This is a genomic window from Mesorhizobium sp. WSM4836 (assembly GCF_055811815.1).
On record NZ_JBVVQF010000012.1, the window covers coordinates 114,246 to 171,034 of the forward strand.

55 protein-coding genes (2 of these 55 cut by a window edge) are annotated in these 56,789 nt (G+C 62.8%); 16 read left to right on the top strand and 39 right to left on the bottom strand.

All coding sequences use genetic code 11. The features are described from left to right. Together kduI and bglB are read right to left on the bottom strand one after the other, a co-directional pair. A protein-coding gene (kduI, locus tag AC0L2P_RS16215) for a 5-dehydro-4-deoxy-D-glucuronate isomerase (protein ID WP_473502334.1) crosses the window boundary here: on the bottom strand, positions 1–267 show its start. Its footprint begins 567 nt before the window's first position; 267 of the gene's 834 nt are visible here — the first part of the coding sequence; it begins with the start codon at positions 265–267; the stop codon falls past the left edge of the window. Further along, positions 264–1,364, bottom strand: coding sequence for a beta-galactosidase BglB (bglB, locus tag AC0L2P_RS16220; protein WP_473502335.1), 1,101 nt, complete (start codon positions 1,362–1,364; stop codon positions 264–266). The genes kduI and bglB overlap by 4 nt, the downstream gene beginning before the upstream one ends. A 109-nt stretch (positions 1,365–1,473) precedes the next feature. Here bglB and AC0L2P_RS16225 point away from each other — a divergent pair, with 109 nt between their 5' ends. Then, a complete protein-coding gene (locus AC0L2P_RS16225) occupies positions 1,474–2,541 on the top strand; it encodes a LacI family DNA-binding transcriptional regulator (RefSeq protein ID WP_473502336.1) in 1,068 nt (355 codons plus the stop codon). On the opposite strand, the gene AC0L2P_RS16230 is transcribed toward AC0L2P_RS16225, so the two are convergent. Further along, the gene (locus AC0L2P_RS16230; RefSeq protein ID WP_473502337.1) at positions 2,526–3,008 is read right to left on the bottom strand and encodes a flavin reductase family protein; all 483 of its coding nucleotides are present in this window, start codon (positions 3,006–3,008) and stop codon (positions 2,526–2,528) included. The two genes, AC0L2P_RS16225 and AC0L2P_RS16230, sit on opposite strands and share 16 nt — an antisense overlap. After that, the gene (locus tag AC0L2P_RS16235; RefSeq protein WP_473502338.1) at positions 3,008–4,165 is read right to left on the bottom strand and encodes an LLM class flavin-dependent oxidoreductase; all 1,158 of its coding nucleotides are present in this window, start codon (positions 4,163–4,165) and stop codon (positions 3,008–3,010) included. Before AC0L2P_RS16235 ends, AC0L2P_RS16230 begins: the two co-directional genes overlap by 1 nt. A gap of 230 nt (positions 4,166–4,395) precedes the next feature. On the opposite strand from AC0L2P_RS16235, the gene AC0L2P_RS16240 reads away from it, so the two are divergent. Next, the gene (locus AC0L2P_RS16240; RefSeq protein WP_473502339.1) at positions 4,396–5,052 is read left to right on the top strand and encodes a GntR family transcriptional regulator; all 657 of its coding nucleotides are present in this window, start codon (positions 4,396–4,398) and stop codon (positions 5,050–5,052) included. A 60-nt stretch (positions 5,053–5,112) separates the two neighbouring features. Continuing rightward, positions 5,113–6,186 carry a Gfo/Idh/MocA family protein gene (locus AC0L2P_RS16245; RefSeq protein WP_473502393.1) on the top strand — a complete coding sequence of 358 codons (1,074 nt, stop codon included), beginning with the start codon at positions 5,113–5,115 and terminating at the stop codon, positions 6,184–6,186. 30 nt (positions 6,187–6,216) lie between these two features. Here the strand turns inward: AC0L2P_RS16245 and AC0L2P_RS16250 are convergent, their stop codons facing one another. The 13 genes from AC0L2P_RS16250 to AC0L2P_RS16310 form a co-directional block, all read right to left on the bottom strand. Further along, complete coding sequence (locus tag AC0L2P_RS16250) at positions 6,217–7,275, bottom strand: ABC transporter ATP-binding protein (protein WP_473502340.1); 1,059 nt, start codon at positions 7,273–7,275, stop codon at positions 6,217–6,219. A 38-nt stretch (positions 7,276–7,313) separates the two neighbouring features. After that, positions 7,314–8,135 carry a carbohydrate ABC transporter permease gene (locus tag AC0L2P_RS16255; protein WP_473502341.1) on the bottom strand — a complete coding sequence of 274 codons (822 nt, stop codon included), beginning with the start codon at positions 8,133–8,135 and terminating at the stop codon, positions 7,314–7,316. After that, positions 8,136–9,038, bottom strand: coding sequence for a carbohydrate ABC transporter permease (locus AC0L2P_RS16260; RefSeq protein WP_245274609.1), 903 nt, complete (start codon positions 9,036–9,038; stop codon positions 8,136–8,138). It lies immediately after the preceding gene. Positions 9,039–9,073: 35 nt separating this feature from the next. Beyond that, positions 9,074–10,411: an extracellular solute-binding protein gene (locus AC0L2P_RS16265; protein ID WP_473502342.1), complete on the bottom strand. Its 1,338-nt coding sequence runs from the start codon at positions 10,409–10,411 to the stop codon at positions 9,074–9,076. A gap of 61 nt (positions 10,412–10,472) precedes the next feature. Continuing rightward, complete coding sequence (locus AC0L2P_RS16270; protein ID WP_023674176.1) at positions 10,473–11,132, bottom strand: GntR family transcriptional regulator; 660 nt, start codon at positions 11,130–11,132, stop codon at positions 10,473–10,475. A gap of 39 nt (positions 11,133–11,171) precedes the next feature. Beyond that, on the bottom strand, positions 11,172–12,056 hold the full coding sequence (locus tag AC0L2P_RS16275; protein WP_473502343.1) for a dihydrodipicolinate synthase family protein: 885 nt from the start codon (positions 12,054–12,056) through the stop codon (positions 11,172–11,174). Positions 12,057–12,259: 203 nt separating this feature from the next. Further along, entirely contained in the window at positions 12,260–14,041 is a 1,782-nt protein-coding gene (locus tag AC0L2P_RS16280) for an ABC transporter ATP-binding protein (protein ID WP_473502394.1), read from the bottom strand. Between the two features lie 11 nt (positions 14,042–14,052). After that, positions 14,053–14,997, bottom strand: coding sequence for an acetamidase/formamidase family protein (locus AC0L2P_RS16285; protein ID WP_473502344.1), 945 nt, complete (start codon positions 14,995–14,997; stop codon positions 14,053–14,055). Continuing rightward, the gene (locus AC0L2P_RS16290; RefSeq protein WP_473502345.1) at positions 14,987–16,630 is read right to left on the bottom strand and encodes an ABC transporter substrate-binding protein; all 1,644 of its coding nucleotides are present in this window, start codon (positions 16,628–16,630) and stop codon (positions 14,987–14,989) included. Before AC0L2P_RS16290 ends, AC0L2P_RS16285 begins: the two co-directional genes overlap by 11 nt. 32 nt (positions 16,631–16,662) lie before the next feature. Next, a complete protein-coding gene (locus tag AC0L2P_RS16295; RefSeq protein WP_352489639.1) occupies positions 16,663–17,583 on the bottom strand; it encodes an ABC transporter permease in 921 nt (306 codons plus the stop codon). After that, positions 17,580–18,446 (bottom strand): ABC transporter permease, encoded by an 867-nt coding sequence (locus tag AC0L2P_RS16300; RefSeq protein WP_473502395.1) that lies wholly within the window; start codon positions 18,444–18,446, stop codon positions 17,580–17,582. Before AC0L2P_RS16300 ends, AC0L2P_RS16295 begins: the two co-directional genes overlap by 4 nt. 19 nt (positions 18,447–18,465) lie before the next feature. Then, the gene (locus AC0L2P_RS16305; protein WP_352716477.1) at positions 18,466–19,068 is read right to left on the bottom strand and encodes an ANTAR domain-containing response regulator; all 603 of its coding nucleotides are present in this window, start codon (positions 19,066–19,068) and stop codon (positions 18,466–18,468) included. Beyond that, positions 19,065–20,192, bottom strand: coding sequence for a transporter substrate-binding protein (locus tag AC0L2P_RS16310; RefSeq protein ID WP_473502346.1), 1,128 nt, complete (start codon positions 20,190–20,192; stop codon positions 19,065–19,067). Before AC0L2P_RS16310 ends, AC0L2P_RS16305 begins: the two co-directional genes overlap by 4 nt. A 519-nt stretch (positions 20,193–20,711) precedes the next feature. Here AC0L2P_RS16310 and AC0L2P_RS16315 point away from each other — a divergent pair. After that, positions 20,712–21,827: a hypothetical protein gene (locus tag AC0L2P_RS16315; RefSeq protein WP_473502347.1), complete on the top strand. Its 1,116-nt coding sequence runs from the start codon at positions 20,712–20,714 to the stop codon at positions 21,825–21,827. Positions 21,828–21,868: 41 nt separating this feature from the next. Here AC0L2P_RS16315 and nadE read toward each other — a convergent pair whose 3' ends face one another. The 8 genes from nadE to AC0L2P_RS16355 form a co-directional block, all read right to left on the bottom strand. After that, complete coding sequence (gene nadE / locus AC0L2P_RS16320) at positions 21,869–22,876, bottom strand: NAD(+) synthase (RefSeq protein ID WP_473502348.1); 1,008 nt, start codon at positions 22,874–22,876, stop codon at positions 21,869–21,871. Next, a complete protein-coding gene (locus tag AC0L2P_RS16325; RefSeq protein WP_473502349.1) occupies positions 22,873–24,435 on the bottom strand; it encodes a class I adenylate-forming enzyme family protein in 1,563 nt (520 codons plus the stop codon). Before AC0L2P_RS16325 ends, nadE begins: the two co-directional genes overlap by 4 nt. A 22-nt stretch (positions 24,436–24,457) precedes the next feature. Continuing rightward, on the bottom strand, positions 24,458–24,721 hold the full coding sequence (locus AC0L2P_RS16330; protein WP_473502396.1) for an acyl carrier protein: 264 nt from the start codon (positions 24,719–24,721) through the stop codon (positions 24,458–24,460). A gap of 20 nt (positions 24,722–24,741) precedes the next feature. Continuing rightward, the gene (gene asnB / locus AC0L2P_RS16335; RefSeq protein WP_473502350.1) at positions 24,742–26,679 is read right to left on the bottom strand and encodes an asparagine synthase (glutamine-hydrolyzing); all 1,938 of its coding nucleotides are present in this window, start codon (positions 26,677–26,679) and stop codon (positions 24,742–24,744) included. A 184-nt stretch (positions 26,680–26,863) separates the two neighbouring features. Further along, complete coding sequence (locus AC0L2P_RS16340) at positions 26,864–27,835, bottom strand: NAD-dependent epimerase/dehydratase family protein (protein WP_473502351.1); 972 nt, start codon at positions 27,833–27,835, stop codon at positions 26,864–26,866. Positions 27,836–27,943: 108 nt separating this feature from the next. Next, the gene (smc, locus tag AC0L2P_RS16345; RefSeq protein WP_473502352.1) at positions 27,944–31,402 is read right to left on the bottom strand and encodes a chromosome segregation protein SMC; all 3,459 of its coding nucleotides are present in this window, start codon (positions 31,400–31,402) and stop codon (positions 27,944–27,946) included. 117 nt (positions 31,403–31,519) lie between these two features. Then, positions 31,520–32,248, bottom strand: a complete 729-nt coding sequence (locus AC0L2P_RS16350; RefSeq protein ID WP_473502353.1) for a DsbA family protein — start codon at positions 32,246–32,248, stop codon at positions 31,520–31,522. A 129-nt stretch (positions 32,249–32,377) separates the two neighbouring features. Beyond that, on the bottom strand, positions 32,378–32,878 hold the full coding sequence (locus AC0L2P_RS16355) for a DUF721 domain-containing protein (protein WP_473502354.1): 501 nt from the start codon (positions 32,876–32,878) through the stop codon (positions 32,378–32,380). 51 nt (positions 32,879–32,929) lie between these two features. Between AC0L2P_RS16355 and mutY the strand changes: the two genes are divergently transcribed. Then, positions 32,930–34,042 (top strand): A/G-specific adenine glycosylase, encoded by a 1,113-nt coding sequence (mutY, locus tag AC0L2P_RS16360; protein ID WP_473502355.1) that lies wholly within the window; start codon positions 32,930–32,932, stop codon positions 34,040–34,042. A gap of 11 nt (positions 34,043–34,053) precedes the next feature. After that, positions 34,054–34,665, top strand: a complete 612-nt coding sequence (locus AC0L2P_RS16365) for an HAD family hydrolase (protein ID WP_473502356.1) — start codon at positions 34,054–34,056, stop codon at positions 34,663–34,665. Between the two features lie 65 nt (positions 34,666–34,730). On the opposite strand, the gene AC0L2P_RS16370 is transcribed toward AC0L2P_RS16365, so the two are convergent. Continuing rightward, positions 34,731–35,864 carry a DNA methyltransferase gene (locus AC0L2P_RS16370; RefSeq protein ID WP_473502357.1) on the bottom strand — a complete coding sequence of 378 codons (1,134 nt, stop codon included), beginning with the start codon at positions 35,862–35,864 and terminating at the stop codon, positions 34,731–34,733. A gap of 180 nt (positions 35,865–36,044) precedes the next feature. On the opposite strand from AC0L2P_RS16370, the gene AC0L2P_RS16375 reads away from it, so the two are divergent. Continuing rightward, entirely contained in the window at positions 36,045–36,734 is a 690-nt protein-coding gene (locus AC0L2P_RS16375) for an HAD family hydrolase (RefSeq protein ID WP_473502358.1), read from the top strand. A 38-nt stretch (positions 36,735–36,772) separates the two neighbouring features. Here AC0L2P_RS16375 and AC0L2P_RS16380 read toward each other — a convergent pair whose 3' ends face one another. Further along, a complete protein-coding gene (locus tag AC0L2P_RS16380) occupies positions 36,773–37,471 on the bottom strand; it encodes a hypothetical protein (RefSeq protein ID WP_473502359.1) in 699 nt (232 codons plus the stop codon). A gap of 128 nt (positions 37,472–37,599) precedes the next feature. On the opposite strand from AC0L2P_RS16380, the gene thrC reads away from it, so the two are divergent. Genes thrC through AC0L2P_RS16400 form a run of 4 tightly spaced genes read left to right on the top strand, consistent with a single transcriptional unit; the run spans position 37,600 to position 43,807 of the window. Further along, positions 37,600–38,997, top strand: a complete 1,398-nt coding sequence (gene thrC, locus AC0L2P_RS16385) for a threonine synthase (protein WP_473502360.1) — start codon at positions 37,600–37,602, stop codon at positions 38,995–38,997. 14 nt (positions 38,998–39,011) lie between these two features. Continuing rightward, entirely contained in the window at positions 39,012–40,304 is a 1,293-nt protein-coding gene (locus AC0L2P_RS16390; protein ID WP_473502361.1) for a M16 family metallopeptidase, read from the top strand. 15 nt (positions 40,305–40,319) lie between these two features. Continuing rightward, positions 40,320–40,916, top strand: a complete 597-nt coding sequence (locus AC0L2P_RS16395; RefSeq protein WP_473502362.1) for a GNAT family N-acetyltransferase — start codon at positions 40,320–40,322, stop codon at positions 40,914–40,916. A 2-nt stretch (positions 40,917–40,918) separates the two neighbouring features. After that, a complete protein-coding gene (locus AC0L2P_RS16400) occupies positions 40,919–43,807 on the top strand; it encodes an EAL domain-containing protein (protein ID WP_473502363.1) in 2,889 nt (962 codons plus the stop codon). Between the two features lie 20 nt (positions 43,808–43,827). Here the strand turns inward: AC0L2P_RS16400 and AC0L2P_RS16405 are convergent, their stop codons facing one another. Further along, entirely contained in the window at positions 43,828–44,436 is a 609-nt protein-coding gene (locus AC0L2P_RS16405) for a YqgE/AlgH family protein (protein ID WP_473502397.1), read from the bottom strand. Positions 44,437–44,583: 147 nt separating this feature from the next. Here AC0L2P_RS16405 and AC0L2P_RS16410 point away from each other — a divergent pair, with 147 nt between their 5' ends. The 3 genes from AC0L2P_RS16410 (at position 44,584) to AC0L2P_RS16420 (ending at position 46,600) form a co-directional block, all read left to right on the top strand. Continuing rightward, positions 44,584–45,390, top strand: a complete 807-nt coding sequence (locus AC0L2P_RS16410; RefSeq protein ID WP_473502364.1) for a protein-disulfide reductase DsbD domain-containing protein — start codon at positions 44,584–44,586, stop codon at positions 45,388–45,390. An 82-nt stretch (positions 45,391–45,472) separates the two neighbouring features. Next, positions 45,473–45,973 (top strand): peroxiredoxin, encoded by a 501-nt coding sequence (locus AC0L2P_RS16415; protein WP_352612420.1) that lies wholly within the window; start codon positions 45,473–45,475, stop codon positions 45,971–45,973. Between the two features lie 147 nt (positions 45,974–46,120). Beyond that, positions 46,121–46,600, top strand: coding sequence for a DUF2938 domain-containing protein (locus tag AC0L2P_RS16420; protein ID WP_473502365.1), 480 nt, complete (start codon positions 46,121–46,123; stop codon positions 46,598–46,600). Between the two features lie 18 nt (positions 46,601–46,618). Here AC0L2P_RS16420 and rnhA read toward each other — a convergent pair whose 3' ends face one another. The 11 genes from rnhA to coxB form a co-directional block, all read right to left on the bottom strand. Continuing rightward, the gene (gene rnhA, locus AC0L2P_RS16425) at positions 46,619–47,158 is read right to left on the bottom strand and encodes a ribonuclease HI (RefSeq protein ID WP_473502366.1); all 540 of its coding nucleotides are present in this window, start codon (positions 47,156–47,158) and stop codon (positions 46,619–46,621) included. Next, positions 47,155–48,117 (bottom strand): homoserine kinase, encoded by a 963-nt coding sequence (locus tag AC0L2P_RS16430; protein ID WP_473502367.1) that lies wholly within the window; start codon positions 48,115–48,117, stop codon positions 47,155–47,157. Before AC0L2P_RS16430 ends, rnhA begins: the two co-directional genes overlap by 4 nt. Positions 48,118–48,122: 5 nt before the next feature. Next, the gene (gene ispH, locus AC0L2P_RS16435; RefSeq protein WP_473502368.1) at positions 48,123–49,127 is read right to left on the bottom strand and encodes a 4-hydroxy-3-methylbut-2-enyl diphosphate reductase; all 1,005 of its coding nucleotides are present in this window, start codon (positions 49,125–49,127) and stop codon (positions 48,123–48,125) included. 107 nt (positions 49,128–49,234) lie between these two features. Next, positions 49,235–49,990, bottom strand: coding sequence for an SURF1 family protein (locus AC0L2P_RS16440; RefSeq protein ID WP_473502369.1), 756 nt, complete (start codon positions 49,988–49,990; stop codon positions 49,235–49,237). Further along, on the bottom strand, positions 49,987–50,373 hold the full coding sequence (locus tag AC0L2P_RS16445) for a DUF983 domain-containing protein (RefSeq protein WP_473502370.1): 387 nt from the start codon (positions 50,371–50,373) through the stop codon (positions 49,987–49,989). The genes AC0L2P_RS16440 and AC0L2P_RS16445 overlap by 4 nt, the downstream gene beginning before the upstream one ends. An 82-nt stretch (positions 50,374–50,455) precedes the next feature. Next, positions 50,456–51,337 (bottom strand): cytochrome c oxidase subunit 3, encoded by an 882-nt coding sequence (locus AC0L2P_RS16450; protein ID WP_023674137.1) that lies wholly within the window; start codon positions 51,335–51,337, stop codon positions 50,456–50,458. 1 nt (position 51,338) lies between these two features. Next, the gene (locus AC0L2P_RS16455; RefSeq protein ID WP_473502371.1) at positions 51,339–51,971 is read right to left on the bottom strand and encodes a cytochrome c oxidase assembly protein; all 633 of its coding nucleotides are present in this window, start codon (positions 51,969–51,971) and stop codon (positions 51,339–51,341) included. A gap of 7 nt (positions 51,972–51,978) precedes the next feature. Beyond that, positions 51,979–52,140, bottom strand: a complete 162-nt coding sequence (locus AC0L2P_RS16460; RefSeq protein WP_473502399.1) for a hypothetical protein — start codon at positions 52,138–52,140, stop codon at positions 51,979–51,981. A gap of 2 nt (positions 52,141–52,142) precedes the next feature. Then, a complete protein-coding gene (locus AC0L2P_RS16465) occupies positions 52,143–53,087 on the bottom strand; it encodes a heme o synthase (protein WP_473502372.1) in 945 nt (314 codons plus the stop codon). Between the two features lie 77 nt (positions 53,088–53,164). Beyond that, positions 53,165–54,817, bottom strand: coding sequence for a cytochrome c oxidase subunit I (ctaD, locus tag AC0L2P_RS16470; protein ID WP_352463892.1), 1,653 nt, complete (start codon positions 54,815–54,817; stop codon positions 53,165–53,167). Positions 54,818–54,855: 38 nt separating this feature from the next. Next, positions 54,856–55,731: a cytochrome c oxidase subunit II gene (coxB, locus tag AC0L2P_RS16475; protein WP_473502373.1), complete on the bottom strand. Its 876-nt coding sequence runs from the start codon at positions 55,729–55,731 to the stop codon at positions 54,856–54,858. Positions 55,732–56,102: 371 nt separating this feature from the next. Between coxB and AC0L2P_RS16480 the strand changes: the two genes are divergently transcribed. Further along, a complete protein-coding gene (locus tag AC0L2P_RS16480) occupies positions 56,103–56,627 on the top strand; it encodes an invasion associated locus B family protein (protein ID WP_473502374.1) in 525 nt (174 codons plus the stop codon). Positions 56,628–56,755: 128 nt separating this feature from the next. Continuing rightward, positions 56,756–56,789, top strand: the start of a protein-coding gene (gene tldD, locus AC0L2P_RS16485) for a metalloprotease TldD (RefSeq protein ID WP_473502375.1). 1,379 nt of this gene lie beyond the right edge of the window; 34 of the gene's 1,413 nt are visible here — the first part of the coding sequence; it begins with the start codon at positions 56,756–56,758; its stop codon lies off the right edge, out of view.

A 56,789-nucleotide genomic window follows, 5' to 3' on the forward strand; every position in this document is an offset into this window, starting at 1 on the left:
CGCGACCGCGCCATTGCCGCCGAGATTGGCGATGCCCATCTCGCGCGCGTCAAAGAAGAGCGGAGTGCCGACTTCGGCTCCGTTGCCGAATGCCAGCGGGTTGGCCAGCGGCACCGCGCCACCGACGATCATGCGGTCGACATGGGTGTAGGCGAATTCGATCGCGCCAGGCCGGAACAAGCCGTCGACCAGGAACTCGGCCCTCAGCCGGTCCGTGTCCATGCCGGCAATATCGCCCGGCGACGCGCCATAGAGCGTCCGTATCATGCCGGCTCCACCTTCGACTGCAGATGCCGGGCTCCTTCGGTCAGGCACAGAATGGCCAGCGCCTGCCCGTAGCCCGTCGGATGGATGGGTATATCGCGATAGAACTGCAGGTCGGCGCCCATGCGTGTGCCATAGGACACGTTCGCCACCACACCTTTGTCATCGATGTTGGCCACCACGGCTTCCAAGGCGCGGAGCCCGGCGGCAAGGCACTCTGTCGAGCCGATCCCGAGCCGCGCGGCCTTCATCAACCCGTAGCCAAAACCGGCCGTGGCAGAAATCTCGTCGTAAGACGTCGGGTCGTCGAGCAGAGTATGCCATGCGCCCGAACCTGCCTGCACCTCGAGCAGGGCGTTGATCTGCGTCTCCAGCACGCCGAGCAGATAGGCCCGAACCGAAGGCGCAATTTCGGCGAACTCCACCAGGTCGAGGATACCGACGGTAATCCAGGCATTGCCTCTCGCCCAAAGCGCGCGGGCGAAATTATGCCGTCCCGCGAACGTCCAGCCGTGGAACCACAGCCCTGATGCCGGGTCGGCGAGATAACGGGCGTGGACCAGGAATTGCCGTTCTGCTTCCTCGACGAAGCGACGCTGGCCGGCAGCCTGGCCATACGATGCGAGGAACAGTGCTACCATGAACAGCGTGTCGTCCCACAATTCGTGGTCGTTGACCCGGTCCGAAACATCATGCTGGAAACCGCCCTCGGGCGTCCGCGGCAAGGAGGTGACCACCCGCTCGGCCCATTCGCGCAGGACCGGCTCGAAGCGCGGCTGGCGCCGGCGCCGCCACAATTCGCTTAGCGCCAAAAGAGGTGCGGTGGTGTTGACGTTCATCGCCGGGAGACCGGCAGCGATGCGTCGATCGTACCAGGCCTCGATCGTCTGCAGCAGCCGATCGTCGCCAGTCTGCGCCCACATCCGAACCAGCCCGTAGAGCCCGACGCCTTGCGGCCATTCCCAGCTGTCGAAGCTGACATAGTCACCCGGCGTGCCGTCGAGATTCGGCTCATGGAACCGCCCGTCATGACGCAAGCCGGTCATGCCTGCCACAAGGCTGGCAAGCGCGGAATTCAGGCGTTCGGCCGATAGCGGCATCACTCCTCCCGTTCTCGCGCTGCATCAGAACTGTTTCACAGGCATTTTTCTTGCGCAATCTGAAAATTTTTTGCATTAGTCGGATGACTTTGCCGGAGGTGACGGAGCGATGAGTATCCAGGGCAAGCGCGGCCGCCCCAGCCGCCGCATTCGACTTGAAGAGATCGCGGCGCGTTGCGGCGTGTCGGTCAGCACCGCCTCCCGTGCGCTGAGCGGCGTCGGCGGCGTAAGGGATGAGCTTCGCGCCAGGATCATCGAAATGGCGAAGTCGATGAACTACGCCATTCCCGCCTCGGTTGCCGGCCGCAAGGTCATCCTGGCCGCAAGCAGCGTGGCAATGGTGGACCGTGCCCGCAATCAGTTCACCTACCATGTCCTTGACGGGCTCAACGAGCGCGCCCGGTTGCTGGGCGTCGAACTGGTGACCCGGCCGGTTTCGGCACCCGAGGACGAAATCGCGCTGCTGCGTGAATCCGAGCGCGACGACAGCGTCGCCGGCTGCCTGTTTCTGACGCTGGACGAGGACGACGTGCTGACGCTGACAGCCGGCTTCGCCAAGCCGATCGTGCTCGTCAATGGCGACGATCCCTGGATGCGCCATTCGAGCGTGACGCCCTGCAATCGCTCTGCCGCCATGCTTGCCGCGCAGCATCTGATCGGCCTCGGCCACCGCCGCATCCTGTTCCTGATGCGGCGTGGCCGGCGCACGATCGAGCGGCGCTACGAAGGTTGGCGCGACGCGCTGATCACGGCCGGCATTGCCGGCTTCGACGACTTCGTGGTCGAGGTGCAGGACTGGCTGCCGGAACTTGCGAGCAGGGCCGTGACCGAGCGCATCGCTGCCCGCGGCCTCGATTTCACCGCCGTGCTGACGGCCGGCGACAGCCTGGCGTTTGGTGCCATCGGCGGCGTCCAGGAGGCCGGATATTCGGTGCCTGCCGATGTGTCCGTGGTCGGTATGGACGACTTGCCGCTCGCTGCCTTCTGCAACCCGCCGCTGACGGCGATGCACATCCCCATGCGCGAGATCGGATCGGCGGCGCTTAGCCTGCTGCTCGACGACATGGCCCATTCGGGGTCGCCGCCGCGTCGCGTCGAACTTGCCTGCAATCTCGTGGTGCGCCAGTCGACGGCACCAGCCCGAAGCGGCGCCGGCGGTCATCAGCTGGCCTCTTGAGCGCGCGACTTGCCGCCAGCAAAGAGCAGCGGCAAACCCTCTTGCGTCTCCAGTTCAAGGACACGCCCAAGCAGGATCATATGGTCGCCAGCCGGAAAGCGGTCGGCGACGCTGCATTCGAACCGCGCCAGTGCGCGCGGCAGCAATGGCACGCCGTGTTCGCTCCACGACAGGTCAAGATCGGCAAAGTCCGTCCCCGACTTCGAAAAACGCCAGCACAGATCGATTTGATCTTCCGCCAGCACGTGAATGGCGTAGTGCGCGGAATTGGCGAAAGCTTCGAACCGGCGCGAGTGGCGGCCGATAGACCAGAGCACCAGCGGCGGATCGAGCGACACGGATGAGAAGCTGTTGGCGGTGATTGCGACCGGGCCGTCGGCAGTGCCGGTGGTGATGACCGTGACGCCGGTGGCGAAACGCCCGAAGGCATTGCGCAAAAGGCGTGGATCGCACGCGACATGCTCCATCAGCGGCGCTCTCCCGTTCCCAGTGGTGTCGCCGGTGTCCGTTCCGGCTCACGGCCATAGGCGTGCGGGAGCGAACATGTCTTGAGCTGGGGCAGGACCTTGGCGCCGAAATGACGCGCCTCATCGAGGTGCGGGTAGCCGGAAAAGATGAAGGCGCGGATCCCCATCTTCATATACGCTTCGATTTTCGACAGAACCTGATCGGTCGAGCCCACCAGCGCCGCGCCGCAGCCAGAGCGCGCCCGCCCGACGCCCGTCCACAGATGCGGCTCGACATAGCCTTCGACATCGGCGATCTGGCGGTTCCTAGTCTGGTGCGATACGCCGAGCGATCGGGCGTCGAGCGAACGCTCGCGGATCGCCCTGCCCTGCTCGTCGTCCAGCCTCGAAACCAGCTCCCGGGCATATTCCTTTGCCTCTGCCTCGGTGTCGCGCACGATCATGTGGACGCGCAGGCCGTAGTCGAGCGTCCGTCCATGGCGCTGGGCGCGCTCGTGGACTGCTCTCATGCGGCCGGCAAGCTCCTCCTTGGTTTCCGGCCACATCAGGTAGACGTCGCACTGTTCGGCGCAAAGCTCGAGCGCGTCGGGCGAATAACCGCCGAAATACAGCAGCGGGCCGCCATTTTGCTGATAGGGCTTCGCCGGCGCCGTCGAGAGCCCTTTATAGCGATAGACCTCGCCCTCGAAATCGATGCTGTCCCTGGTCCAGGCCTGGCGCAGGATCTGCACCACCTCGCGGGAACGCTGATAGCGGTAGGCGCTGTCGGCTGTCTCGCCCGGAAAGTCCGACGAGATGATGTTCACCGTCAGCCGGCCTTCCAGCATGTGGTCCAGCGTCGCAATCGTGCGCGCCAGCATGATCGGCTGCATCTCGCCGCAGCGCACAGCGGCAAGCAGATTGATCTTCGACGTGATCGGCGCGCAGCCGGCAACGAAGCTCAGCGTGTCCTGGCCGACCTGATAGGACGACGGACACAAGATGTTGCGGAAACCGAGCGCCTCGGACGTCTTCACGATCTCGGAGCAATGCGCCCAGCTCGAGCGCAGTGCGCCGTCCGGAACGCCGAGATAACGATAGTCGTCCGAGCAGAGTGCGGCGAACCACGAGACTTCGGCGGCACCGAGATCCGGCGAGGTGATTGGGACGATGCTCATTGCCACTCTTCAGAAAAGACGTCCGGGCCACTCTTCAATGACGCGTCCGGAGCTGCGAATAGGGCTTGCGTAGCATTCGTTTTTGTGTAGATCAATACTGTATCAATTTTGGAGCCACACCCGAAACCGGGATGCGATTGGAACACCGGATGCATTTGACAAGGGCGGACCCCGGCCACCGATCCAGCCAGATGCGCGGGCCCTTGCCTGTGCACTTGCAGACCAGCGAAATGCTGATCCGCGAAATCGCGGCCGGACGGCTGGCCGACGGGGCGCGGCTGCCGCCCGAGCGCGAGATGGCCGCGAGCCTCGGGATTGCCGTCGGCACGCTCAGGCGGGCGCTGGCAGATTTGACCGAAAAGGGCCTTCTCGACCGCATCCAGGGCTCCGGTAACTATGTGCGGGCGCGCGGCGAGTTGCTCGGGATCTATGCCTTCTTTCGCCTGGAGCGCATCGGCGGTGGCGGCCTGCCCAGCGCCGACGTGCTGTCCGTCGAGCGGCTGCTCAAGCCCGCCGACCTGCCGCAATTCGGCAGCGCGGGCGAAGCCCACCGCATACGCCGGCTGCGACGGCTTGACGGCGAGCCGGCCGCGGTCGAGGAGATCTGGCTCGACGTCAGCCGCGCCGATCGGCTCAAGCGCGAGGACCTGTCGGAATCTCTCTATCTCCACTACCGGCTTGCGCTCGGCTTTTCGATCGTTCGCGCCGAAGACCATGTCGCCGTCGCGCCTGCGCCGGACTGGGCCCCGCTCGAGTTCAGGCCACCGCCGGGGACGGTCGTGGGTTTCATTGAACGTATCGCCTGGGCTGGCGACGGCGCCAGCGCGGAATATTCCCGCAGCTGGTTCGATCCGGGCGCGGCGCGCTACGTCACGCGTTTCAGATAGGCCGGAGGAAGTCGCAGCGTGACCAGATCATCGATCGGCTACGGCATCATCGGCTGCGGCATGATGGGCCGCGAGCATATCCGCAACATCGCTCTGTTGCCCGACGCGCATGTGGCCGCGATCTTCGAGCCGGACCCCGGCATGTTGGCGGCGTCGCTGGCGACGGCGTCGGGCGCGCGATCGGCGGCATCGATCGCCGAACTGCTGGCCATGGACGAGGTAGACTGCGTCTTGATTGCCAGCCCCAACCACCAGCACCTCGGTCAGATGGAGCAGATCGCCGCGTTTCGACCACTGCCGGTGCTGGTGGAAAAGCCGCTCTTCACCGACGCCGCTGGCGAGGGGCGGATCGCGGCGCTGAAAGCTCGGCTTCCGCTCGTCTGGGTGGCCATGGAATACCGCTATATGCCGCCCGTCGCCGCGTTCGTCGAGCAGGCGCGCCACGCCACCGGCGGCATCCGCATGCTGACGGTCCGCGAGCACCGTTTCCCGTTTCTGACCAAGGTCGGCGACTGGAACCGCTTCAACCGCAACACCGGCGGCACGTTCGTCGAGAAGTGCTGCCACTTCTTCGACCTGATGCGGCTGATCCTCGGATCCGACCCCGTCCGCGTGATGGCGAGCGCTGGACAGGCCGTAAACCATCTCGACGAACGCTATGGCGGTGAGAAGCCGGATATCCTTGACCATGGCTATGTGCTGGTTGATTTCGCGAGCGGTGCGCGCGCCATGTTGGAACTCTGCATGTTCGCCGAGGGCAGCCGCTACCAGGAGGAACTCTGCGCTGTCGGCGGCGACGGAAAGATCGAATGTCTGGTGCCGGGTCCCGGTCGCTTCTGGCCGACCCACCTTGGCCCTGCGCCAGTGCCCCAGTTGATCGTCAGTCCGCGCAATCCGCCTGGACCACGCCTGCTGGAGATTCCCGTCGACCCCCGTCTGCTCGAGGCAGGCGACCATCACGGTTCGACCTATTTCGAGCATGTCCGCTTCACCGCTGCGGTGCGCGAACAAGGCAAAGTGGAAGTGACCTTGCAAGACGGCTGGTGGGCCGTCGTCATGGGTCTCGCCGCCCAGAGATCGGCCCGCGAAGGCCGCGCCATCGAACTCGCCGGTGAATTCGCGTTGCCGACCTAAGGCCGACCACGCATTCACCAGACCATAGGGTCAGATGCGCCGACCGGTTGCTGCGTCGAACAGATGCGCACATGTCCGGTCGATCTCGATCCGCACCCCTTCGCCTTGCTTGAGCGCAAGCCGCTCTCGGAAGAGGCAGGAGATTTCTTCACCGGAGCAGTCGACCCTGGCGAAGATTTCGGAGCCAGTCGCCTCGAGAAGAGTGACCGTGCCCGGCATGCCCTGCCCGGTTGCCCGGATATGTTCCGGGCGAATGCCGTAGACGAGCTCGCGTCCCGCGGCATCCGCCGGCTGGGCACCTGCCGGCAACGGCAGGATAAGTCCACCGGCGCTGCGGAACACGCCCTCCTCGATGCGGCCGGCAATGAAGTTCATGGCGGGCGAGCCGATGAAACCGGCAACGAAGAGGTTGGCCGGATGGTCGTAGAGGTCCAGCGGCGCGCCGATCTGCTCGACCAGGCCGTCATGCAGCACGACGATCTTGTCGGCCATGGTCATGGCCTCGATCTGGTCGTGCGTGACATAGATCGTCGTCGTACCCAGCCGCTGGTGCAGGGCTTTGATCTCGCCGCGCATCTGCACGCGCAACTTGGCGTCGAGGTTGGAGAGCGGCTCGTCGAACAGAAAAACCTGCGGGTCGCGTACGATCGCGCGGCCCATGGCGACGCGCTGGCGCTGGCCGCCGGAAAGCTGGCGCGGATAGCGGTCAAGCAGCTTTTCCAGGCCGAGGATGACGGCTGCCTTCCGGACCCGGCCAGCGGTGTCGGCCGGGTCGGCTTTCTTGATCTTGAGGGCAAAGCCCATATTGTCGGCAACAGTCATATGCGGATAGAGCGCATAATTCTGGAACACCATGGCGATGTTCCGGTCCCGCGCCCGCAGGTTGTTGACCATACGCTCGCCGATGGCGATCTTCCCGCCCGAGATCGTTTCAAGTCCGGCAATCATGCGCAGCAGCGTCGATTTTCCGCATCCCGACGGGCCGACCAGGATGACGAATTCGCCATCGGCGATATCGACGCTGACGTCGTGAATGATCTTGGTGGCCCCGAAGGCCTTCTGCACATTGTTGATCGTTACCGATGCCATTGGATCTTTCCTGGAAAAGAGTGATGTCAGGGCGCCCCTCAGCCGCCCTTGACGGCGCCAGCGGTCAGCCCCGCGACGATCTGCCTTTGCGCGAACATGGTCAGGATCAGCACCGGCAGGGTCACCACCAGCGCCGCCGCGGCGAGCGGCCCCCAGCTGACCTGTTCGTAGGACAGCATGTTGTAGACGGCGACCGGCAGCGTGCGCGTCCCACGGCTGGCGAGCACCACGCCGAAGACGAAATTGTTCCACGAGAAGATCACGGACAGGATGAAGGCGACGACGATGCCCGGCTTGGCGATGGGCAGGGCAACCAGCCGGAAAACCTGCCAGGAGCTGGCGCCGTCGATGTTGGCCGCCTCTTCCAGTTCAATCGGCGTGGTCTCGAAATAGCCGATCATCACCCAGACCACGATCGGCACCGTCACCACCAGATGAATGATGATCTGCGGCCAGAGCGTGCCGAGGATCCCGATCCATTGGAACAGCAGGAACAGCGGGATGAGATAGGATAGTCCAGGCGTCATGCGGGCGATCATGATGACGACCGCCGACCGTTCAGCCTTGAGCCGCGCGATGCCGTAGCCGGCCGGTACGCCGATCAGCAGCGCCAGCAAGGTCGCCGTGCCGGTCACCAGAACCGAATTCCAGAGATAGAGCAGGAAATTGTTCTCCTCGAACACCTTTACATAGTTCGACCAGGCGAAGCGTTCGGGGATCAGGATCGGCGGATAGGCACCGTTGTCGATCTCGAATTTCAGCGACAGCGAGATCATCCAGAGGAAGAACAGGATAGCCGGAGAGACGAAAACCAGGGCAGCGAAAAACAGACCGATCTGGTTGAGCAGCCGTGAACTCATCTATTTGCCCTCCGTATCGATCCACTGCGAGCGTTGGCGCAGCATCAGCAGGACGAAGGACAGGGCCACAATGACAATGAAGAACACCACGGCCATGGCCGAGCCGTAGCCGATATCGTAGTAGGAGAAGGCCGTGTTGTAGAGATAGATGTTGATGGTCTCCGACGCCGTGCCCGGCCCGCCCTGGGTCATCGCATAGATGATGTCGAAGCTCTTCAGCGCATCGATGGTGCGGATGATGACCGCGATCATCAGGAACGGCGCGATCATCGGCAGAGTGAGATAGCGGAATTGCTGCCAGGCATTGGCGCCGTCGATCTCGGCGCTTTCGAAGGGCTCACGCGGCACCGAGGCCAGCCCGCCAAGCACGATCAGCATAACCAGCGGCGTCCACTGCCAGGTCTCGACCGCAACAAGCGACGGGATGACCGTGTTGGCGTTGAAGATCCATTCCTGAGCCGGGATGCCGACCAGCGACAGCAGGTAGTTGAGCACGCCAAGCTGAGGATGGAACATCATTGTCCAAACCAGCGCCACGGCAACGGGTGTCGCCATCATCGGCATGACGAAGACGCCGCGCAGCAAGCCGCGCAGCGGAAACCTGGCGTCGAAGATCAGGGCGGCCAGAGTGCCCAGCAGCATCGGCGCTGCAACCGAGAGGAAGGTGTAGGTCAATGTATGAACAAGCGATTCCCAGAACCGTGGGTCGCTGGCCAGGCGGAGATAGTTTTCCATCCCGGCAAAGCTCCGCGACTGGCCGAGCGTCCAGCGATTGACGCTCATCCACAGGGTGAAAGCCCAGGGGAAAACGATGACGGCGCCGACGACGACGAGTGCGGGGACAACGAAGGGCCAGTAGTTGGGAGCCAGCCGGATCGTCTGGCTCCCGTCGATAACCGGCATCGTCACCCCGGTCTGTTCTGGGGTGGTGGCCGACATCAGCCCTGCTCGCTCCTGTCGAGAACCGGCTGGAACTGCTCGGTGGCCTTCTTCAGCTCCGCGGAGGGATCGGCGCCGGCAATCATGTTGGTCAACGCCACGCCATAAATGTCACGGAATTCGGTGACGGGGATGATGACCGGCAGCGCCAGCCGGCTGATATTGCCTGAGCCGACCACGGCATCGAGCCAGCTTGCCGGCATGGTGACGCCTTCGCGCACCTTGGGATCCTCCAGCACGGATTTGCGGAACGGAACGCCGGCGCCGGCCTGCAACAGCCGCGCGCCCATGGCTGGCGACACCGCCCACTGGCAGAACAGATAGGCGGCCTCCTTCTTCTCGCTGGCGGCGGTAACGCCAATCCCATCGCCGAAGGTGCCCGAGGCATGCGCCTTGGGGCCCTTGGGCATCACGCCATAACCGACCTTGCCGACCACCCTCGATTTTTCCGGATTTTCCATCGGCGGGGCAAAACCCACGCCGTCGAGCCACATGCCGATCTTGCCTTGCAGGAAGGCAGACTGTGCTTCGGCCCAATTGAACCCGGTTACGCCGGGAGGGGCGGACTTGGTCATCAGTCTTTGATAGAGCGCGGCAGCCTCGATCGCCTCGGGAGCCTCGGTGCGCAGCTTGCCCTTGTCATCGAGCGGCGTCATGTCGTAGCCGAGCATCAGCGACGTCCACACCGGCGTGTTTGCGTTCTTGAGCCCGCGCGCGACGAAGCCGTATGTATTGGTCGAGGGGTCGGTCAGCGCTTCGGCGGCGGCCACCAGTTGCTCGAAGGTCTCGGGGTATTTGAGGCCCTTGGCCTCGAACAGCTCCTTGTTCCAATAGAGGATCCAGTAGTCCACCGAGAACGGTAGCGAGCGCAGCACGCCCTGGCCGTCCTTGGCAAACAGCATGCCGGCTTCGGCGAAGTCGCTTTCGACCAGCGCCGGGTCGGTGAGCGACTGATCGGCGAGATAGCCGGCGATGTCCGCTAGCCACCCACCCTTCTCGAACTGGCGTTTCTGCACGTGGTAGCTCAGATGCACGACGTCGAAGCTGGGCTTCCCCGAGCTCAACTCGATCACCGTCTTCTGTCGCTGCTGCTGCTCGGGCGTTGCCTCGGCATTGACCTTGATGCCGGTCAGTTCCTCGAACTCGGCGAGATATTTCAGGATGGTGTCGCTGCGCGGGCTTTTCACCAGATTGACGTCAAGCGTCGTCCCGGCAAAGCGTTTCCAGTCGACGCCTGCGGCAAAGCTGGAGCGAAGCCCCACAAGGCCGGCAGCGGTGAGCGCCGCGGTTCCGGCAAGGAGTTGCCTCCTGGTTAGGCTGAACAGATTGGACGACATTTCTTCCTCCCGGTTGCTGTCGTTGTGGATGCGCCGCGAACCCCGGCGCGGCTATATTTCCTCAGATCTGGAGCGCCAGCCGGCGCGCATTGTCGATGTGCAGACTGATCGCTTCAACCGCCTTTTGCGGATTGCGGCTCTCCATGGCTTCGATGACGGCCAAATGTTCGCGCATCACCGGCACCACACGTCCATCGATGCGGAAACGCTCCTGGTGGATCAGCCGGATTTTCACCGAGTTGACCAGATAGGCCTTGGCGATAATCTCGTTGCCGAGCGCATTGATGAAGGTGTCGTGCATGGCCCAGTCGATGTTCTGGGCCTTGGCTTCCATTTCCGGCGTCGGCGCCTGCCCCAGAGCTTGAGCCAGCATCTCTTCATGTTCGCGCCGCATGCGGGCAAGTTCGGCGTCAGAAGCGCTGGTCGTGAATAGCGCCACTGCCTCGCGTTCCATGAACAACCGAAACTGAAACGCCTCGCGGATCAGATTGATGTCAATATGCGCGATCTGCATGCCGCGCTGAGGGATGGTAGTCAGCAGTCCCTCAGCCTCGAGACGCGGGACGATCTCGCGAATGGCACCCAGCGGCAGCCCGGTGAAAGCGACCAATTCGCGCTGTGACACGAACTGCCCCGGCCGCAGATCGCGGGCCAGCAAATGCCGCGTGAAGCTGGCATAGGCTTTCTCCCGGAGAGTGATCGGTTCGCTGCCGTCTTCCACTTCAGCTCGCTTCCTTGTCGGCCAGCCCGGCCTTGTCGGTCAGGCCGCCTCTGTCGCAAACAGCCTGTCGTAGGCAGCAGCAAGCTGCCGCTGTCCTTGCGGGCCGATCGCCTCCAGCGGCGGGCGGACCGCCAGCCAGCGCTCGTCGCCGGTCTTGCGCGCGACCATGACCTTCACCGCCGGCGTGACCGGGTATTTGAGCAATTCGAGCACGAAGTCCTCGACGCGTGGATCATCGCGGCCCTCTTCGACCATTGCGCCGATTTCGGCGGTAACAAAATTAGCCATGCCGGAAATCGCACCCTGTCCGCCGCCGCGCACGCTTCTCGCCAGATGCCGTTCGTCGCCGATCAGGATCACCAGATCGCCGTGCGCTTCAAGCAGCGCCTCACTGAAGCTCCAGTCCCCGCCGGAATCCTTCACCCCGGCCACCACAGCGGGAAAGGCGGCGCGCAACCGGCCGATCAGCCCAAGCGGGAGCGGCACCATGGTGACCGAGGGGATGTTATAGAGGAGCACGTCGCGCGCCAGCGGACCGAGTGCGGCGAAGACGGCGGAAAACCATCCGAACAGCCCGTCCTCGCCGACATTCTTGAAGTAGCTCGGCGGAGCGAGCAGAATGTTGCGAACGCCGCGGTGCAACGCGTGCCGAGCCTGATCGGCGGCATCTTCAGCTGCATCGACCAGCACTCCGGCAACGAGTTGATGTGCCGGAATACCGGCCGCCAGCATGGCCTCGGTGACGATCCGCCGCTCGTCGGTGCCGACCGAGGCTCCTTCGCCGGTGGTGCCGAACAGCGTCGCGCTGCTGCAGCCAGCGCCAAGGCAGGCTCGGGCGTGCGCAATCATCGGCGCGAGCGCTATCTGCCCCGACGGGTCGAAGGGTGTGGTTAAGGCAACCGAAAGACCAAAGCGGGAAGCCAATGCGATCTCCGTTGAAATCAATGTGCATGTAGCGTTATCATGCTAACATGTCAGATGTAAACTGATGATCTTGCCAACTTGGCATCGCCTAACGGCACTGCCGCGGCAGCGCCATCGCCGATCATTTTCCACCACTCGAACATCACATATGCAGCTGTCCCGAGCCTCTGCGGGATTGGCTGGACGAGGCAGCCTAAGCTCAATCAAGTGGCGACGAGGTGGCCGTCGCCAACATCTTCGAGCTTGAGTTTCCGGGGCTCCTCACCGATGCGCCGCACAGCGCTTGGAATTTCGCTGTCCAAACGGGCGAACCGGGTGCGGCGCCGGCCCGGATCGGGAACCGGAACGGCTTCGATCAGCCGCTTTGTGTAAGGATGGCGCGGCTTGGAGAAGATCTGGTCGCGGGTGCCCATCTCGACGATCTGCCCCAGATACATTACCGCCACGCGATCGGAGATGTTCTCCACCACTGCCATGTCGTGCGAGATGAAGAGATATGCGACGCCGAATTCGCGCTGCAGCTCCTTCAGCAACCTTAACACGCGCGCCTGCACCGACACGTCGAGAGCAGAGACGCTCTCGTCGGCAATGATCAGCTTCGGTCGCAGCGCCAGCGCCCGTGCAATGCAGATTCGCTGGCGCTGCCCGCCGGAGAATTCGTGGGGATAGCGCTCCATCTGGTCAGCGGAGAGGCCGACGCGTTCGAACAGGGCGGCGATCTGGGCATGCTGTTGCTCTCTGTCGCCGAGGCCGTGGATCAGCAGAGGCTCGGCGACGAGATCGCCGACCCGCATGCGCGGGTCGAGGGACGCGAAGGGATCCTGAAAGATCATCTGCACATTGCGGCGGACAGCCTTGCGCTCCTTGCGGCTGAGCGCCGACAGGTCGTGGCCGCCGATTGAAATGCTGCCGGTGAAGGGCACCAGCCCGGCGATCGCCTTGGCCGTCGTCGACTTGCCGCAGCCCGATTCGCCGACCAGCGATAGGGTTTCGTGCGGCGCGATCGAGAAACTGACGCCTTCGACCGCATGCACCCTGCGGTCAACGCGGCCGAAGAAGCCACCGTGCAGGTCGAAGCGGACGTGAAGATCGCTGACAGATACAAGCTCGGCCGGCATGTTGGTGACGTCTTGTCGGTCTTCGGCCGTCCGTCCGCCGCCGATGCGCGGCACGGCGGCCAGAAGCTCGCGCGTATAGTCGGCCTGCGGCCGATTGAAGATGTCGTCCGCCCTGCCCTGCTCGACCATCCGGCCATCGCGCATGATGATGACTCGGTCCGCCATCTCGGCAACGACACCCATGTCGTGCGTGATCAGGATAACACTGGTGCCGTGCTCGCGCTGCAGGTCGCGCAGCAGCTCCAGCACCTCGCCCTGAACCGTGACGTCGAGGGCGGTCGTCGGTTCATCGGCGATCAGCACGTCCGGGTTCAGGGCCAGAGCCATGGCAATCATCACGCGCTGGCGCATGCCGCCTGAGAGTTCGTGCGGATAGTGCTCGAGCCGCCGTTCGGCATCCGGAATTCGGACTGCCTTCAGCGCCTCGAGCGCCCTCAGCCGCGAGTTGGAGCGCGACAGCGAGGTGTGTGCCTCGATCGCCTCCGTGAGCTGCCGGCCGATGGACAGAACCGGATTGAGCGATGTCATCGGTTCCTGAAAGATCATGGCAATGCGGTCGCCGCGGATGCGGCGCATACCGCTCTCGCTGAGAGCCGCGAGATCCTGATCGCCGAGCCGGATGGAGCCTGATCTGATGCGTGCCGCCGGCTGCGGCAGCAAGCCCATGATGGCCAGCGCCGTCATCGACTTGCCGGAACCGGACTCGCCGGCGATGCAAAGCGTTTCGCCGCGCATCAGGCCAAATGTGAGGTCGAAAACGACGTCGCGCTCGCCCTCCTCGCCGCGTACGGCGACGCTCAGACCTGAGACGCTGAGTACCGGCCTGACAGAGCCACTCTCCGCGGCGGCCTGCGTGGATCGTTTGATGTCCTCCACCCTCATTCAAAGACGCAGCGGGGGAAGTAGAAAGAAACCACCCAGTTGGGCATGTCGACGATCTCACTGATGCGCAGGTCGCCGCAAACCGACACGAGCATATAGGCGTCTACCGGATCCAAGCGGTGGCGGCCGGAGAGCAGGTCGATCATCTGCGAGACGGCACTCCTGGCGCCGCCCATCAGATCCGGCCCGATACCGGTTGTCACCTCATAGCCCTTGGCGTCGAGATGTCGCGACACCGGACCGAGCGTCGTGAAACGCGGCGTCCGCAGCCGGGCATCCTTGACCAGATCGAGCGTCAGCACGGCGTTCATGGGGCTCTCGATCGCCGTGCCGCAGACCTCGCCGTCGCCTTGCGCGGCGTGCGTGTCGCCGACCGAGAACAACGCTCCCGCGACCTCCACGGGAAGGTAGAGCACCGTGCCGGCAGCAAGATCGCGGATGTCCAGATTGCCGCCCACGCGCCGCGGCGGGACCACCGAATGCAGACCCGGCTCAGCCGGGGCATTGCCGATGGTGCCGGCGAAGGGCTTGAGCGGCACCCGGCCGCTCTTGCCGAACAGCGCCGGTTCGAGCGAGGCGGCGTCGTACTTCCAGATATTCAGTGCCGGTTGAGTGAAGTCATCCGCCAACAGACCGAATCCCGGGATATTCGCCGTCCAACCGAAGCCGGACGGCTTGAACGCCTCGATGGTGATTTTCAGGGCATCGCCCGGCTCTGCCCCGTCGACATAGATTGGCCCAGTAACCGGGTTCACCTTGGCGAAGTCGAGCAAAGCAACGTCGTCGACGGCGCTCTCCATCGTCAGCTGCCCGCCGGACGAGTCCAGGCACTGGAACTCGATCGTCGACCCTGGCGCGACCCGTTCGGCCGGGACAAAGGAATTGTCCCAGCCGAAATGATGGTGGCGCCCGTGGATGGTGTAGTCGCAGTTATTGCACATCGGTCACATACACATTGTCGTAGTTGATCGGGATGTGGACCGGGTCGACATAGAGGTTGTCGGCGCCACCCATGCGGGCTGATTTCATGGTGAAACGCTGCTCGTTGAACACCGGTGCCCAGGGCGCGTCTTCCATGATCTTGCCGTAGATCTCGCTCCACATCTTGGCGCGTTCGCCAGCCTTGGCCGGGTCGACGATGGAGTCGGCTTCGGCTGCCTTGGCGTCGAGCTCCTTGTTGCAATACCACGACCAATTCCAGCCGCCTGGGACGGCACCAGCGCAGCCGAGAATCGGGCCGTAGAAGTTCGACGGATCGGGGAAGTCGGCGATCCAGGCCATGCCGCCGGACCAGATCATCGGCGCGCCGGCCTTGTCGCCGCCGGCGGCGATGACGTTGGCCTGCGCAAGCGACTGGATGCTGGCCTTGATGCCGACCGCCGCCAGATCCTGCTGGATCGCCTGCGCGATGCGCGGGTTGGGATCGGTGTTCATGGCAAACAGCTGCGTTTCAAAACCACCGGGATGACCGGTCTCGGCAAGCAAGGCCTTGGCCTTGGCCACGTCATAGGGATAGCCCTTGAATTCCTTGTCGTAGCCGGGCATCGACGGCGGCAACGGCTGATTGGCCGGCACCGCGCGGTTGTTGATCAGCTGGACGATGCGGTCCTTGTTGATCGCCATGTTGACCGCCTGCCGCACCTTCACATTGTCGAAGGGCGCCATGGTGGTATTCATGGTGATATAGCCGGTGTGTAACTGGCCGCCCTCGACGACACGGGCCTTCTGCTCGGGATCGGCCATCACCTCCTGGAATTTCGCCGGCGGAATGCCGTCGCCGGGAACGTCGATCTCGCCTTTCTGGAGCCGCAGCAGCGCCACTATCGGCTCCTGGCCGATCTCAAAGGTGACCTTGTCGAGATGCGGCAGGCCCTTCTGCCAGTAATCCGGGTTGCGCTCGAAGACCACGCGCTGGCCGAGCGTCCATTCCGCGAGCTTGAAGGCGCCGGTGCCGACCGGATGTTTGCCGAAGTCCGCGCCGTATTTTTCGACCTCTTCCTTCGGCACGACATGCGAGAAGTTGATCGCCATGACATGCAGGAAGGTGGCGTCGGGCCGGGTCAGCTCGAACTTGATCGTGTAGGGATCGACGACGGTTATGCCCGCCAGGCCTTCCGCCTTGCCGGCAGCGACATCGTCATAGCCTTTGATCGAGCCGAAGAAGCCGGCACCCGGGCTCTGTGTCTTTGGATTGGTGACCCGGTCGAGCGAATATTTCACGTCGTCGGCGGTCATCTCGCGGCCATTGTGGAACTTCACTCCGTGGCGCAGCTTGAAGGTGAAGGTCTTGCCGTCGGGCGCAATCTCGTAGCTCTCGGCAAGGTCGGGCCGCAGGTTGGTGGTGCCCGGCTCGTAGTCCATCAGCCCGTCGAACAGGCTCTTGATCATCGACCAGTTCTGCCAGTCATAGCCGATGGCTGGATCGAGCGTGGCGACGTCGTCCTTGTAGGTGATGGTGATCGCGCCGCCCTGCTTGGCATTCGGATCGACGGCGTCTTCGGCGCGTACGCTTGTCATGCCAAGCACCAGCGCAAGCGCCGATGCCGCCACGGTCGATATCAGATATTTTCTCATGTCATGTTCCTTTTCTCTGGTTTTCTTGGTTTTCATCTGAGCTTGATGCGTGGATCGATGAACGGTGCGACGGTGTCGGCTAGGAGATTGCCGAGCACGATGGCAAAGGCCGAAACCAGTGTGACCCCCATGATGATCGGAATATCGATGCGCTGAATGGCCTGCCAGGCTAGCTGGCCGATGCCTGGCCAGCCGAACACGCTTTCGACAACCACGATGCCGCCCATGAAGATGCCGATGTCGATGCCGATCATGGCGATGACCGGCAGGATGGCGTTGGGCAGCGCGTGACGGAAGATAATGGCGCTGCGTGCAAGACCCTTGGCACGCGCGGTACGCACGTAATCCTGGCGCAGCACGTCGATCATCGACGAGCGCATCATTCGGGCGTACCAGCCGGCGCCGAGAATTCCCATAGTCAGCGATGGCAGCACCAGATGACGCCAGGTGCCGTAACCGCCGATCGGGAACCAACCGAGCCGCACCGCGAACACATAAAGCAGCAGCAGGCCGACGACGAATTGCGGCGCCGAGACGCCGACGAAGGAGGCGACCATCAGCGACTGGTCGGTTGCGGTGCCACGCTTGACGGCGGCGATGAGGCCCATCGTCAGCCCGATCACGACTTCGCAAGCAATGGCGCCGACCATCAGCAGCAGGCTTGCCGGCAGCCGCGAGACGATCAGCTCCGTGACCTCCGAGCGCTGAATGTAGGAGCGCCCCAGATCGCCGCTGAGCAGGCTGGTCAGGTAGTGCCAGTACTGGACGACAAAGGGCTGGTCGAGGCCGAGCTGCCGGCGGATGTTCTCGACTGTCTCGGGCGTGGCGCTGCGGCCGGCGATCTGGCGGACAGGATCGGCGGGCAGCAGATAGAGCAACGCAAAGGTGATCAGAGAGACGCCGAGCAAGATGAGCACGGACTGGACAACGCGACGGCCGAGATAGGCGATCATGCCCGCCCCCTTTGCGTCGGATCGAGGATGTCGCGCAGGGCATCGCCGACCAGGTTAAAGGCCAGCGCCAGCGCCAGGATCGCCCCACCCGGAAAGAAAACCAGCCAGGGCGCTGCCTGGAAATAGGTCTGGTTTTCGAAGATGATGTTGCCCCAGGAAGCAGTCGGCGGTTGCACGCCGATGCCGAGATAGCTGAGCGTCGCTTCCAGAAGCACAGTCGTCGAGATGCCGAGCGTGCCCCAGACGATGATCGTCGGCAAAAGGTGCGGCAGGATATGGCGAAACAGGATGCGTGGGGCGCTTGCGCCGATAGTGCGCTCGGCATCGATGAACTCGCGCTCGGCGAGCGAACTTGTCTCGGTGTAGATGACGCGGGCGGTCTGCACCCAGTTCACCAATGCGATCACCATGGCGACGATCCACAGGCTCGGCTGGAGCACCGCCGCCAGGCAGATGGCGAGCAGCAGCGCCGGGAAGGCCATCATCAAATCGGTGAAGCGCATAAGCGCGCTGCCGATCCAGCCGCGGAAATAGCCGGCGGTGATGCCGACCAGCGTGCCGATCAGAAGCGCCACGCCATTGGCGACGATGCCGATGATCAGCGACGTGCGCGCGCCGAAGAGGAGACGGGTCAGCAGGTCGCGACCAAGCAGGTCGGTGCCCAGCCAGAACTGGGCGCCCGGCGGCAGTGGCGCGCCTTCAAGCGTGAGCCCGTCGAACATCTGCTCGTTCGGATCGTAGCCTGTCAGCCACGGTGCAAGAAAAGCGCCGGCCAAGACAAGGGCAATAATCCCGAGGCCGAGCAAAGCGAGAGGCCGTTTTAGCAGACGTCGCCAGACGCCGGCGCGAGGCCTGGTCGGCATGCGCCCGGCGGCTGAGAGCTCAGGCGCGATCGGATTGGTCATCGTCGCCTTCTTTTTGTGTCATCGCCACGATCCTGCGCGCGGCGTCCTCGACGCTGATTTGCCAGCTCATCGCCAGCGAGCGGAGCTGCGCATAGGCGCGGCCGTCCTCGGCGCCCTTCGACAAGACCTCCACGGCGCGTACGATGGTCTGGCGCTCCGCGACGCGCTGACGAAGCGAGGCGATCTCGCTGGCCAGAAGCTTGCGAGCCTCGAAACTCTGCCTTGCGATCAAAAGCGCGCTATAGACGCCGGCATTGCCGACCGGTTTCAGCAATTGGGCATCGGCCTTGTGCGACAGTGCCCATTCGACACGCCCCGGCGCCTCGGAGCCGATCAGCGCTATCAGCGGCATCGGTGCCTCGCCCGGCTTCCACGGAAATTGCTCGTCAAAGCCGAGGTCGACGTCGAAGAAAACGAAGTCCGCCGCCAAGGCTTCGGCCGGCAGTTCCGGCCAGAAGCCAATCGCCTCAAGGCCGATGGCCGACAATTGCCTTGTGATCGCCTGCACGGTCGGATGTGGACGATGCAGGACAAAAGCCCTGGCGCCTCCAAGGTTCGGGATACGCGCCATCTTGCTCACGACACCACCCGCAGGCGTGGCCGCCCGAACGTCTCCGTCCGGTCATAGCGGGAAAGGTAGGGATCGGGTGCCACGCCCTTCGTCAGAGTGACCGTTTTGAACGATGTTCCATCGATACGTCCGATCTGCACCGGCAAGGTAGCGTGCTGGGTTTGCGGGTCGATGGCGATGTCGCCCAGCGGTGTTCGAAATGATGTTCCGGCAAAGACCTTGGGAAGGTCCGTCCATTGTGCACCGGGGTTGCGGGTGAGGATCTCGGCGAGCGTGCGCACCGAGGCATAAGCCGCCGCCTCGAAGGATGAGGCAGGCATGACGGAAGACACTGAAGCCGCTCCGCGATCCGCCCCCGAGGTGTCGTGAAAATAGGGCCCAACGGAAAGATGACCATCGCCTGCCCCGTTGAGCGCCGGCAATTCGCATTCCGTGAGATTGCAGGACAGGATCGGGCAACGCTCCGGCCTGAAATGCGGGTCGCGCCGGCCAAGCTCGGCGTAGGCGGCGATAAACGCATAGGAAGAAGGGCCGATGAGATTGTTCAGAATGAAATCAGGTCTCGTCGCCTGTATCTCCGCGATCAGCCGCGCAACATCGACCTCGCCGAGCGGCAGATAGCGTTCGCCCAGCACCTTGCCGCCGGCGTCCGCAATCAGGTCGCGCGCCACGCGGTTGGTCTCCCAACCCCAGATGTAGTTGGAACCGAGCAGGAAGCCGTCGGCGCCGAAACGAGGCACGACATAGGCAAGCAGCGGTACGAGATGCTGATTGGGGCAGGCGTGCGTGTAGACGACATGCTCGTTGGCTTCGAAGCCCTCGTACGGGCAGGCGTACCACAGCGTGCCGCCTGCCCTTTCCAGGATTGGAATGACCTCCTTGCGGCTCCACGAGGTGACGCAGCCAATGATGTGACGCGCGCCGCTGTTGGCGAGAATGTCCGCGCAGCCGCTTGCATACCGATCGATGTTGCCCTGCGGGTCGCGCTCGACCGGGATAAATTCGAATGGGATAGCGGGATCGGCGTTGACGTCGGCGATGGCGTTCATCGCACCCGCACGGCAGGATTCGGACACCAGCCGGTAGTTGCCGGACCGCGAATAGAGAATGCCGATCTCGATATGCCGTTTCAAGCAAAGCCTCAAAATGACAATGCCCCGCAGCCACCGCCGCAAGGCGAGGCATACGAGGCATTCTTGCCGCCCGGCGGCCAGAGCCGGTATTTGTCCTCACCGTATTACGCCGGCGCCCCCAGTCAAGAGCCGCCACACGAAACTTTGGCCAGCCGAAACGGTTCGGCGCGGAGCACGCAACTCATGCCGCTGGTCGTGTAGAGTCCGCCAGGAACCAAAATTGCTGATGTCCAGGTATGAGGCCGGACAACCTGGTTCGCTACCATTCAAAGCAACGACTTTAATATCGGTTTACCTGAATCTGCTAGCAGCAATGACGCCGGTTTTTCGTCGATCAAGCAAAGGGTCCACCTTGCCGCAGCAATTCAGCACTCCGTTCGGTCATCGGAGCGATCGCAACTGGCCGAGGTTGCACCGCTTCATGGGCGTCGAGTTGGAACTCGCGTCCGATGTTCTCGTGCCTCGCGTCGCCTTGGCCCGGAAGCTCGGTGGACGGGACTTTGGTGGCGGGAGCCGGGCTTGAGCGTCATTCGCGCCTTGCAAGGCGCCGACCTCCCGGCAGTCGCGAACATGTTTCAGCGCGTGCTGTTGAAGGAAAGGACCAAAGCGCCGGCCTCTCTCGTGGAATACATGAAACGGTTTTATCTGGATGCGCCCGGTTGCGGAGACGACCTCCGGTCGCTTGTCCACGTCAACGACGCCGGTCGCGTCTCCGGATTTGTCGGTGTCCACGTGCTGCCGATGACGTTCAACGGCCGACAACTACGCGCCGCCATCTGTAGCTCGCTCATGGTCGAGGACCACGAGCACGATCCGCTGGCCGGCGCCCGCTTGCTGAAAGCTTACCTGGATGGTCCGCAGGACATCTCCTTCAGCGAGACGGCCAACGATATCTCCGTGAAATTGTGGACCCGGCTGCGCGGCGTGGTCCTGCCGCAATACAGCCTTGACTGGGTCCGCGTGATGCGACCGGCGGCCTTCATGCTCGGCCTTTCCGCCAATCGCATGGCGCTTGCCCGAATGCTAAATCCGTTGGCGCGTACAGTCGACCGATTTTACTGCAGGAGGATGACGTCCAGCGAACGACGCTGGTCGGGTGTGGCGGTGGATGGGGCAGGCCACGGAGCATTTCGTACATCCGAAATCGACAGCCACGCATTCGCCAAGCTCATCGAGCCGTTTACCGCTCAATTCACCCTGCGGCCGGACTGGACGGAAGACCAACTCGACCACATCCTGACCGATGCGGCACAAAAGCCGGATCTGGGCGAGCTTGTCTACGTTTGTGTGACGTCGCCAGTCGGCACCAATGTCGGTGCTTTCGCCTATTACGCACGGAAGTATGAAATCGGTCGCGTGCTGCAGATCCTCGCCCTCCCCGGCCAGGCGGGCTCCGTGATAGATTGCCTGATCGATCATGCCGCCGCGCGCGGCGTCAGCGGCCTGCGCGGACGTATTCAGCCTGCACTTCTAGAGGCGATGCTTGGACGACGCATCGCTTTCCTGACCGTTGCCTCAACGGTGGTGCATTCACGCGATCCAGAGCTTTTGGACGCCATGAAGAACTCGCAAGCCTTCCTGAACGGGCTCGCGGGCGAGCAGTGGAGTCGGCTGATCGGCAGCCGTTTCAGCTAAAACGGGACGCATTCAACTGTGCACACCGCTCTACCTGTTTGTCAGGTACCGATTTCCTCGACGTCATCAACGAGTTGCGGGCGCTGGTGCAGATAACGCGTCGCTTTGCGTTTGGCGATGATATCGGCCCAGATGCGTTCGACTTGTGTGGCGGCCAACCCCGCCGCCTGCCCCACCACCTCAGCCGCCATGCCGTTGTTGAGACCGTAAAGGCAAAGATCCATACGGTCATAAGGAAGCGAGAAGTAGAACTCCTCCTGCGTCTGCGCCAGCGAGTAGGTATCGGTGGTCGGAGGCCGGTTAAGGATTTCCTCCGGAACACCGAGATGGGCCGCAAGCGCATAGACCTGCGTTTTGTAGAGGTGGGCGATCGGCTTGACGTCCGCGGCGCCGTCACCGTTCTTCACGAAGAAACCCTGATCGTATTCCAGCCGGTTCGGCGTTCCAAGAACGGCGAAGTTCAAGCGATCGGCATGATAGTATTCAATCTGCTTGCGGGTGCGCTGTTTCATATTGGTAGCCGCGACGACGCCGAGATAGACAGGCAGCGGCATTCTCAGTTTCGTCTGCTTGCCTTCCGGATCCTGCACCACCAGGGATGAGATGTTGTAACCCCCGCCCTCGAGCGCGTTCGCGATCACGATCTTCGAGGCCCAGCCTTCGCCGTATTCCGGGACCAATTCGCGGATAAAGGCGTCCCGACGCTTGTAGCAGCCCATAGCGCGCAGGATCGGCCCGATATCCTCCGTCACAGCCTCGACACCGAAAGTTTCGGCGACGAGGCGGCCGAGCCGCAGGCTTTCAGGATCGGAATCGCTTTCCGGCATGAACAGGCAAAGCACATTCTTGGGGCCGACGGCTCGCGCCGCCAACGCGACCGAGACGCTCGAATCGATCCCGCCCGAAAGACCGAGCACAAGGCCCCGCTTGCGAAGCCCGCGCACCTGCTGGCGCAAGGTCGTTACGATACGGTCCGTTTCGGTGGCCAGGTCGATCTCCAGACCCTGCGCCAGAAAAATCCGCGCATCCTCGGTCGGGCGAACATTCATTGCGCGGCCTCCATGGTTTCTGCGGCAAGCCGACGGCTGACCTTGCCGGTATCGGTCTTCGGCAGCTCGCGGCGGAACTCGATGACCTTGGGGACCATGAAGTCCTCAAGGTGGCGTGCACAGTAGCGTAAGATATCCTTTTCGCTAAGCGCCAGGTCAGACCGTACGATAACTGCGCCGATCGCATGCCCGAGCACGGGATCCGGCACACCGACAACCACCGCTTCCGCGATGCCCGGATGAGCGTGAAGCACGGCTTCCACTTCCTTGGGCGCCACCTTCTCTCCACGCGACTTTATGATGTCGTCCTTGCGGCCGACGAAATAAAGAAAGCCTTCCTGGTCGGTCCTAAACAGATCGCCGGTGTAGAGAACCTTCTCCCAAGGGTTCGGACCCGGGAGCAGGGCTTGTGCCGTCGCGGCTTCGTTTCGCCAATAACCCTGCATGACGTGCGGCCCGCGAATGACCAGCTCACCTGCTACGCCCGGCGGCACCCGTTGCCCCTGGTCGTCGACGACAAAGGCTTCGGTATTCGGAATGGCTATTCCGACCGAGCCCGGCCGGCGGTCGAGTTCCTCGGGCGGCAGATAGGTGCAGCGCTTGCATTCCGTCAGGCCATACATCGAATAGAGCCTGACACCAGGGAAAAGGAACCGAAGGCGTTCTATGTGAGGCGGCGGCAAGGCAGCCGCCGTGTTGGAAATATAGCGGAGGCTGGGCAGGAAGCCCGGCGCTAGGTCCCTCATCTGCAGGATCATCGCTGCCATCGTGGGCACGAGCGGAAGCCCGGTGACGCCTTCCTGGCGGATGCGCTCAAAGACCGCCTGGGGAAAAGCGAAAGACTTCTCAAGCACGAGCGTGGCGCCAAGCCTGACAGCCATCAGCAATTGATAGAGGCCGTAGTCGAAAGCGAGCGGCAGAACATTCAAGATGATGTCGTCGGGCGAGTTGCGCAAATAAGTGGTGATGGAGTCGGCGGCCGCTTCGCAATTGCGGTGCGTCATCATCACACCCTTGGGCCGGCCAGTCGAGCCGGAGGTGTAGATCAACATCGCAAGATCGACGTCAATGCCGCGATGGTCAATCTCCCTGGCTTGGAACGTCAAGCAATCCGCCAGGGATGTAGCTCCTGCCGGGCATTGGTTATTAGCAGCAACGGTGGAAGCCACGAAGATGCCGGTCTTGCCGGAGGACGTCTTGCCGGAGGATCCGGACGCCTCGGCGACCACGGGCATCAGTTTTGCTTGCGTGAGGATCGCGGCCGCGCCGCAATCGGCGATGATGTAGGCCAGCTTTTCGGCCTTGGTGGATGCGTTGATCGGACTGAAAGTCGCGCCCGCTTTAAGAACTGCGAAAATCGAAACCGCAGCCTCCCAGCAATTGTCCATGAAGATCAGCACCCGGTCGTCGCGCCTGACGCCGTTCATGAAAAGGGCGGCGGCCAGGCGGCTCGAGAGATCGTCCAGCTCTTCGTAGCACAGCCTTTTGTGCTCGGTGATCAATGCCGTTTTGGCTGGATGGGCAGCGGCCTTCGCCGTCAGAAAATGTTCGATCCGCACGGACGCTCCTCGCCGATGGCGCTTATGCTGCCAGCGCTTCTGCTTTCGCCTTGATGAAGGCTGAGATACGGTCAATCGAATCCAGATTGGCCGGTACGATGTCGGCATCGACCATCGCTATGCCGAAATCATCCTCTATGAAGGCGACGAGCTCCAACACGGCCGTCGAGTCGATGATGCCGTTCTCGATCAGTGATGCGGTGTCTGCAAGCTCGTAGGACGAGTCGCCGAACAGGAAGTTGTCGACGATAAAGGTTTTGACCTTGTTCTTGATTGCTACCATGATTTTTTCATTCCCTCGATTTCTCAGGCCGCTCGTGCTGCACCGAACTTTTCGCCGGTGAAAATCCTCTGCCACAGTTGCGTCGACAAAATGCCGACGAAAGCCGCATTGTCGCGGAATCCGGACGCTGGCTGCAAGCGGCATTTCTCGTGCAGGTTCGCCACCGCCTTGGCGTTGAATAGCCCTCCGGCGGCGATGCTCGCTTCGCTGAGCGAGTCGCGTACGTAGTCCAGTTCTCCGGCTCCAACGAAGGAGCGCGCTTCCGGCGCCCGGTAAGGCTGCTTGGTGCGCTCGCGGATGGCCGTCGGAAGCAGGTGCTTGGCAGCTTTGCGCAGTATGTGTTTTTCCACCAGTCCCTTCAGCTTCATCTCCGGCGGAAGCCTTGCCGCAAACTCCACCAGGCGATGGTCAAGGAAGGGGAACCGCCCCTCGATACCGTGCGCCATTGCCATGCGATCGCCCTGGCTGGAGAGGATGTAGCCCGGCAGGAGAAAGCGGGTTTCGAGATATTGCGCCTGATGCAGCGGATGCCACCGGGAAAACGCCTCAGGCAACCGGCTGGCCAGTTCCTCGGCTGCGTCATAGCCCTTTAATGTCGCGCGCAGGTCACCGGAGAAGAACATCTTGGCCGCTGATGTGGTCTTGAAGCGCGGCCGATGCGAGAACAGCGGATCTTCCAGCGTAGCGCCGCCTGTGCCGAAGAACGCAGCCAGGTACTCCACGGACTGCTGTTGCAGGCCCGGCAGATAGGGATAAAGCTTACGGAACAGCTGTGGCCTTATGCGCGATGCTGGCTGTCGTGCACAGAAACGGCGAACCCGCGCTTCCTTGAAGACATCATAGCCGGCAAAGACCTCGTCGGCGCCTTCGCCTGTCAGCACTACTTTCAAACCAGCCTGGCGAACGAGGCCGGACAGTTGATAGAGGGGCGCCGGGGCGGTGCGGATGATCGGCCGCTCGGTAAAGCGGATGACTTCGGGAAATACACCGGCGATGTCGCCGGCACGGCAGGCTATGGTTCGATGGCGCGTGCCGAGTGCTGACGCCATTTCGGTCTGGAAGGCGCTTTCGTCATGCTCAGCGCTGTCGAACGTCACGGAAAATGTCTGCAGCTTAAGAGGAGTCATGCCGGCCGCGAGTGCCGAAACGAGGGATGAGTCTAGCCCGCCCGAAAGGTAAGAACCGACCGGCACGTCGGCGCGCATGCGAAGCCTCACCGCGTCGGTCAAAAGGGCCTGCAGTTCCCCGGCCGCGTCGTCCTCATTGGTGATCTTCGATGGCGTATCCGGATACGCATAGTCCAGGTGCCAGTATGGTTTGACCGTGACTTGCCCCTGCGTGGCGATCATCACGCTTGCCGGCTCCAGCTCGTGGATGTTGCGGAAAGCCGTGCGTGGAGCGATCGGCGCCCACAGCGTAAAGATCTGGTCAAGTGCAATTGGATCGATTTCGGCCGAGATGCCGGGTACCCTCAGCAGGGCTTTTATCTCCGACGCAAAGTAGAGCACCCCGTCCTTGCTGGTATGGAACAGCGGCCGAACACCCATGCGGTCTCTTGCAAGCACCATTCGCCGCCGCCGGTTATCCCAAATCGCGAAGGCGAAATCACCGTTCAGGAGCGACAGGCAGTCTTCGCCCATTTCATCATACAGCTGCAGGAGAACTTCTGTGTCGCTCGCCGTGCGGAATCGTCGGCCCTTGGCCAACAGCCCTTCGCGCAATTCCACGTAATTGAAAATCTCGCCGTTGAACGCAATCGTCAAATTGCCGGTCTCGTCGGACATCGGCTGCTGGCCGTCACCAATCCCGATCACCGACAGCCGCGCATGCCCAAGTCCAGCCTCGGGCGCTACGAATTTCCCTTGCTCATCCGGTCCGCGATGGGCGATCGCCGACGTCATGCGCGCAAGCAAAGCTTCCGCATCCCGGACTGAACCGAAATAGCCCCCGAATCCGCACATCCACACAGCTCATACTGAACAGCAAGCCACGAAACATAGCGGTCATAAGCGCCTCAAAGGTTAATCGAATACCTTTCAGCGAGCATATGGTTAACAGGATGTTAGGACAAAATGATGCTTTTGCGGACCGACCTGTGCCCACCCCAGATGTAGCGCTTGAAGGCCTCACGGCGAGCGGTGCAAATCACTGCTTCGAGTACGGCCGGTACCAATCGACAAACTTCTTCAGTCCGTCCTCTATCGAAACGCTAGGCCTGAAGCCGAAGTCCCGCTCCAGCGCGGTCATGTCGGCGTAAGTCTTCTCGACGTCGCTCGCCTGCATCGGCTCGTTGTGGCGGATTGCCTTGACCTCGAGCAGCCTTTCCAGAATGTCGATGAAGTCGCCCAGCCGCACCGGCCGGTTGTTGCCGACATTGTACAGCCTGTTCGGCGGAACGTCAGCCGTCGGCGGCTTATCGAGCACGGCGACAACCGCCTTCACAACATCGTCTATGTAGGTGAAATCGCGCCACATTTCGCCATTGTTGAACACCCGGATCGGCTTGCCCTCGAGTATCGCCTCTGTGAACATCCAATAGGCCATGTCGGGGCGGCCCCAGGGACCGTAGACCGTGAAAAACCGCAGGCCGGTCTGCGGTATGCCGAACAGATGGGCGTAGGTGTGGCTCATCAACTCATCGGTTTTCTTGGTGGCAGCGTAAAGCGAAACGGGCTTGTCGACCTGATCGGCTTCGCCGAACGGCACGCTGCGGTTGCCGCCATACACCGAGCTCGACGAGGCATAGACCAGATGCTCGAATGCGGGTTCGGCGCGACAGAATTCAAGCACTTCAAGGTGGCCCATCACATTGGAGCGGATATAGAGCCGCGGATTGTCGAGTGAGTGGCGCACGCCCGCCTGCGCGGCAAGGTGCACGATCCTGACGATGCCTTGCCCGGCCAAAGCGGCCGCAAGCGCGCCCTGTTCGGCAATATCGATCTGGTGGAACGAAAAATCCTTATGGGGCAGAAGGCGGGCAAGCCGCCCCTTTTTGAGCGCCAGGTCGTAATAGTCGTTCATGTTGTCGACGCCGACGACTGCCTCTCCCCGGTCGAGCAGATGGTGGCAAACGTGACTGCCAATGAACCCCGCGGCTCCGGTGACAAGTATAGGCAACAAGCTTCTCCACGCGCATAGCGGACCGGTATCGGGAGCGGCAGATCCGGCCCATTTCGTCGTGCTATAGTCGAAAGCCGAGGTGGAGACCACCATTAAGCTGATGCGTCAGCTTGCCTCGCGCATGGCTTCGGCCGCCTGCAGGTCGACCGACACCAGTTGGCTGACGCCTTGCTCGGCCATGGTCACCCCGAACAGCCGGTCCATGCGCGCCATGGTAATCGGGTTGTGTGTGATGATGACGAAGCGTGTCTCGGTGGTTGCGGCCATTTCGTCCATCAGATTGCAGAAGCGTTCGACGTTGTGGTCGTCGAGCGGCGCGTCGACTTCGTCGAGCACGCAGATCGGCGCCGGGTTGGTCAGGAACACGGCGAAGATCAGCGACATCGCGGTCAATGCCTGCTCGCCGCCGGACAGCAGCGTCATCGTCTGCGGCTTCTTGCCGGGCGGTCGCGCCAGGATCTCGAGCCCTGCTTCGAGCGGATCGTCGGACTCGATCAATTGCAGCTCGGCGGTGCCGCCGCCGAACAGATGCGAAAACAGCCGTTGAAAATGGCCGTTGACCACCTCGAAGGCAGCGAGCAGCCGCTCGCGGCCTTCGCGGTTCAGGCTATGGATCGCCTGCCGCAGCTTGCGGATCGCCTCGATGATGTCGTCGCGCTCGGAAACGATGGCCTCCAGCCGGTCCGACAATTCCTTCTGCTCTTCCTCGGCGCGCAAATTGACGGCGCCCAGCCGTTCGCGCTCGATCTTCAGCCGGTCGAGCTGACGCTCGATCTCGGCGATTTCCGGCATCGGGCTGTCGGGTTCGAGGCCGGTGTGGCGGATCACCAGATGCGGCGGCGTGTTCAGCGTTTCCTGGATGCGCGCCTCGACTTCCAGCCGACGCTCGTCGGCGGCGGTCAGCCGCTCTTCGGCGCGAACGCGGGATTCGCGCGCCTCGGCCAGCGACTGGATGGCAGCAGTCGCAGCCTTGTCCAGCTCGGACTGCCGGTTCTCCGCTTCCTGCAAGCGGTCGCCCGCTGCCTTGCGCAGGCTTTCGGCCTCGGCGAGCTGCGACAGCAAGGCGCGCCGCTTGGCGTCGATCTCGTCGGGGGCGTCGGCCAGCCTTTCGCGCTCGGCCTCGGCCTCTGCCTTGCGTTCGCCGAGCGCTGCGATCTGTGTCGAGGCGTTTTCGGCGCGCTCCACCCAGTTGCGCCGTTCAGAGCCGATGGCATCGAGCCGGCGCGCACGTGCCTCGGCTTCCCGCCTCAGGCCCTCGTGAACGGCACGCGCATCGGCAAGGGCGGCGCGGTCGGCGGCGACGTTGGCCGCCGACTGCTCGATCTGGCGCTGCAGATCGCCGAGATCGGGCGCGTCCTGCAGCAGCATTTCCGCCTCGACGAATGCCGCCGCCGTTTCCTCATGGCTGTCGACGATGCGCGCGCGCGCCTCGTCAAGTGCGGCGCGCCGGCTTGACAGTTCGCCGCCGGCTTTTTCGGCGTCGGCCAGCGTGTTGCGGGCAGCTTCCAGCCCGTGCTGGGCGTCGCGCCCGGCCTGTCGGGCATTGCGTTCGGCCTCGCTCGCCTGGGCAAGCGCCTGTTCGGTCTGCGCAAGAGCCTGTTCGGCTTCGCGCAGGGTGCGCGTGGCTTGGACTGCTTCAGCATCGAGTTCGGCCAGCCGGTTTTTTTGCGCCAGCCGCTGCGCGGCGGGGGTCGGTGCATCGGCGCTGGCGGTGAAGCCGTCCCAGCGCCACAGCGCGCCTTCGCGGCTGACCAATCGTTGACCGGGAGCAAGCAGCGTCTGCAGCCTTCTTCCGTCGGCGGCTTCGACAATGCCGATCTGGGCCAGCCTGCGGGCCAGCTGCGCCGGCGCGCGCACGACAGTGGCGAGGCTCCTTATTCCTTCAGGCAATGCGGCGTCGGCGGGCTGGATTTCGCTCTGGCCCCAATGCACCGGCGCGCTGCGGTCGAGCGGCACATCAAGATCTTCGCCAAGTGCTGCACCCAGTGCCGTCTCGTAGCCGCGCTCGACGCTGATCTGCTCCAGCACCGAGGGAAATAGATCGCCGCTGGCGGCGTTGAGGATCTTGGCCAGCGTGCGGGCCTCGGTTTCGATCCGCGCTAGCTCGGCCTTTGCGTCCTGAACCGGTGGGCGGCCAGCACTTTCGCCTGCACGCGCCTCGGCGACCGCCTGTTCGGCGGCAATGGCGGCTGCCTCGGCCTCTTGGAGCAGCACCAGCGCCTGATCGACCAGCAGCCGCTTCTCGGCGGGGTCGGGCAGGCCGGCGACCCTGGAGACAATCTCCGACAATTCGCGGTCGACGTCGGCAAGCTGGCGGGCAAAGCGGTCGCGGCGCTCAGCGGTGTCGCGCAGCGTCCGTTCAGTCTGGTTGCGCGAGGCGGCGGCCTCCGCCCGTTCGGCGGTCAGCGCGGCGAGCCTGGCCTCGCTCGAGGCAAGCGTCAATGCCGCCTGCTCGAAAGCCGCGCGGGTGCTGGCTTCGCGCTCGGCGGCGCCGGCGTTTTCGACATTGAGCGCGGCTTCTTCGGCGGCGAGGCGTTCGAGGATATCCGCATTGTCGCGGACCATGCGCTCCTCGCGGGCAAGGTCGCTATCGAGCTGTTGCAGTCGGCGGTCGAGTTCTGCCTGGCGGGCGCGGATGCGGCCTGCCTCTTCCTCGATCTGAGCCTTGGCGATCGACAGACGCTGGAAGGCGGCGGCGGCGGCGGCTTCCGCATCGCGCAGGTCCGGCAGTCGGTGGGTGTTGATACCTTGTTCCCTGGCAACAGCCATCTGGGCGGCGGCACGGTCGCCGACCAGCGCCGTGGCAATCGCCAGTGCCGAACGCGCTTCGCCTTCCTGCGTCTTGGCTAGCGTCCAACGCAGATGCAGCAGCATCGCTTCGGCCTTGCGGATGTCGGCCGACAGGTTCTTGAAGCGCGAGGCTTGGCGGGCCTGGCGTTTCAGGCTTTCGATCTGGCTTTCCAGCTCGCCGACGACGTCGTCCAGCCGTTCGAGGTTCTGTTCCGCCGCCTTCAGCCGCAGCTCGGCTTCGTGGCGGCGCGTATGCAGGCCGGAAATGCCGGCCGCCTCTTCCAGCAGCGCGCGGCGCGCCTGCGGCTTTGCCTGGATCAGCTCGCCGATGCGGCCTTGGCCGACCATCGAGGGCGAGCGGGCGCCGGTCGACTGATCGGCGAACAGCAGCTGCACATCCTTGGCGCGGGCTTCCTTGCCGTTGATGCGGTAGAGCGAGCCGGCCTCGCGCTCGATGCGGCGCGAGACCTGCAACTCGTCGGCGTCGTTGAAGGCGGACGGCGCGGTGCGGTCGCTATTGTCAAGGAACAGCGTGACTTCGGCGGTGTTACGGGCCGGACGCGTTCCCGACCCGGAAAAGATGACGTCGTCCATGCCGGACGCACGCATGTTCTTGTAGGAGCTTTCGCCCATAACCCAGCGCAGCGCCTCGACCAGGTTCGACTTGCCGCAGCCGTTCGGCCCGACGATGCCGGTCAGGCCGCGTTCGATGACGAACTCGCCGGGTTCGACGAAGGATTTGAAGCCGAGAAGGCGAAGGCGCGAAAACTTCATTCGCGCCGGCCCATAGCCAGGTTTCGCAAGACTCTTCCGGGGTTTTGCAAGACGAACCCGCGGCAAGACAAAGAAGTGCGTACGCCGAAGCGACGCCGCTTCGGCGCTGCCGAAAGGTCAGAGCAGAGGGTCGATGATGGCCGACATTTCCGCAATCGACATCGCCCCTTTGTAGGTCTTTCCGTTGATGAAAAAGGTCGGTGTGGAATCGACCTTGAATTCGTCGGCGCCGCGCTTCTGGACGGATCTCACATCGTCCAGAAGTTTCTGGTCCGTCAAGCAGGCCTCGAAGGACTCCTGTGTAAAACCGGCAAGCTTGGCGATTTGCAGCAGTGCGTCCTTGGTATTATTCACACCAACCCAGTTCGCCTGCTGCCTGAACAGCACGTCGACCATCGGGAAATAATTGTCCTTGGAGCAGCGCGCCAGCATGAAACCGGCCTCGGCGCTGGGATCGAACGGAAACTCGCGCAGGATATAGCGGGCCTTGCCGGTATCGATATATTTTGTCTTCAGCTCCGGGAAGGTGGTTTCGGCGAAATGCGCGCAGTGCGGGCAGGTCATCGAAGCATATTCGACGATGGTGACCTTTGCGTCGTCCTTGCCAAGCTGCATGTCGGGCAGCGCGCCGGGCTTCAACAAGGCTGCCATGTCGACTGTACCCTGAGCTTCCGGCGCCTTGGCGGCGGCCGGAGCGGCCGGCTTCGCAGGATCGGCGGGAGCCGCAGGCTTCACATCCTGCGCCTCGGCTTTCTCGCCCGAGTCGCTGCAGGCGGCAAGCAGTGCCGCCGCCGGTATTGCGGCCAGCGAAGTCAAAAGGTTTCTGCGGGACAAGGAACGGATCATACGAATCACCTGGCAATAGTTGGATTTTGCAATGCAAAGGCTACAAAAAGCGAGAGTTGGCGCGAATTAAGGCATTGCCGCCCCTATTCCAATCGCCAAATCCGGGCATATCATCACGATAGCGCGAGATCACGGCTTCTTTTGCCCGAGAATGGTGGCGCCAAGCCGCTCCAGCGAGGCGCGCAGCCCGCCGTCCTCGATCAAACCGACGGTGCCCGACAGCTTCGCCTTCTCGGCCACGGTCAGCGGCCGCAAACCGGGTTTCGGCTTGTCCTTGCCCGCCATTACCGGCTTCTGCACGATCCTGATCCGGCCAATCGCATTGAAACCGAGGAAGCCATTGACCCGGTTGATGATCTCGCCGGTCTCGTGCTGCAGATGCAGTGCCGCCACACCCTCGCAGGCAATCACCAGCACCGCCGGTTCGAACGGATCGTCCTCGTGCATGCGGCGCGGCCACTGGATCTTTTCCGGGCGCGAGCGGCCGGCAAGCCGCGGCCCGGCAATCTCTGCCCATGACTGGACCAGCCCGATCGACATGCCGGCCCGCTTGCGCAGCACCGGGTCGAGGATCTCGGTTGCGAGATCGCTCACCGGAACGGGATTGCCGAAGGGCCTTTTCCCTGCCATGTGCGTTCTCCAGTCACCAGCTTCAGCACCATTAGGGCCGACCCTCGATCAATGGCACTGCACGACCAGACCCGCAAGGCCGTATCCGGAGACAATGGCGAGATCGCATCCCGGCTGCTTGGCTGGTATGACGCGCATCACCGCGACCTGCCCTGGCGCGTTCCGCCGCGGGTGCTGGCGGGCGGGGCGCGGCCCGATCCCTATCTGGTCTGGCTTTCCGAGGTGATGCTCCAGCAAACCACGGTCGAGGCGGTAAAATCCTATTTCCGGGCTTTCGTGCAGAAATGGCCAACGGTCCAGGCACTGGCGGCGGCACCGACCGAAGACGTCATGAAGGCCTGGGCCGGGCTCGGCTATTACTCTCGCGCCCGTAACCTCAAAGCTTGTGCCGATCTCGTCGCGCGGCAAAGCGGCCGCTTCCCGGACAGCGAGTCCGGCTTGAAGGAACTGCCCGGCATCGGCGCATATACGGCGGCGGCTATCGCAGCGATCGCCTTCGACCAACCAGCTGCGGTCGTCGACGGCAATGTCGAACGCGTCGTCTCACGGCTGTTTTCGATAGCCACGCCGCTGGGCGAAGCCAAGGGCGAGATACGCAGCCAGGTCGAACGCATGGTTCCCCGGGCAAGGCCCGGCGACTTCGCGCAGGCAATGATGGACCTGGGCGCTACGATCTGCACGCCGCGCCGACCCCGCTGCATGCTCTGCCCTGTTCGCGAGGATTGCAGCGCCACAATCTCGGGCGACCCCGAATGCTTTCCGGTCCGCCTGCCCAAGGCCGAAAGACCCTTACGCCGCGGCGCCGCCTTCGTTGCCGTCAGGGGCGACGGCGCCGTGCTTTTGCGCAAGCGCGTCGAAAAGGGTCTGCTCGGCGGCATGACTGAGGTGCCGACGACCGGCTGGACGGCGCGCATCGACGGCGCCACCACGGAAGCGGCAGCCCCGTTCCCCGGCAACTGGCGGCAGGCTGGATGCATCGGCCATGTCTTTACCCATTTTGCGCTTGAACTCGACGTGTTCAAGGCGGAGACCGACAGCGCCGCCCCGGCCGGGCATTTCTGGTCGCTGGCCTATGAAATTTCCGGGGAAGCGCTGCCGAGCGTCATGAAAAAGGTAATCGAAGCGGCGATACCGGGCGCGACGAAAAAGCAGCGGCCGCGTTGAAAGAGAGAAGAATGACTGAAATCCGCCATATCGTTTTCGACATCGGCAAAGTGCTGATCCACTATGACCCGAACCTGCCCTTCAGCCGCTTGATCCCCGATCCCGACGAACGGAAATGGTTCTTCGACAATGTCTGCACGCATGACTGGAATATCGAGCAGGATCGCGGCCGCAGCTGGGAAGAGGCTGAGACGCTGGCGATCGCGCAATATCCCGAGCACGCCGAAAACATCCGCAATTTCCGCCGGTACTGGCACGAGATGGTGCCTCACGCCTATGAGGACAGCGTCGCCATCATGATCGGCCTGATCGACAGCGGCCACGACGTGACTATGCTCACCAATTTCGCCGCGGATACGCTCGCCGAGGCCCGTGAGCGCTTCCATTTCCTCAACCGGCCGCGCGGCGTCACAGTTTCCGGCGACATCCGCCAGATCAAGCCGGACCGCGCCATATATGATCACCACATCGCCGCGTTCGGCCTCGAACCGTCAGCCACGCTGTTCATCGACGACAGCCAGAAGAACGTCGAGGGCGCCAGGGCGGCCGGCTGGCAGTCGGTGCCGTTTTCCGATGCAAAGACGCTCAGGGCGGACCTTGAGCGTCTTGGGATCAAAGTGTAATTTGAATCGCTTCCAGAGGTTGGTTGAGCTTTCGCACTAACCGATCTGTCGCAACTCGGAACCCATCAGCCCCCCGCCCGCTCCATGCCCAGCCGAGCAATGCGGCGAAGCTCGTCGATCGGGGTCAGGCCGCCGCTGCGCTCATAATGCCAGAAGGTCCAGCCGTTGCAGGCGTCCAGCCCCTGCACTTGTGCGCCGATCTTGTGGATTGACCCGGCACTGTCGCCGATCGCCAGCGTGCCGTCGGCGCGCACTTTTGCCGCCCAGCGCTTCTTGGCGTCGTAGAGCGTGGCGCCGGGCGCCACCAAGCCATTGTCGAGAAGCGCGACGAAGGCGACGCGCGGCTCAGCCCGCTTGCCGGTCAGCACCGTCAAATTGGCGCCTTCCAGCGGCCGGACCGCACCGATGCGTTCCATGGCAGCATCGATATAGGCCTGCTCGCGCTCGATGCCGACGAAATGGCGGCCAAGCCGCTTGGCCACAGCCCCGGTGGTACCTGAACCGAAGAACGGGTCGAGCACGATGTCGCCCGGCCTGGTCGATGCCGTCATGACGCGGGCGAGCAACGCTTCCGGCTTTTGCGTCGGATGCAATTTGTCGCCATTGTCGTTCTTCAGGCGCTCGCCCCCGGTGCAGATCGGAAATAGCCAGTCCGAGCGCATCTGGACGTCGTCGTTCGACGCCTTCAGCGCCTCGTAGTTGAATGTGTAACCCTTGCCCTTCTGGTCGCGCGATGCCCAGATCATCGTCTCATGCGCGTTCTGGAAACGGCGGCCACGGAAATTGGGCATTGGATTGGTCTTGCGCCAGACGACGTCGTTGAGGATCCAGAAGCCCAGGTCCTGCATCTTGGCGCCGACCCTGAAAATATTGTGGTAGGAGCCGATGACCCAGATCGTGCCGTTGGGCTTCAACACGCGGCGCGCCGCCAGCAGCCAGGCGCGGGTGAAGGCGTCGTAGGCCTCAAAACTGTCGAACTGGTCCCAATGGTCGTCGACGGCATCGACCTTGGATTGGTCGGGCCGGTGCAGATCGCCGTCGAGCTGCAGATTATAGGGCGGATCGGCGAAGATCACGTCGATGGATTTTTCCGGCAGCCGTTCGAGCGCGGCGACGCAGTCGCCCTTCAGGATCGTATCCAGCCACTCGGATTGCTGGGGAGTATCGGAAAGCTCGTCGAGAAGACGCACGGCAGACATTGTGACACCCAAGGCACGCGTTACTGTTTACTGTCCGTTATGGTTACCGATCAGCGTAAATATTCGGTGAAGCAGGCCGCCGAATTTGCGAAGCCCGGCCTGTTGGTGTATGCCGCGCCGCCTGAGCCGTCTGGACCAAAGGCCTCTCGGCATTCCCTTCATCCCGCTTTCTGGATCACCATGCCCCAGCCAGATCTTGTCATTTTCGATTGCGACGGCGTGCTCGTCGATTCCGAAATCATCGCCGCGCGTATCGATGCCGAGCTTTTGACCTCGGCCGGCTACGAGATATCGGCCGAGGAGATTTCCGAGGTCTATGCCGGGTTGACTTTCAAGGACATCATGATGCGGGTCGAGGAAAAGTCCCGGATCCCGTTCCAGGCCTCCCTGATCGACAAGGAGGAACAGCTGGTCGATCGCCGGCTGCGCAGCGACGTGCGTGCCATCGACGGGTCGCACGAGGCTGTCGCCGCGGTAGCAGTGCCGCGCTGCGTCTGTTCGAATTCGCGTTCGGAGCGGATCGAATTCATGCTGGAGAAGGTGCAGCTTTTGCCGTTCTTTGCCGGTCGTATCTTTTCGTCGCTGGAAACTCCGACCGGAAAGACCAAGCCGGCGCCGGACGTGTTTCGGTTCGCCGCGGATAAGCTCAAGGCCGATCCTGCGAACACGTTCGTCATCGAGGATTCCCTGCATGGCGTCACCGGCGCCAAGACGGCGGGAATGCGCGTCATCGGCTTCACCGGCGCGGCGCACAGCTATCCCGGCCACGCCGATGCGCTGACCGAGGCCGGCGCGGAAACGGTCATCCGCCGCTGGGCGGAACTGAAAAGCGTGATCGCCGCGCTGTCGGAATGGTCGGCGGACGCCTGAGGGACCGCCTCCAACCGCCGTGGCGCGAATGCAGCGGCTCAGTTGGTCGCGGCGGCTTTCTTCTTCTTCGGCTTGGCTGTCGCTACTTTCGGAGCGCCCTCGTCATACCCGGCATATGCCTGGTAGTCCCGCGCCGTCGGCTCCGGAACGACGACGTTGGAATCGGTGAAGACGAACTGTGTGGCACTCGAAGGATCGGTAACCTGGACCTGATAGGAGTGAAGCTGCGAATAGAGAACTTCGGTGCCGTGCATCACCGCGATGCGGATCGGCATGGTGATCGTGCCGGGCGTGAACATCGGGCCAGGCACGACCTTGCCGGCGACCGCTATTTTCATCGACAAGGAGCCGTTGGCGCGGCTGCAGTCGCGGGTCACATCGGTGATCGAGGCCTGATAGATGATCTTGGCGGAATCGTCCGGCTGATCGACACCTGCCGCGTCCGCTGTCGGCTGGGCGGCATCCTCGGCAGCAACATCGGTTTTTTTCTTCGGCTTCGGACCGCTTTTGGCGTAGGTGTTGAAGAAGGCGGTGCCGTCACGCAGGGTCACTTTCGGACAATAGGCCTGCAGTTGGCTGGAAAGCACCTTGGGGTCGGGTGGCGGTGGCGGCGTCGTGTCCTTCTTGCCGAAGCCGAGAATTCCATTGTCGCTCGATTGGCAGCCTGCGGCGGCAAGCATAAAGCCGGTGAGCGCCAGACCCGCGACAAAACGACCGTTGAATGAATGAAACGTCATTAACTGCACTTCCCTCTCGCAAAGCCGGTGACGTATATCAACCGCGCGGCAAAAATGCGACTGAGCCAGCGTAGAAATCCACCACCTCGCGGTGGGCGAAAATTCCCGGCAGCAATGGAAACGTGACGATGCAATATGTGAGTACCCGCGGGGAAGCGCCCGCGCTTGGATTTTCCGACGCGGTGCTGGCCGGGCTGGCGCGCGACGGCGGCCTCTATCTGCCGAGCGCCTGGCCGCATTTTTCCGCAGCCGAGATCCGCGCCATGCGCGGCCTTGCCTATCCCGATCTTGCCATCCGCGTGCTGTCGCCGTTCCTCGGCGGCGAGATCGCGGCGCCGGCGTTCGAACGGCTGGTGCGTGAAGCCTATGCGACCTTCCGCCATGAGGCCGTCTGCCCGCTGGTGCAGACCGGGCCGAACAGCTTCGTGCTGGAGCTGTTCCATGGCCCGACGCTCGCGTTCAAGGACGTGGCGATGCAGCTTCTTGCGCGACTGATGGACCATGTGCTGGCCGAGCGCGACCAGCGCGCCACCATTGTCGGCGCCACCTCTGGCGACACCGGGGGGGCCGCCATCGATGCCTTTGCCCGGCGCAACCGCACTGACATCTTCGTGCTTTTCCCGCACGGCCGCGTCTCGCCGGTACAGCAGCGGCAGATGACGACCTCGATCGCGGCAAACGTCCATGCCTTGGCGATCGAAGGCAATTTCGACGACTGCCAGGGCCTGGTGAAGGACATGTTCAACGACCACGGTTTTCGCGACCGGGTATCGCTGTCCGGCGTCAACTCGATCAACTGGGCCCGCATCATGGCCCAGATCGTCTATTATTTCTCCTCCGCGCTGTCGCTCGGCGCGCCCGACAGGCCGGTTTCGTTCACCGTGCCGACCGGCAATTTCGGCGACATCTTCGCCGGCTACGCCGCCAAGAAAATGGGGCTGCCGATCGAACGGCTGATCATCGCCACCAACGACAACGATATTCTGGCGCGCACGCTGGCGACCGGCGAATACCGCATGAAGGGGGTCTTTTCGACCACGTCGCCCTCGATGGACATCCAGGTGTCTTCGAACTTCGAACGCTTGCTGTTCGAGGCAGCCGGCCGCGATGCCTCGACCGTGCGGCGCTACATGGACGGGCTCAAGCAGTCCGGCGCCTTCACCGTCGAGGCCGGCGAAATCGCCAGGATCCGCTCCGAATTCGACGCCGGCCGCGCCACGATGGATGAGGTCGCCGCCACCATCCGCACCACACTTGCGGCGAGCGGCTATCTGCTCGACCCGCATACGGCCGCAGCCGTGCATGTGGCCGCCGGCAAGGCTGCGGATGATGTGCCGATGGTGGTACTCGGCACCGCGCACCCGGCAAAGTTTCCGGCCGCCGTCGAAGCCGCCAGTGGCGTGTCGCCTGCCCTGCCTGCATGGCTAGACGGGTTGATGAGCGCCCAGGAAAAATACACGGTACTTCCATCCGACCTGAAAATGGTGGAAGATTATCTCGGCCGCCACACGCGGGCGGCGCGTTAGGGAGTAATTGCCATATGGGTGTTGAGGTAAGCCGTCTGTCGAACGGCCTGACAGTCGCCACCGAAACCCTTCCAAGCCTCGAATCTGTTGCTCTTGGTGCCTGGGTCAAGTCGGGCGCACGCAACGAGCGTGACGAAGAGCACGGAATGGCGCACTTGCTCGAGCACATGGCTTTCAAGGGCACTAGGCGGCGAAGCGCCTTCGAGATCGCCTCGGAGATCGAGGACGTTGGCGGCGAGATCAATGCCGCCACCAGCGTCGAGACGACCTCCTATTATGCAAGGGTTCTGAGCGACGACGTGCCGCTGGCGGTCGATATCCTTTCCGACATCCTGCAAGAATCCGAATTCGATCCGCAGGAGTTGGACCGGGAGCAGCATGTGATACTGCAGGAGATCGGCGCCGCGCACGATACGCCCGACGATGTCGTTTTCGATCACTTTACCGAGACCGCCTTTCGCCACCAGACTATCGGCCGCTCGATTCTGGGCACGCCGGAAACCGTCAAATCCTTCACTTCGAAGCAGCTGCACGATTTCATCGAACGACAGTACGGCGCCGAGAACATGGTGATGGTGGCCGCCGGCGATATCAAGCACGACGATTTCGTGCGCGAGGTCGAAAAGCGTCTCGGCAGCTTCCGCGGCAAGGCCGACGGCACCATCCCCCAATATGCGCAATATGTCGGCGGCGATTTTCGCGAAGACCGCGACCTGATGGACGCGCAGATCGTGCTGGGTTTCGAGGGCCGCGCCTATCACGTCCGCGATTTCTATGCCTCTCAGGTCCTGTCGATGATCTTGGGTGGCGGCATGTCGTCGCGACTTTTCCAGGAAATCCGCGAAAAACGCGGCCTGTGCTATTCGGTCTATGCTTTCCATTGGGGCTTTTCCGACACCGGCATCTTCGGGGTCCATGCGGCGACCGGACAAAGCGATATTGCCGAGCTGGTGCCTGTGATTATCGACGAGCTGCAAAAGGCCGGTGAAAGCATCCTGCAGGAGGAGCTCGACCGGGCGCGTGCCCAATACCGCGCCGGGCTGATCATGTCGGCCGAGAGCCCGGCCAGCCGCGCCTCGCAGATCGCCAGGCAGTTGCTTCTGTTCGGCAGGCCGATCGCCAAGGAAGAGCTGATGGAGCGGCTGTCGGCGTTGACCGTCGAGCGGTTGACGGATTTGTCGTCTCGGCTTTTTTCGACCAAGCCGACGCTTACAGCCGTCGGGCCGGTGGGTACGCTCGCGCCCTATGAAGCGATCCTCGATTCGCTTTCGGGCACGCAGACCACTGCCCGTAAGCTTGCCGTTTAAGCCTATTCGAGCGTCGTGTTCGCGCTCCCTTTCTTTCGCCGCGACCTGCCGGCACTGAAGGGCGATCTTGTCACGCTGCGCGTACCGCTGATCAACGATTATCGCGAGTGGTCGGTGCTGCGCGGCGAAAGCCGCGCCTTCCTTGAGCCGTGGGAGCCGCGATGGACCCCTGACGAACTCGACCGCACGGCGTGGCGGCATCGTATCGGCCGCTACCGCGAGGACTACGCGCAGGGGACGGCGATCGCCTTTTTCATCTTCGAGAAAAGCAGCGGCAAGCTGGCCGGCGGTATCACCCTCGGCAATATCCGCCACGGGGTCGCCCAAAGCGGCCATATCGGCTACTGGATCGGCGAGCGCTTCAGCGGACGCGGCCTGATGACCGATGCCGTCAAGGTGGTGACGCGTTTCGCCTTCGAAACGCTGCGGTTGCACCGGATCGAAGCTGCCTGTATCCCCGATAACGCCCGGTCGATCCGCGTGCTTGAAAAAGCCGGATTCCGGCGCGAAGGACTGCTACGATCCTATCTCAGGATCAACGACATCTGGCAGGACCATTACCTATACGCCCGAATCGCGGACGATCCGCCGGGCGTTGGAACAAAGGGCTGAGTTTGACGAATTTTCTGCGCAACGGGTCGCTGCTTGCCTTTATGCTGGCGGCAATCGTCACGCTCTGCGCGGCATCCTCGGCATTTGCCGTCGAACCGATCAAGATTGCCCGCGACGACGTGGCGCTCGACCTTTCGGGCGCCGTCGCGATCTACCGCAACCAAGGCGAGAATTTCCAGGTCTCGACGGCGCCCGGCCCGGACGGCATCGTGCGGCGCATCGAGGTCGAGGCCAATGACGCGCGCTCGACCGGCGACTGGGCGGTGTTCGCGCTCGCCAACACCACCGACCAGCAACTCGACAGGCTGATTGTCGCACCGCATTTCCGACTGGTGAATTCCGGCCTGTTCTGGCCGGATCTCGGTTCGACCCGTATCGCCGCGATCACGCCCAGCGAAGGCTTTGCGCTCGACCGCCAGACCAGCCCCGACGCCGACGTGTTCCGGGTGACGCTGAACCCCGGAACGGTGATTACCTTCATCGCCGAACTCGCCTCGCCCAAGCTGCCGCAGGTCTATCTGTGGGACCCTGAATCCTACAAGGACTCGGTCAATTCCTACACGCTGTTTCGTGGCATCGTCATCGGCATCGCCGGCCTGCTGGCGCTGTTCCTGACCATTCTTTTCGTCGTCAAGGGGACCTCGATGTTCCCGGCAACGGCGGCCCTAGCCTGGGCGGTGCTTGCCTATATCTGCGTCGATTTCGGCTTTCTCAACAAGATCATAGAAATCTCACCCGGCAATGAGCAGATGTGGCGCGCCGGAACGGAGGTGGCGCTTGCGGCGACCTTCGTGGTGTTCCTGTTTGCCTATCTCAACCTCAACCGGTGGCACGGCCATTTCAGCTACGGCGCGCTGGTCTGGATCCTCGGGCTGGTGCTTATCGCCGGCGTCGCCATCATCGATCCGGCGGTTGCCGCCGGCATTGCCAGACTGTCCTTCGCCGCCACCGCGCTGACCGGGCTCGGCCTGATCATCTTCCTCGGTATCCGCGGTTACGACCGCGCCATCATGCTGGTGCCCAGTTGGGTGATGGTTCTGCTGTGGCTATCCGGATCGTGGATGGCGATCACCGGCATGCTGGACAACGATATCGCCCAGCCGGCGCTGGGCGGCGGGCTGATCCTCATCATCCTGCTGATCGGCTTCACCGTGATGCAGCACGCTTTTGCCGGCGGCGCCCTGCATCAGGGCCTGTTCTCCGATCTCGAGCGGCAGGCGCTGGCCGTTGCCGGATCGGGCGATACCGTGTGGGACTGGGACGTGCTGCGCGACCGCGTCGTCACTCGTCCCGACGTCAGCATCCAGCTCGGTCTTGCGCCCAACAGCCTCGGCGGTCCCGCCCGCAACTGGCTGCCGGTGCTGCATGCCGACGACCGCGACACGTTTCGTACGACGCTCGACGTGGTGCTCGAGCACCGGCGCGGCCGGGTGTCGCAGGACTTCCGCCTGCGTGGTGCCGACGGGCACTATCACTGGTTTTCGTTGCGCGCCCGGCCGGTGATCGGATCGGACGGCGAGGTCATCCGCTGCGTCGGCACCATGGTCGACGTGACCGAGCAGAAGAAGTCCGAGGAGAGGCTGCTGCACGACGCCGTGCACGACAATCTGACCGGCCTGCCTAACCGTGAGCTGTTCATGAACCGGCTGGAGGCGATCATCTCGATCGCCCGCACCGAAGAGAAGGTGCGCCCGACCGTCTTCGTCATCGATATCGACCGCTTCAAGCAGGTCAATGACGGGCTTGGCATCTCGGCCGGCGACACCATCCTTTTGACCATCGCGCGGCGGCTGCACCGGCTGCTGAAGCCGAAGGATTCGCTGTCGCGCTTTGCCGGCGACCAGTTCGCGCTGATGCTTTTGTCTGAGCAGGATCCGGCTCGCATTGCGGCCATTGCCGATGCCATCAAGCACGCCATCAACAACCCGATCACCTTCGCCAAGCGCGAGATCGTGCTGACCGCCTCGATCGGGCTGATCACCTGGACGTCAACGCAGATTTCGGCCGAGGACATGGTCAAGGATGCCGAGCTTGCCATGCATCAGGCCAAGCGCTTCGGCGGCGACAGGATCGAGCCGTTCCGGCCGGCCTTCCGCACGGTCGGCACCGACCGGCTGCAGTTCGAGTCCGACCTGCGCCGCGCCATCGAGCGGCGCGAATTCACGCTTGCCTACCAGCCGATTGTACGGCTGGAGGACGGCAGCGTTGCCGGCTTCGAAGCGTTGCTGCGCTGGGACCATCCGCGGCGCGGCATGATCCCGCCGGCGGATTTCATTCCGGTTGCCGAAAACTGCGGCTTGATCGTGCAGCTTGGGCTGTTCGCCATGCAACAGGCTGCCGAAGACCTCGCGGGATGGCAAAAGCAGATCGGCGATGCGCCGCTGTCGGTCTCGGTCAATCTTTCCAGCCGTCAGCTCATCCGCCGCGACCTGGTCAGCGACGTCCGCTCGGTGATCGCGCGGGCCAATCTGAAACCGCGTTGCTTCCGGCTCGAACTCACCGAATCGCTGGTGATGGACAATCCCGAGCAGACCGCCCATGTGCTGACCAAGCTGAAGCAGCTTGGCATCGGCCTGTCGCTGGATGATTTCGGCACCGGCTATTCATCGCTGGCCTATCTGACGCGCTTCCCGTTCGACACCATCAAGATCGACAAGAGCTTCGTCGACGACGCGACGCCGAAACGCGCGGTGCTGCTCAAATCCATGGTCAACATGGCGCATGAGCTCGGCCTGTCGGTTGTCGCCGAAGGCATTTCGGACGAGAGCGATGCACTGGAGTTGCGGCAGATGGGCTGCGAATACGTGCAGAGCTTCATGTTCGGCGCGCCTATGCCCGGCGATCAGGTGCTGAAGACACTGAAGGAACAGTATCCGCTCACTCAAGCGTGACAAGTTTCGCGACGTGAGGCTCAGGCGTGACCCGCAGCCAGGCTGAGATGCGCGAGATCGATGCCGATCGAGGCAAGGATCCGGTCGTATTTGCGGTCGATGTCGGCGTCGAACAGAAGCTCGGCGCTTGCCGGGCAGGTCAGCCAGCCATTCTCGGCGATCTCGGTTTCAAGCTGGCCCGCACCCCAGCCCGCATAGCCGAGCGCCATCAGCGCCCGCCGCGGTCCACGGCCGGAGGAGATGGCGCGCAAAATATCGACGGTCGCAGTCAGACAGACGTCTTCGGACACGGCGAGCGAGGATTCCACCCGGTAGTCGCCCGAATGCAGGACGAAGCCGCGGCTGCGATCCACCGGTCCGCCATTGCGCACGACGAAGTCGCGCGCCGGCGCAGGCAGGCGGATCGCCTCCATCTCATTCATGATGCCGAGTTGTACGAGCAGGTCCGGAAACAGCATCTGCTGTGTCTGGTTGATGATCAACCCCATCGCGCCTTCATCGCTGTGCGCGCAAATGTAGATAACGGAGCGCGTGAAGCGGTCGTCCTTCATGCCGGGCATGGCAATCAGGAACTGGTCGTCGAGAAAGCCGGGTCCTGCGGCCGTCCTTTTATGGCGCAACAAATCCATGGCCACAGCGTAACGCGTTTCCGAGGCGTCGAAAAGGTGGGCGGCGCCCGATTTGATCAGGCTCGTAAATCGAAGGTCACGCAAATATGATGCCGGCCGCGTCATGAAATCATTGTGCGGCCATCAACGGACGATCAAATCACCGTCATGCAAAGCTTGAAAATCCTGCTGCTTAGTGCGGCCATTGGATCGGCGACCGGCTTTCCCGCCTCAGCCTCCTCGTCGGCCTGGTACAACAGCGGCGGCGGCAGGGTGCGGCTGGTAACAAGCGGCAAAGCCGACGAGGCCGGGCGTCTTCAGGGCGTCCTCGACATTGCGCTGAAGCCCGGCTGGAAAACCTATTGGCGCGATCCGGGCGATGCGGGCGTGCCGCCACAGATCGACGTCTCGGCCAGCACCAACATTGCCGACGCGACGCTTTCGTTTCCGCCGCCGCAGCGCCATGACGACGGCTATGGCAAATGGGCCGGCTACGACCATCCGGTTTCGTTGCCGGTGACGTTCACGCTTGGCGCGCCAGGCCAGCCGGCCGTCATCGACGCGGATATCTTCCTCGGCATTTGCGAAACCATCTGCATCCCGGTGCAGACAAGGCTGACCGTCGATCCCGGCGCCGATCCGGACAACGCCGAGGACGCGGCGCTGGTCAAGGCAGGCCTTGCCACCCTGCCCGCCACGGCAACGCCCGATTTCGGCATAAACATACTGCCGGGCGACCACGAAACGCTGATTGTCGAAGCGAGCTTTCCGGGCAGCCGCGAGGGCGCCGACTTCTTCGTTGCCGGCGAACGCGACTATATGTTCGGTGCCCCGGCACGCAGCGAAAAGGATGGCAAGCTGATCTTTACTGTGCCGATCCTCGACAGGCCGTCGACAACGCCAACCGATGGCGGCCTGCACTACACGCTGACAAGTGCCGCTGGCGCAGTCGAAGGCCTGCTGCCTTTTCCGTGATGCCGGCGTCTGGACGGTTGCCGGGCGCGCCTTAGTTCGCTATCCCAAGGACACTCCCTTCCATTTCCAAACGAGGACCATCATGACGATCTCCGTTGGCGACAAACTGCCCGATGCGACCTTCAAGACAATGACCGCCGACGGTGCAAAGCCGATCACGACGGGCGAGATATTCTCGGGAAAGAAGGTCGTGCTGTTTGGCGTTCCGGGCGCCTTCACGCCGACCTGCAGCAACAATCATCTGCCCGGCTACCTGGACAATTACGACGCCATCCTGGCGCGCGGCGTCGACACTATCGCCGTCGTCTCGGTCAACGATGTTCACGTCATGGGAGCTTGGGCCCGCTTCAGCGGCGGTGAAGGCAAAATCCTTTATCTTGCCGATGGCAATGGCGATTTCGCCAAATCGGTCGGCCTCGACGCCGACCTCTCCAGCGGCGGCATGGGGCTGCGCTCGAAGCGTTTTTCGATGATCGTCGATGACGGCAAGGTCACCGCGCTCAATGTCGAGACAAAGCCCGGCGTCGACGAATCCGGTGCGGCTCACATTCTCGGACAGCTTTCCGTCCTGGCGACAGCATAGGCCAGGGACGGCAACGGGCGCCTTCGAGCGCTCAGCGTCCAAAGGACGCTGACTTTTGCATCGGCGCATGATCTTTCCGAAAGCCGACCCGGTTTTCGGGGCCATGCGTCGGCTCTTCGGGATTGCTTGCTTTTGGGGACCTCGATGATGTCTGACATCGTATGGCGCAGCGTCGCGATCGGTATCGGCGCAACCGCGCTTATGGACGTCTGGGCGATTTTCCTGAACAAGGCGTTTGCTCAGCCGCGACCGAACTGGGGGCTGGTCGGCCGCTGGGTCTGGCATCTCAGGGAAGGCAAGATCTTCCATGACGACATAGGCGAGGCCTCGCCCTACGCGCATGAATCAGCGCTTGGCTGGGCCTTTCATTATGCTGTCGGCATCGTCTACGGCATCATACTGGTCGTGCTGGCCGGAACGGCCTGGCTCACTGCGCCGACCTTCCTGCCGGCCTTTATGCTCGGCATCGTCACCGTCGGCGCCGGGTGGTTTTTGCTGGCGCCCGGCATGGGCGCCGGCTGGGCTGCTTCGAAGCGCCCTAATCCGATGCAGGTCCGCGCCCTCAATCTTGTGTCGCATACGGTGTTTGCAATCGGGCTGTTCGGCACCGCCCTTCTGATCCGCTGACGCGCCAGTTCAACCGGATCAATAACTCTGGGTCGAGCGCCGAACCTTCTTGGCCGCCGATTGCTTGGACTGGGTGCCTTCCTTCGGCGGCACAGACGCGAGCACGGGTTTCGCAGACTTCGTCTTGAATGGCGCCATGCCGAGCCGCGCCAATTCGTCGGCGCGCTCGTTCTCGGGATGGCCGGCATGGCCCTTGACCCAATGCCAGGTGACCTGATGGCGGTTGCGTGCCGCGTCGAGCTGCTGCCACAGCTCGGCATTCTTCACCGGCTGCCGGGCGGCGGTCTTCCAGCCGTTGCGCTTCCAGCCATCGATCCAGCCGAAAATGCCGTCCTTGACGTAGTTGCTGTCGGTATAAAGGTCGACGACGCAAGGTTCCTTGAGCGCATTGAGCGCCGAGATGGCCGCCAACAGCTCCATGCGGTTATTGGTGGTCATAGCCTCGCCACCATGGAGCTCCTTGATAGCGCCGTTGAAGCGCAGGATTGCTCCCCAGCCACCAGGCCCGGGATTGCCCGAACAGGCACCATCGGTGAAGATTTCAACGCGCTTAGTCATGTTAGTCCATATTCGGAAGGAGAGTGGATCGCCCGGTGGAAACGCATCCGGCGGATATACTCGGTCGGGTCGCGTTTCATCACCAGTCCGCCGTCCGGGACCGTCAGCCAGTCGTAGAGCCGGGTCAACATGAAGCGCAGTGCCGAGCCGCGCGCCAGCATCGGCAGCGCAGCTTTCTCGTCACTGCTCAACGGCCGCACGCTTTGGTAGCCGGCAAGCAGCGCCGTGCCCTTGGTCAGGTTGAAGGAAAAATCCTTCTCGAAGCACCAAGCGTTGAGGCATGTGGCAACGTCGTAGGCATAGAGGTCGTTGCAGGCGAAATAGAAGTCGATCAGTCCGGACAGTTTCTCGCGGAGGAAGAACACGTTGTCCGGGAAAAGATCGGCATGGATAATGCCTTGCGGCAGACCGTTCGGCCAGTTCCGCTCGAAATCGGCGAAATCGGCATCGACCTCGGCCGCCAGTCCCGGCTCGACCTCGTCGGCGCGGGCGCGGGCGGCGTTCCACAGCTTGCGCCAGCCATCGATGGCAAGGGCATTTGGGCGGGTCATCGGAAAATCCGCGCCGGCGAGATGCAGTGCCGCCAGTGCCTTGCCGACTTCGCCGCAATGCGCTGCCGTCGGCCGCCGCAGCGACAGGCCTTCGAGAAAGGTGATGATGACCGCCGGCCGGCCGGCAAGTGTTCCGATCACACCGCCATCATGTGCGGTGACCGGGAGCGGGCACGAAATGCCCTTTCTGGCGAGGTGGGCCATGAGGCCGAGAAAGAACGGCAGGTCAGCCTTGTCGACGCGCTTCTCGTAAAGCGTCAGGATGTAGGAGCCGCTGCTGGTGTGCAGCAGAAAATTCGAGTTTTCGGTGCCTTCGGCGATGCCCTTGTAGGACAAGAGATCGCCGACCGGATAGTTCCCGAGGAATGCGCCGAGCTCGCCCTCATTGACGTCGGTGTAGACCGCCATCGTTGCTACGCGGCCCCGTTGACGAAGGCCATGTCGGCCGCCGTCAGTTCGACATCGCGCAACACCCGCATCACCGGAAAATCCTCCGTCTCCGTCGCTGTCACAGCCAGCTCGATGGTCACGTCGAAGCGCTGCCTGAAAGAATCGACGATCTCGTCGACGATGATCTCCGGCGCCGAGGCGCCTGCCGACAGGCCGAGCGTCGAGATGCCGGCAATGTCATTCCACGGAATTTCGGAGGCGCGCTGCACGAGAAGCGACATCGAAGCGCCGGCGCGCTCGGCCACTTCGACCAGGCGTCGCGAGTTGGAGGAGTTAGGTGCGCCGACAACCAGGAAGAGATCGGCGCCGGCCGCTGTTTCCTTGACTGCTTCCTGGCGATTGGTAGTGGCATAACAGATCGATTCCGCCGCCGGCGCGTGCAGCTCGGGAAAACGTTGCTGCAGGGCGCGGATGATACCGGCGGTGTCCTCGACCGACAGCGTCGTCTGGGTCACGAAGCCGAGCGCCTGCGGGTCTGCAGGCACGAAGCTTGCGGCGTCGGCTTCGGTCTCGATCAGAGTGACCGCGCCATCCCGCAATTGGCCCATTGTGCCGATCACCTCCGGATGCCCGGCATGGCCGATCAAAAGCACGTGGCGGCCAAGCCGCTGATGGCGCATTGCCTGCTTGTGGACTTTCGAGACCAGCGGGCAAGTCGCATCGAGATAGAATAGGTTGCGGGACTGGGCGTCGGCCGGCACCGATTTCGGCACGCCATGCGCCGAAAAGACGACCGGGCTCTGGCGATGCTCGGGCGGGATCTCGGAGAGCTCCTCGATGAACACCGCGCCGAGGCTTTGCAGCCCTTCGACGACGTAGCGGTTGTGCACGATCTCGTGGCGGACATAAACCGGCGCGCCGTATTTCTTCAGCGCCAGCACGACGATCTGGATGGCACGGTCAACGCCCGCACAGAAACCGCGCGGCTGGCAGAGCCGGATGGTCAGCGGTGGCTTTGTCTGAAGCATGATTGCATCTTACGCTGATTGTAGGCCGGTTGATCGGACTATGACTTCTGAGCTCAAGGCGCGAAATGAGGTGTGCGGCCCTGCCCTGTCAAGGGTAGTGGCGGCGATCATTGGTCTTTCGCCGGGTGGCGGAGCCATGAGATCAGGACGGTGGCAAGGGCGGCGGCAAGGCCGTACCAGGTCATCGCATATTGCAGATGGCTGTTCGGCAGGTCGATGACGGTGACACCGCCAACCGGCAGCCCGCCGGGGTTGGCCGCGGCGTTCGCATCGATGAAGATCGGCACCAGCGCCGCACCTGCCGGCAGGCCGGCGCTCGAGGCCATCGCGTCACGATCTTTCCAATAGAAGATGTTCTTCTGCGGATCATTGTCGGGAAGCATCATCGAGGGCTTGGCCGGCAGCGGGTTGCGAGCGAGCCCCGTCAGCGTCACTTCGCCCGTTACCTGCCCCTGCGGCCGCTTGGCTGGGTCCTTGAAGTCGTAAGGGACGAAGCCGCGGTTGATCAGTACGAAACGGCCATCGTCGAGCTGCAGCGGCGTGAAGACATCGAAACCGGACTGGCCTTCCCAGGTGGCGAGGAAATGCCGCTCGCCTTGATGCATGAAAGTGCCGGTCACCGTGACCGGCGTGTAGTCCACGTCGCCGGTGGCAGCAAACCGCTTTTCGACCTCGGCCAATGGCACAGGCGCCGAATGCGTGCGCTCGTCTATCGTCTGGAGAAGGCCCTCTTTCCAGTGCAGGCGCTGAACCTGCCAGGTGCCGAGCGCCAGCAGTATCAAAAACACGACGATACCCAGGCCGAGCGCCAATGCGCGCTTCGGCCGCGACCGGCCGGCCACCAAACCTGATGCCTCGCTCATTCGCCGCGGTCCAGCCGGCCTTCGGCCGCCTTGTTGCGGAATTGCAGCGTCAGCAGCACGCCCTTGATCAGCCGGAGCGCCGCCAGGCAAAGCACCAGCGTCAGCGGAACCCACAGCAGCAGATGCAGCCAGAGCGGCGGATTAAGCGTCACCTCCATCCACAGCGCCAGGCCGACGACGATGAAGCCGATGATCAGGATAACGAACACCGCCGGCCCATCGCCGGCATCGGCGAAGGAATAATCGAGCCCGCAATTGGTGCAGCGATTGCCGACCGTGAGGAACCCGGAGAACAGCTTGCCCTCGCCACAGCGGGGGCAGCGGCCATGCAGGCCGGCCGAGATCGGATCGATTGGTGGCCAGATCGCCTTGTCGTCGCTCATGAAGTCATCCTAGGAGCATTTGCCGCAAAAGATAAGGCGGCCACGTCGCCGCAGCCGCCTTGTCGATTTCCTCAGCTCGGTCTCAGTGCGGTTCGATCATCGCGCCGTTCGATGCCCAGACGTAGATTGAGGCAAACAGGAACAGCCACACCACGTCGACGAAGTGCCAGTACCAGGCTGCGGCCTCGAAGCCGAAATGCTGCTTGGGCGTGAAGTCGCCCTTCATGGCGCGGATCAGGCAGACCAGCAGGAAGATCGTGCCGATGATGACGTGGAAACCATGGAAGCCGGTCGCCATGAAGAAGGTGGCGCCGTAGATTGAATCCCTGAAGCCGAACGGCGCGTGCATGTACTCGTAGGCCTGCACCATGGTGAACAGCATACCGAGGCCGACGGTCAGCACCAAGCCGTTGATCAGCCCCTTGCGGTCGCCGTGGATGAGCGAGTGGTGCGCCCAGGTTACGGTGGTGCCCGACAGAAGCAGGATGACGGTGTTGTAAAGCGGCAGATGGAAGGGGTCGAGAACTTCCAGGCCCTTGGGTGGCCAGACGCCGCCGGTGAAGGCGGTACGGGCGTATTGATGGACCTCGCCCGGAAACAGGCTGGCGTCGAAGAAGGCCCAGAACCAGGCGACGAAGAACATCACCTCGGAGGCGATGAACATGATCATGCCGTAGCGCAGATGCAGCGATACGACACGGGTGTGGTGTCCCTCATGCGCTTCCTTGATCGTATCCGACCACCAGGCGAACATCGTGTAGATGACGATCAGCAGGCCGATGAAGAACAGCCATGGATTGGCGACGTTGAAACCGAAGATCGGGAAATCGCCGCCCTTGAGGTATTGCATGTAACAGACGCCGCCGAAAGCCGTCACCAGCGCCCCGACGGAGCCCAGAAAAGGCCACGGGCTCGGGTCGACGAGGTGATAGTCATGTTGTGGTTTTGCGTGTGCGTCTGCCATATCAACCCCCGAGGCTTGCTTCGGTATCTGAAATCTTGTTGCGGCGGCCGTCGGCCGGCACCGATGATGCGACCGGCTTGGTCTTGTCGACCGGGAACATCGTGTAGGACAGGGTAATCGTCTTCAAATCCTTCAGTTCCGGCGCGTTGATGATGTCGGGATCGACATAGAACACGACCGGCATATCTAGTGTCTCGCCCGGCTTCAGCGTCGTGTCGGTGAAGCAGAAACACTCGACCTTGTTGAAGTAAGGTCCGGCCAGTTCCGGCTGCACATTGAAGGTGGCGCGTCCGGTGATGGGCCGGCTGAATTTGTTCGTTGCGCTGAAATGGGCCTCGGCGGTCTCGCCGATCTTGATGGTGATCGAGCGGGCGACTGGCTGGAATTGCCAGGGAACGCCGACGGTGTTGGCATCGAAGCGGATGGTGATGTCGCGGTCGAGCACCCGGTCGGCATATTGCTGGGTCGCCCGTTTGACGGTGCCGCCGTAGCCTGTCGCCTGGCAGAACATCGCGTAGAGCGGCACCGCGGCGTAGGCCATGCCGATCATGCCGCCGAAGAACGCGATGCACACGCCGGCGACGACGCGGTTTGTGTTCTTCTTCCTAGGATCGCTGACTGTTTGCCTGGTCATTGTCAGCTCACATCGATCCGGTGACGCTGTGACCAAATTTCACGATGGTCGCGACGTAGAATATGACGACCAGGGCCGCCAGCGCGAAACCGATTGCGGCCGAGCGATTGCGGCGGGCCTTCTGCTGACGTTCGGTCAGCGTGACCAGTTCAAGCTTCTTTTCGGCCATGCTCATGCTCCACCGATGGTCAGCGCGCGCGCAAGGACGCAATCGCAAAGGTAGGCAGCGAAGATGGCGAAGAGATAAAGCAGCGAATAGCCGAACAAGGCCTTGGCCGGCTTCATCGCCCGGTCATCATCGGCCATTTGCAGCACCTTCCACGCATACCAGAGAAAGCCGGCGCCGAGCAGCAATGCAACGATGCCGTAAGCCGGCGTGGTAAAGCCGAGAACCCAGGGCAGCACGCCAACCGGTGCGAGGACCAGCGCATAGGCAAAGATCTGGCGCCTGGTCGAGGCCTGGCCGGCGACATTCGGCATCATCGGAATGCCTGCCTTCGCATAGTCCTCCGACTTGAAGAGCGCGAGCGCCCAGAAATGCGGCGGCGTCCACAGGAAGATGATCAGGAACAGCACCAAACTTTCGGGGCTGACCGATCCGGTTACCGCCGCCCAGCCGATGACCGGCGGAATGGCACCGGCGGCACCGCCGATGACGATGTTCTGCGGCGTCCAGCGCTTCAGCCACATCGTATAGATGACGGCATAGAAAAAGATGGTGAAGGCCAGAAGCGATGCGGCCAACCAGTTGACCAGCACGCCGAGCGTCATCACCGACAGAACCGACAGCACCAACCCGAAACTCAACGCCTCGCCTGGCCGGATGCGGCCGGCCGGCACGGGACGGCCGGCGGTGCGCGTCATCACCCCATCGATATCTGCGTCGTACCACATGTTGAGCGCACCGGACGCGCCAGCACCAATGGCAATGGACAGGATCGCGATCACCGCCAGCAGCGGATTGATGGTCACCGGGGCGGCGACCATGCCGACAAACGCGGTGAACACCACCAGCGACATGACGCGCGGCTTCAGCAGGGCGAAGAAATCGCCCGCCGTCGCTTCCGACATGCGGAAGCCCGGCTCGTCGATCAGTCTGTCTTCGGCAAGGGCCATGCGTACTTGAAGTCCATCATTCCGTTGGCCAAAACCGCGGGCCGGGCCAGCGGTTCCGCATTAAAGGAGGCAACCGCCTACTTGATCTTCGGCAACTGTTCCCACTGGTGGAACGGCGGCGGCGAAGGCAGCTGCCATTCCAGCGTGGTCGCACCCTCGCCCCAAGGATTGGCGCCGGCGACCCGCTTCTTCTGGAACGCCTCGAAGACGCCGAACAGGAAGATGACGACGCCGACAGCCGAGATGTACGAGCCGTAGGATGACACCATATTCCAGCCGGCGAAGGCATCCGGATAGTCGATATAGCGACGCGGCATACCGGAAAGACCGAGGAAGTGCTGCGGGAAAAAGACCAGGTTGACGCCGACGAAAGTGACCCAGAAGTGGGTGTTGGCGATCACGGGCGAGTACATGTAGCCGGTCATTTTCGGGAACCAGTAGTACCAGCCGGCGAAGATGGCGAAGACCGCGCCCAGCGACAGCACGTAGTGGAAGTGCGCGACCACGAAATAGGTGTCGTGCAGCGGGCGGTCGAGGCCGGCATTGGCCAGCTGCACGCCGGTGACACCGCCAACAGTGAACAGGAAGATGAAGCCGATCGCCCACAGCATTGGCGTCTTAAGCGAAATCGACCCGCCCCACATAGTGGCGATCCACGAGAAGATCTTCACACCCGTCGGCACCGCGATGACCATGGTGGCAAAGACGAAATAGCGCTGGGTGTCGAGCGAAAGGCCCGTCGTGTACATGTGGTGGGCCCAGACGATGAAGCCCACCGCGCCGATGGCAACCATGGCATAGGCCATGCCGAGATAGCCGAATATCGGCTTCCTCGAAAAGGTCGAGATGATATGGCTGATGATGCCGAAACCCGGCAGGATCAGAATGTAGACCTCCGGATGGCCGAAGAACCAGAACAGGTGCTGGAACAGGATCGGATCGCCGCCGCCGTCCGGGGCGAAGAAGGTGGTGCCGAAGTTGCGGTCGGTCAAGAGCATGGTGATGCCGCCGGCCAAGACTGGAAGCGACAGAAGCAGAAGGAAGGCGGTGATCAGCACCGACCAGGCGAACAGCGGCATCTTGTGCATGGTCATGCCGGGCGCGCGCATGTTGAAGATGGTGGTGATGAAGTTGATGGCGCCAAGAATCGAGGAGGCGCCGGCGATGTGGATTGATAGGATCGCCAAATCCATGGCCGGTCCAGGCTGGCCCGATGTCGATAGCGGCGGATAAAGCGTCCAGCCGCCGCCAACGCCGTAGGCGCCGGGTGCACTCGGGACGAAGGCCGAAAAAATCAGCAGGATGAAAGCCGGCGGCAGCAGCCAGAACGAGACGTTGTTCATGCGCGGAAACGCCATGTCCGGCGCGCCGATCATGATCGGCACCATCCAGTTGGCAAAGCCGCCGATCAGCGCCGGCATCACCATGAAGAAGATCATGATCAGCGCATGCGCGGTTGTGAAAGCATTGTACATGCTCTTGCCGCCGTCGATGGCGGCGTCACCGTTCATGCCGTAGACCATCTGCGCCAGGCCAGTGAAGATCTGGATGCCTGGCTCCTGCAATTCCATACGCATGACGACCGACAAGGCGGCACCGATGCAGCCCGCCATGATCGCGAAGATCAGATAAAGCGTGCCGATGTCCTTGTGGTTGGTCGAATAAACCCACCGGACCCAGCCATGATACGGCTTGTGGTCGTGGTCGTCGTGAGCTGCAGCATCTGCCATGGTCGGCTCCGTTCCCTGAATCTTTTCTAGTCGCGGCATCAGTTGCCGGCCGCTACCTTGTTCGTGCCATCGACCTCGGCCATCAGCGCCTTGTTGGCGCCGGGAAGGTCGGTTCTGGCCGCCGCCAGCCAGGTCTTGTATTGCGCATCGGAGACGACGCGAATGGCGATCGGCATGAAGGCGTGGTCCTTGCCGCAGAGTTCCGAGCACTGGCCGTAATACAGGCCTTCCTTGTCGGCCTTGAACCACACCTCGTTGATGCGGCCCGGCACCGCGTCGGTTTTGATACCGAAGGACGGCATGGCAAACGCGTGAATGACGTCGGTCGCCGTCACCAGTACGCGGGTCATCGTGCTGACCGGCACCACCATCTCATTGTCGACGGCGAGCAAGCGCGGATACGCAGCGCGATCTTCCTTGCCGGTAGCAGCCCTGTCGGCATCCTGAAGGATCGCGGAATTGAAGGAAAGCGTGTTGTCGACCTGGTATTCGTAGTCCCAATTCCACTGATTCCCGGTCGCCTTGACGGTCAGCTTGGCTTCTTCCGGCGGCGTGTACTGCGCGGTCAACAGCTGGAACGAGGGAATGGCGAGACAGAGCAGGACGACGACGGGACCGACAGTCCAGATGACCTCGATCAACGTGTTATGGCTGGTGCGCGACGGGGTCGGGTTGACGCTCGCCCGGAACCTCAAAATGCAGTAGGCAATCAGGAAAAGCACCAGGGCCGTGATCACAATGATGAACGCGAACGAGTAGTTCCCGAACCACTCGATCTGCCGCATAATATCGGTCGCCGCAGGCTGAAAACTGGTTTCCCAAGGTTGGGGCTGGGCTGCATGAACGGATGCAGCGGCAAACAACGTGACGGCGGCACTAGCTACGATTTTGGCGGTTGCCAGGAATTTTCTCATCGCCCTCGTCATCTCCCAGTTCCTCGCGATCGGACCGCAAGAATGTCGAACAATGCCGGGACGGGAATCCCGGACAATTCAAGGCTGGTTCAAACCATACTCTATTTGCCTCCGCAAGAAAGGAGCGCCGGAACCCATGCGGCATTTTTGCGCGCAAGCGCGGCGCTGGCTTCCTGCGGTGACCACTCGCCGCGAATCACCGGAGCGGCCTCTGGGTAGAATGAGCCGCGCGGCGCGCGGAACCGTCGCAATTAGGGCGAAATTGGCACGGAAAAGCGCATTGTCGCCTATGTCGGGGCAGATCGCCGGGGTCTCGTCCTTTACTTGGGTTTAGTGCGGCTTAAAGTGCCGTGATTCGCAATGGAGCCGTCATGAACCCTTGGCTTTCGAGAACCTTGGCGAAGGTCATCCTTGTTGCCGTCGCAATAGCCTTGCCCGGCGCCGGCCTGGCCAATGCCGCGCAGCCAAGCGGAACGGTGAAGTCGACGCATGGGGCATGGTCGATCATCTGCGATACGCCGGCCGGTGCTACGTCCGAACAATGCGTGATGATGCAGAACGTCGTCGCCGAGGACCGTCCGGAAATGGGTCTTTCCGTCGTCGTGCTGCGCACAGCCGACAACAAGGCCGAAATCCTGCGTGTGCTGGCGCCGCTCGGCGTGCTGTTGCCTAACGGCCTCGGCCTCAATGTCGACGGCAAGGATATCGGCCGCGCCTACTTCGTGCGCTGTTTCCAGGACGGCTGCTACGCCGAGGTCATCTTGGAAAAGCCGCTGCTCGACACGCTGAAGACCGGAACGTCGGCGACCTTCATCGTCTTCCAGACGCCGGAAGAAGGCATCGGCATTCCCGTCGACCTCAAGGGTTTCGCCGACGGCTTTGCCGCCCTGCCTTGAGCGCGGTGCTGTAGCACGATCCAGTAATTGTTGACCGGCCGCGGGCACGGCGAATCTCATTTCAGATTGTCTGTGCGGGCCTTCGCGCCTACATCGTGGGAAACAATCCTCCTGCGAATGGATCTGCCATGAACAGCCTGATCGGCCAATTCGACATTTCCG

Excerpts from the sequence above, each read along its gene's own strand:
- bglB (WP_473502335.1), bottom strand. The coding sequence starts at position 1,364 with ATGCCGCTATCGGCCGAACGCCTGAATTCCGCGCTTGCCAGCCTTGTG.
- AC0L2P_RS16225 (WP_473502336.1), top strand. The coding sequence starts at position 1,474 with ATGAGTATCCAGGGCAAGCGCGGCCGCCCCAGCCGCCGCATTCGACTT.
- AC0L2P_RS16230 (WP_473502337.1), bottom strand. The coding sequence starts at position 3,008 with ATGGAGCATGTCGCGTGCGATCCACGCCTTTTGCGCAATGCCTTCGGG.
- AC0L2P_RS16235 (WP_473502338.1), bottom strand. The coding sequence starts at position 4,165 with ATGAGCATCGTCCCAATCACCTCGCCGGATCTCGGTGCCGCCGAAGTC.
- AC0L2P_RS16240 (WP_473502339.1), top strand. The coding sequence starts at position 4,396 with ATGCTGATCCGCGAAATCGCGGCCGGACGGCTGGCCGACGGGGCGCGG.
- AC0L2P_RS16245 (WP_473502393.1), top strand. The coding sequence starts at position 5,113 with ATGATGGGCCGCGAGCATATCCGCAACATCGCTCTGTTGCCCGACGCG.
- AC0L2P_RS16250 (WP_473502340.1), bottom strand. The coding sequence starts at position 7,275 with ATGGCATCGGTAACGATCAACAATGTGCAGAAGGCCTTCGGGGCCACC.
- AC0L2P_RS16255 (WP_473502341.1), bottom strand. The coding sequence starts at position 8,135 with ATGAGTTCACGGCTGCTCAACCAGATCGGTCTGTTTTTCGCTGCCCTG.
- AC0L2P_RS16260 (WP_245274609.1), bottom strand. The coding sequence starts at position 9,038 with ATGCCGGTTATCGACGGGAGCCAGACGATCCGGCTGGCTCCCAACTAC.
- AC0L2P_RS16265 (WP_473502342.1), bottom strand. The coding sequence starts at position 10,411 with ATGTCGTCCAATCTGTTCAGCCTAACCAGGAGGCAACTCCTTGCCGGA.
- AC0L2P_RS16285 (WP_473502344.1), bottom strand. The coding sequence starts at position 14,997 with ATGTGCAATAACTGCGACTACACCATCCACGGGCGCCACCATCATTTC.
- AC0L2P_RS16290 (WP_473502345.1), bottom strand. The coding sequence starts at position 16,630 with ATGAGAAAATATCTGATATCGACCGTGGCGGCATCGGCGCTTGCGCTG.
- AC0L2P_RS16295 (WP_352489639.1), bottom strand. The coding sequence starts at position 17,583 with ATGATCGCCTATCTCGGCCGTCGCGTTGTCCAGTCCGTGCTCATCTTG.
- AC0L2P_RS16300 (WP_473502395.1), bottom strand. The coding sequence starts at position 18,446 with ATGCCGACCAGGCCTCGCGCCGGCGTCTGGCGACGTCTGCTAAAACGG.
- nadE (WP_473502348.1), bottom strand. The coding sequence starts at position 22,876 with ATGAATGTTCGCCCGACCGAGGATGCGCGGATTTTTCTGGCGCAGGGT.
- asnB (WP_473502350.1), bottom strand. The coding sequence starts at position 26,679 with ATGTGCGGATTCGGGGGCTATTTCGGTTCAGTCCGGGATGCGGAAGCT.
- smc (WP_473502352.1), bottom strand. The coding sequence starts at position 31,402 with ATGAAGTTTTCGCGCCTTCGCCTTCTCGGCTTCAAATCCTTCGTCGAA.
- AC0L2P_RS16350 (WP_473502353.1), bottom strand. The coding sequence starts at position 32,248 with ATGATCCGTTCCTTGTCCCGCAGAAACCTTTTGACTTCGCTGGCCGCA.
- AC0L2P_RS16355 (WP_473502354.1), bottom strand. The coding sequence starts at position 32,878 with ATGGCAGGGAAAAGGCCCTTCGGCAATCCCGTTCCGGTGAGCGATCTC.
- mutY (WP_473502355.1), top strand. The coding sequence starts at position 32,930 with ATGGCACTGCACGACCAGACCCGCAAGGCCGTATCCGGAGACAATGGC.
- AC0L2P_RS16365 (WP_473502356.1), top strand. The coding sequence starts at position 34,054 with ATGACTGAAATCCGCCATATCGTTTTCGACATCGGCAAAGTGCTGATC.
- AC0L2P_RS16370 (WP_473502357.1), bottom strand. The coding sequence starts at position 35,864 with ATGTCTGCCGTGCGTCTTCTCGACGAGCTTTCCGATACTCCCCAGCAA.
- AC0L2P_RS16375 (WP_473502358.1), top strand. The coding sequence starts at position 36,045 with ATGCCCCAGCCAGATCTTGTCATTTTCGATTGCGACGGCGTGCTCGTC.
- AC0L2P_RS16380 (WP_473502359.1), bottom strand. The coding sequence starts at position 37,471 with ATGACGTTTCATTCATTCAACGGTCGTTTTGTCGCGGGTCTGGCGCTC.
- thrC (WP_473502360.1), top strand. The coding sequence starts at position 37,600 with ATGCAATATGTGAGTACCCGCGGGGAAGCGCCCGCGCTTGGATTTTCC.
- AC0L2P_RS16390 (WP_473502361.1), top strand. The coding sequence starts at position 39,012 with ATGGGTGTTGAGGTAAGCCGTCTGTCGAACGGCCTGACAGTCGCCACC.
- AC0L2P_RS16405 (WP_473502397.1), bottom strand. The coding sequence starts at position 44,436 with ATGGATTTGTTGCGCCATAAAAGGACGGCCGCAGGACCCGGCTTTCTC.
- AC0L2P_RS16410 (WP_473502364.1), top strand. The coding sequence starts at position 44,584 with ATGCAAAGCTTGAAAATCCTGCTGCTTAGTGCGGCCATTGGATCGGCG.
- AC0L2P_RS16415 (WP_352612420.1), top strand. The coding sequence starts at position 45,473 with ATGACGATCTCCGTTGGCGACAAACTGCCCGATGCGACCTTCAAGACA.
- AC0L2P_RS16420 (WP_473502365.1), top strand. The coding sequence starts at position 46,121 with ATGTCTGACATCGTATGGCGCAGCGTCGCGATCGGTATCGGCGCAACC.
- rnhA (WP_473502366.1), bottom strand. The coding sequence starts at position 47,158 with ATGACTAAGCGCGTTGAAATCTTCACCGATGGTGCCTGTTCGGGCAAT.
- AC0L2P_RS16430 (WP_473502367.1), bottom strand. The coding sequence starts at position 48,117 with ATGGCGGTCTACACCGACGTCAATGAGGGCGAGCTCGGCGCATTCCTC.
- ispH (WP_473502368.1), bottom strand. The coding sequence starts at position 49,127 with ATGCTTCAGACAAAGCCACCGCTGACCATCCGGCTCTGCCAGCCGCGC.
- AC0L2P_RS16440 (WP_473502369.1), bottom strand. The coding sequence starts at position 49,990 with ATGAGCGAGGCATCAGGTTTGGTGGCCGGCCGGTCGCGGCCGAAGCGC.
- AC0L2P_RS16445 (WP_473502370.1), bottom strand. The coding sequence starts at position 50,373 with ATGAGCGACGACAAGGCGATCTGGCCACCAATCGATCCGATCTCGGCC.
- AC0L2P_RS16450 (WP_023674137.1), bottom strand. The coding sequence starts at position 51,337 with ATGGCAGACGCACACGCAAAACCACAACATGACTATCACCTCGTCGAC.
- AC0L2P_RS16455 (WP_473502371.1), bottom strand. The coding sequence starts at position 51,971 with ATGACCAGGCAAACAGTCAGCGATCCTAGGAAGAAGAACACAAACCGC.
- AC0L2P_RS16460 (WP_473502399.1), bottom strand. The coding sequence starts at position 52,140 with ATGGCCGAAAAGAAGCTTGAACTGGTCACGCTGACCGAACGTCAGCAG.
- AC0L2P_RS16465 (WP_473502372.1), bottom strand. The coding sequence starts at position 53,087 with ATGGCCCTTGCCGAAGACAGACTGATCGACGAGCCGGGCTTCCGCATG.
- ctaD (WP_352463892.1), bottom strand. The coding sequence starts at position 54,817 with ATGGCAGATGCTGCAGCTCACGACGACCACGACCACAAGCCGTATCAT.
- coxB (WP_473502373.1), bottom strand. The coding sequence starts at position 55,731 with ATGAGAAAATTCCTGGCAACCGCCAAAATCGTAGCTAGTGCCGCCGTC.
- AC0L2P_RS16480 (WP_473502374.1), top strand. The coding sequence starts at position 56,103 with ATGAACCCTTGGCTTTCGAGAACCTTGGCGAAGGTCATCCTTGTTGCC.